Raw genomic sequence first — 56,750 nt, forward strand, 5'->3', positions numbered from 1 at the left:
GTGATCGCCCCCGCCGGCCCCGCCCCCCTGGACCCGGAAAAAGCCATCCAATGGATGCGCGCAAGGGGCCATGAGCTACGGATATTCCCAGGCGTCTATGAAAAGAACGACTACCTGGCCGGCAGCGACGAAGTACGCCTCAACGACCTGCACACCGCCTTCGCCGACCCAGAAGTCAAAGCCATCATCTGCCTACGCGGCGGCTACGGCACGCCCCGTCTACTCGATCGTATCGATTTCGAGCTCTTAAAACGCAACCCCAAACCATTCGTAGGCTACAGCGATATCACCGCCCTGCACCTGGCCATCAGCCGTTACGCCGGCTTCGTGACCTTCCACGGCCCGTTGCTCAACGCCGATCTGCTGGGCGACAAGGAACCCCCAACCGTCACCTCGTTCTTCAGCCTGCTGCGTGGACAGTTGAAGGCCGGCAGCGCGCTGAACCACCCCGGCGCCTACCCGTTGACCACCGTTGAGCCGGGCATCGCCCACGGACGTCTGCTGGGCGGCAACCTGTCGATGATTGCCGCGACCATGGGCACGCCTTATCAGATCGACGCCGAAGGGGTGATCCTGTTCATCGAAGACGTCAACGAGCCGCTGTATCGCATCGATCGTCTGCTGACCCAATTGCGCCTGGCGGGCACGCTGGCGAAGTTGCGCGCAGTCCTGGTCGGCGATATAGCGGGGGTGGATCTTGAGGCGTTGAACCGATTGCTCAAGCAGACCTTCGCGCCGTTGCGCATCCCGGTGCTGTCCGGCTGGCGCAGCGGGCACTGCGATCCGAACCTGACCTTGCCCATGGGTGCATTGGTGACGCTGGATGCGGGGGAGAAGCGGTTGGTGTTGGAGCAGGATGTGGTGGTCAGCCGCTAGTCATGTAGCGTCTGCAAGTCAGTCTTCGCGAGCAGGCTCGCTCCCACATTCAACCGTGTTTCCCTGACGGAACGCAGCCACTGTGGGAGCGAGCCTGCTCGCGATGGCGTCAGTCGCCATACGGCCATTCAGCGGCTACGCAACGCCTCCAGCAACTGCTGCGTCGGATACCCATCCGCCGGCCAGCCGAACGACTGCTGGGCACTGCGGATGGCTTTGCGGGTGTTGGCGCCGATGATGCCATCGGGGTTGCCCGCGTCGTAGTTGTGTTTGCCCAGCAGGGTCTGCAGTTCGATGCGTTCGCTGCGGCTCAGGGGCAGGTCCTCTTTTGGCCACTGGCCGTAGACCAGCCCGGCGCCGGTAAAGCGCTTGGACAGCAGCCCGACCGCCAAGGCATAGGACGACGAGTTGTTGTACTTGAGGATGGCGCGGAAGTTATCGAAGATCAGGAACGCCGGGCCGCGATGGCCGGCCGGCAGGAGCAGGGACGCCGATAGCTGCTTGTCATCGGCGGCGATCGGCAAGCCGCCATATTCTGAAACACCCAGCCGCATCCATTCGGAGACGGGCTTGCGGATCGTGCCATCGGCCAGCGTGTAGTCGAAGCCCTGGTTGAGCGAGACCTCGACCCCCCACGGCTGGCCGCGTTGCCAGCCGGAGCTTTGCAGGTAGTGCGCGGTCGAGGCCAGGGCGTCGGTGGAACTGCCCCAGATGTCGCGGCGACCGTCGCCGTCGAAATCCACTGCATGGGTGTTGTACGTGGTGGGAATGAACTGGGTCTGGCCCATGGCGCCGGCCCAGGAGCCGAGCATTTTTTCCGGTGTGATATCGCCCTGTTGCAGGATTTGCAGCGCGGCGATCAGTTGCGCATGGGCAAAACCCGGGCGCCGTCCTTCGTAGGCCAGGGTCGCCAGGGAGTTGATCACCGACTTGCTGCCCTGGAATTGGCCGAAGTTGCTCTCCATGCCCCACACCGCCACCAGCGCCTCGCGATCGACGCCATAACGCTGCTCGATGCTTTGCAGGACCTGGGCGTTCTGCTGGATCAGGCTCTTGCCTTTGTTGACCCGCAGTGGCGACAGCGCGCCATCGAGGTATTCCCACACGGGACGGGTGAATTCCGGCTGGCTGCGATCGGCCTTGATCACGCTCATGTCCGGGCTGACGCCGACGAACGCACGGTCGAACAGGTCGCCGCGGATCCCGGCGGCCAGTGCCTCCTTGCGAAACCCGGCCTGCCATTGCGCGAAGGTCTGGGTGGGCGCAATGGCCAGGTCGTCACCGGTCGGCACCAGAGGCGGCACGATGGCCGGCGCGGTCACGACGGGGGCTGTCTGGAGCGGTTGGGCGTCGGCGGCAGTAGGTTTTTCGGCGCAGGCGACAAGCAGGACAACGCTTGCGGCAACAATCATTTGGCGCAGTGGCCAACGATGGGAAAGACAGAAGGGCATGCACGGGTCCAGAAATACAAATCAGGTGCTGACCTTAACATGCGAAAGGGGCGTAGGGCTTGTCCGGGTGTTTCAAGCGGCCAGAAAGCAAGAAGCCTCCCAGTTGTCAGACTGGAAGGCTTCGCGGCGGTAGCTGCCTTTGCCCTTGCCGGGTCGTTCCTGGCGGCTGCGGAACAGGGGCTGGGCGACGATGGACTTGGCCTTGTTGGGGCCATGCTTGGATGGCTTTTTGCTCATGGTGGGTACTCTCGTGGGGTGGGTTTTGCGGGGCAAATCATGGGACAGAGTAGGGGCGTTGTCCAGTCCCTGCATTGCGTAGGAAATGTCATTCAGACGAACACACGACTTGTGGCGCCGATAGGTGGGAGCAAAGCTTGCTCGCGATACAGACACCTCGGTTTCAGGGACACCGCGCTGCTTTCATCGCGGGCAAGCCTTGCTCCCACAGATATCTTCGCCGCAGAACAGCCTTCAGTGCGTGCTTATTCAGCAGGCAACGTCAACCGCTGCCCAGCCATCAACAGCGACAACCGACTGAGGCTCATCCACGGTGAGCCGGCGGCCTGGCCCTTGATCTGCGCATCGATGCGCTGGGCTTCGAGCAGCAATTGCGCCCAGCGCGGTGCGGAATAGCGTTGCAAGGCCTTGCTCATCAGCGGTTTGCGTTTGTCCCAGACGGGCGGGCGGGCCTGGCTGAAGGCTTTGTCCAGCGGTACGCCCTGGCTGTATTGCAGGGACAGGTTGGCCAGCAGGCGCAATTCCCGGGCCAGGGCCCAGAGGATCACCGGCGGCTCGACGCCTTCGCCGCGTAGGCCTTCGAGCATGCGCAAGGCGTGGGCGGCCTCACCGTTGAGGATCGCATCGGTCAACCCGAAGACATCGAAGCGCGCGCTGTCGGCCACGGCAGCCTGCACCGTTTCCACGGTGATCTGCCCGCTCTCGGCCATCAGCTTGAGCTTTTCGATTTCCTGGGCGGCGGCCAGCAGGTTGCCTTCGACCCGGGCGGCAATCAGCTCCACGGCGTCCTGGCTGGCCGAGAGACCGGCCTGGGACAGGCGCTGGCGGATCCAGCTGGGCAACTGGCTGACATCCACCGGCCAGATCTGCACGAACTGGGTCTGCTGGCCTTCGACCAGGGCCTTGCCCCATTTGGTCTTTTGCGCGCTGCCGTCGAGTTTCGGCAAGCTGATGAGCAGTACCGTGTCCTCGGCGGGTCGCGAGCAATATTCGATCAGCGCGGCGGCGCCCTTGTCACCGGGTTTGCCCGACGGCAAACGCAATTCCAGCAGGCGTTTTTCGGCGAACAACGACATGCTCGCCCCGGCCTGCAGCAGCGTGCCCCAGTCGAAACTGGCGTCGGCGGCGAAGACTTGGCGTTCGTCGAAGCCCTGCTGGCGTGCAGCAGCGCGGATGGCGTCGGCGGCTTCCTGGCACAACAGCGGGTCATCGCCACTGATGATGTAGACCGGCGCGAGGGCGCCTTGCAGGTGTTTGCCGAGTTGGGCGGGGGCGAGCTTCATAAGAGAAGGCAAGCGGGGCGCCGGAGCGCCCCGCAAGGCTTATTCAGCCGGGATCTGCATCGGCGACTGCTGCGGAGTTTCCGCTTCAGCCTTGCGTGCCGCTTCCAGCGCTTCGGCTTCGGCTTTGGCCTTGGCGTCGGCGGTCTGTTGCAGCTGGTCCAGCTGGGACGGGCTCAGCTGTTGCATGCGCAGCATCATGCGTTGCACGAGGTCACGACGCATTTCGTCGCGCACTTCGCTCGACTCCTGGTCGGAGCCGGTGATGTTGTTGCCATCGTGCAGGTAGACCTTTTGCACCTGCAGCTTGTCATCCAGCAGTACCAAGTTGTTCTGGCCACGGATCTCATAGCTCAGTACGTTGTTGAGTTCGTACTCGGCGGAACGACCGGCACCGGCATAGCTCAAGCTGCGCTGGCTTTGCTGTTCACGGGTCAATACCAGCTTGTACGGGGCGCCGGTATAGACTTTCACACCGCTGTTTTCCAGGGTGTCGCGCAGCATCTTGACGGTGTCGCCAAAGGCGTCCCGTGCGCTGAGGTCCAGTTCCGTGATGGCCAGCTCGGTGGTGCCGGTGCCGCGCAGTTGGAAGCCGCAGGCGCTCAACAGGACCGCCAGGCCCACTACCAGCAGATTACGTTTGATCATCTTGTTGCTCCCCTTGAACCCTATGGGGGTCGACCATGCGACCCCGCAGGTTGTATTCGGCGCCAGGCTCAAGCCTTGCGCCCGATCCAATTAGCTTGCGACGATGTTGACCAGCTTGCCGGGCACGACGATCACTTTGCGAATCGTCAGGCCATCGACAAAGCGCAGCACGTTTTCATTGGCCCGGGCAGCGGCTTCGACTTCTTCGCGTGTGGCGGCGGCCGGCATTTCGATCTGGCCGCGCAGCTTGCCGTTGACCTGGATGACCAGGGTCAGGCTGTCCTGCACCAGCGCGGTTTCGTCCACCACCGGCCAGCGAGCGTCAATCACCGGGTCGGCGTGACCCAGTTGCTTCCACAGCTCGTGGCTGATGTGCGGCGTGATTGGCGCCAGCAACAGCGTCACGGCTTCCAGGCCTTCGTGAACCAGTGCGCGATCCTGTTCGGTGCCTTGCGCGGCTTTTTCCAGCACGTTCATCAGCGTCATCACCTGGGCGATGGCGGTGTTGAATTTGTGGTTCTGGCCGACGTCATGGCTGGCCTGCTTGATGGCCAGGTGGATCGAGCGGCGAATGGCTTTCTGCTCGTCGTTCAGGCTGGCGACGCTCAGTTTGCCCGGCAGGCCCTGGCTGACGTGGGCTTGCGCCAGGCGCCAGACGCGCTTGAGGAAACGGTGCGAGCCTTCGACGCCCGAATCGGACCACTCTGCGCTCATGTCAGGTGGCGAGGCGAACATCATGAACAGGCGGCAGGTGTCTGCGCCGAACTGGTCGATCATCGACTGTGGGTCGACGCCGTTGTTCTTCGACTTGGCCATTTTCTCGGTGCCACCGATCTCCACCGGCAGGCCGTCGGCAATCAGCTTGGCGCTGATGACCTTGGCTTTGCTGTCACGTTCGAGTTCGACGTCGCTCGGGTTGAACCAGGTGTAGGCACCGTTGGCTTCGCGACGGTAGTAGGTCTCGGCGATCACCATGCCTTGGGTCAGCAGGTTCTTGAACGGCTCGTTGGAGCTCACCAGGCCTTCGTCACGCATCAGCTTGTGGAAGAAGCGTGCGTAGAGCAGGTGGAGAATGGCGTGTTCGATGCCGCCAATGTACTGGTCCACTGGCAACCAGTGATCGGCCGCGGATTTTTCCACCAGGCCGCCTTGGTAGTGCGGCGAGGCGTAGCGTGCGTAGTACCAGGACGACTCGACGAAGGTGTCCATGGTGTCGGTTTCACGCTTGGCCGGCGCGCCGCATTTCGGGCAGCTGCACTCGTAGAACTCGGGCATGCGCGCCAGGGGCGAACCGGCGCCATCGGGTACGACGTCTTCCGGCAGGACCACGGGCAGTTGATCTTCCGGCACCGGTACGTCACCGCAGGTGTCGCAATGCACGATCGGGATCGGGCAGCCCCAGTAGCGTTGGCGGCTGATGCCCCAGTCCCGCAGGCGGAACTGGGTGCGCGAGGCGCCGAGGTTCTTCTTGATCAGGGCGACTTCGATGGCATCGAACGCGCCGGGGAAATCCAGGCCGTTGAACTCACCGGAGTTGATCAGCTCGCCATGTTCGCCATAGGCGTCCTGCCAAGGTTCCGGGGTCTGGTCGCCGGCGCTGGTACGCACCACGGCTTTGACCGGCAGGTTGTACTTGTGGGCGAATTCGAAATCGCGCTCGTCGTGGGCCGGCACCGCCATGACAGCGCCGTCGCCGTAGTGCATCAGCACGTAGTTGGCCACCCATACCGGCAGTTTCTCGCCGGTGAGCGGGTGCTCGACGAACAACGAAGTCGCCAGGCCTTTCTTCTCTTGAGTGGCGACGTCGGCTTCGGCGACGCTGCCGCCCTTGCATTCGGCGATGAACGCCTGCAGCTCAGGGTTGTTCTGTGCCGCCAGGGTGGCCAGCGGGTGCTCGGCGGCCACGGCCACATACGTGGCGCCCATCAGCGTGTCCGGGCGGGTGGTGAAGACTTTCAGGGTGCCGGCTTCGCCAATGGAGGCGACGTCGTACGGGAACTGCACTTCCATGCCCCGGGACTTGCCGATCCAGTTGCGCTGCATGGTCTTGACCTGCTCGGGCCAGCCGGTCAGCTCGTCGAGACTCTCCAGGAGTTCATCCGCGTAGGCGGTGATCTTGAAGTAGTACATCGGGATTTCGCGCTTTTCGATCAGCGCGCCGGAGCGCCAGCCGCGACCGTCGATCACTTGTTCGTTGGCCAGTACGGTCTGGTCCACCGGGTCCCAGTTCACCGTGCCGTTCTTGCGGTAGATCACGCCTTTTTCGAACAGGCGGGTGAACAGCCATTGTTCCCAGCGGTAGTAGTCGGGCTTGCAGGTGGTGACCTCGCGGGACCAGTCCACCGCCAGGCCCAGGCTACGCAGCTGGTTCTTCATGTAGGCGATGTTTTCGTAGGTCCACTTGGCGGGGGCCACGTTGTTCTTCATCGCGGCGTTTTCCGCTGGCATGCCGAAGGCGTCCCAACCCATGGGTTGCAGGACGTTCTTGCCTTGCATGCGCTGGTAGCGGGAGATCACGTCGCCGATGGTGTAGTTGCGCACGTGCCCCATGTGTAGCTTGCCGCTGGGGTAAGGGAACATCGACAGGCAGTAGAAAGTCTCCTTGCCTGGCTGTTCGCTGACTTCAAAGGACTTTTGCTCGTCCCAGAACGACTGGGCGGCGGCTTCGATTTCACGGGGCTGGTAGTGTTCGTGCATGGCTACTTTTGTACTGAATGGGGTGGCCCAATCCTCTTCGTTGCCATGCTGGACGCAGACGACGCCGAATGCGGCGTTTTCGATGCCCAGCCAAGCTGGAAGTGGAGTTACAGGAAGCGCCGTAGCATACATGACCGCGCTCTGCCGAGGGAAACCCTGATTGCTGCCGAACTGTTGCCGAGCATCGGCGATGACCGGTGTTCAGGGCCGTTGGTCGCGGCGCCCTGCCGGTTTGCCCAGCGAAGCTAAGCTTCTCAATGGGGAGTGAGTCTTATCTTCAATGAGGTGAGGGATGGTTGAATCACAACGAAAAGTCGCTACACCTGAGTTGTACGAAAAACTGATCGATCGTCTCGGGGTGGCCCTGGACGCTGCAAGAACCGCCGGTCGCTTGCGTGATGAACGCCCGGTAGAGCTGGAACTGCGAGGCTTGAGCCCCGCGGAGTTCGAACTGGTCAAGGCTTACCTTGAACAGGCCGGATATCAACCCCCCACCAGTGGGGCCCAGGTACTCAAGCGTCTCGATGCGCCCCGTTCGGCCAAGGTTGTGTGGCTCAAGGACCGGACGCCTGAGAAGGATGCTGTAAAGGTCCGGTCGCTGCAGTTCAAGTAAAGCCGGATTCACGCGTGTCGCTTTTTTTGGTTCAGGGCTTTTTCGAATCTGTTGTCGCTTTGCGTCAACCCACTTAGGCTTCGGGCATCTATGGAGATGCCCGATGCCGTTTCGCTATTTCATCAAACAACTTTTATTGCCGCCCGGCATTCTTTTGCTGCTGTTGGCGCTTGCCTGGTGGTGGCGCCATTCACGGCCGCGCCTGGCCCGGCTGTGTTTCGCCGTGGGCCTGGGCGGTTTCTGGTTGATGAGCCTGCCGGTGGTGGTGCAGTGGAGCGCCAAGGCATTGGAGCGTGAGCCGCCGCTGCTTCGTAGCGAATGGGCGACCCTGGCCCAGCGTGCCGACGCCATCGTGGTACTGGGTTCCGGTCGCGAGCGCGGTGACCTGGCCTGGGGCGCCGACCAACCCACCGGTGTTGGCCTTGAACGCCAGCGTTATGCGGCGCGGCTGGCCAAGGCGTCGGGCTTGCCCGTACTGACCACGGGCGGCTTGCACTACGGCACCCCGCCCAGCGAGGCCAAGCTGATGGCCGACTCGATGCTGGAGGATTTCGGCGTCAACGTGCGCTGGCAGGAAGGGCGTAGCCGCACCACCTGGGAAAACGCCCAGATGAGCGCCGAGATCCTGTTGCCGGAAGGCATCAAGCGGGTCGTAGTGGTGACCCAGGCCTGGCACATGCAACGGTCGGTCTGGAGTTTCGAGCGCGCGGGGTTTGAAGTGGTGCCGGCGCCGGTGGGTTTCCTGGGGCAGGACAACGCCCGGCCACTGGGCGGCTGGATGCCGGAGTTCAAGTCGATCTGGCAATCCGGGCAGTTGATGAATGAGGCGGTGGGGCTGGTGGGGTATTGGTTGTTCTACCGCTGAGTATTTGGGTGTGGGACATCTGTGGGAGCAAGGCTTGTGTGGGAGCAAGGCTTGCCCGCGATGCAGGCGCCTTTGTTCCCAAGGCAGACCGCGTTGATTTCATCGCGGGCAAGCCTTGCTCCCACAAGAAGCTCTTTGGTCCCAAGGTAGTTCATCCGCCGTGGGATCAAACGGTCCTGGCCATCCGTCCCGCCATCAACGCCCAGCCCAGCAGCAACACGCACAAGATGATCAGCGGCCACGAGCGCCATTGCAGGTACGGCGTCAGGTCGTGCATCGGCACCACTTCGCCGTACAGAATGCCGCGCTCGAATTGCGGGATCTGTGCAGTGATCTGGCCGAAGGGGTTGATCAGGCCGGTCACGCCGTTGTTGGTGGCGCGGATCATCCAGCGGCCGGCTTCCAGGGCGCGCATCTGGGCCATTTGCAGGTGTTGCAGCGGGCCGATCGAGGTGCCGAACCAGGTGTCGTTGCTGATGGTCAGCAGCAAGTCGCTGCGCGCCGAGAGGCTGGCGGCAAATTCCGGGTAGACCACTTCATAGCAGATGAACGGCGCGATCTGGTAACCCTTGGCCTGCAGCAATGGCTGGTCGGCCGGGCCCCGGGCGAAGTCCGACATGGGCAGGTCGAAGAAGGCGATCAGGCCACGCAGGATGTCTTGCAGCGGTACGTACTCGCCGAACGGCACGAGTTTTTGCTTCAAGTAAGTGCCGTCACCTTCCCCGGTCACGGTGATGCCGTTGTAGTAACGCTTCTCTTGGCGCACCAGTTGGCGAATCGGCACGCCAGTGATCAGCGCCGACTGCCGCTCGGCGGCGAAGTTGCCCATCATGTCCAGGTAGCCCTGGGCAGACTCTTTGAGTACCGGCACCGCGGTTTCCGGCCAGATCAGCAGGTCGACGCGCTTGGAGGCGAAGCTCATGTCGCGGTACAGCGCCAACTGCGCGTTGAGCTGCTCGGGGTCCCACTTCATGCTTTGTTCGATGTTGCCCTGGATCGCCGCGACGCTCAGCGGGTCGCCCGAAGGACTGGTCCAGGCGTGGCCCTTGAGTGCCATGCCAGCCACCCATGGGCCGATCAGCAGCAGCACGCCCGCGGCGATAAAGCCTTTGCGTCCGGTGCGGATCAACCGGGGCGCGTTGTACAGCAGCGCGGCGGTCAGGGCCAGGGTGAAGGAGATCAGCCACATCCCGCCCAGCGGCGCGAGGCCGGACAGCGGGCCGTCGAGTTGGCTGTAGCCGGAATACAGCCACGGGAAACCGGTGAGGAACCAGCCGCGAAACGCTTCCTGGCCCAGCCACAGCGCGGCGAACGCCAGGGCATCGGCCAGCGGCGCCTCGTTGCGGCGCAACCAGCGCGCCCACAGCCAGGCGGGCAGGGCGAAGAACCAGGCGATGGCGGCGATGAACAGCAGCATCAACAACCCGGCGAGCAGCACCGAGGCGCCGCCGAAGTTGTGGATGCTGACGTAGATCCAGCTGGTGCCGGCGCCAAACAGGCCAAAACCGAAGCACCAGCCACGGCCCAGGGCCTGGCGCGGCGAGAGTTCGCGCAGCCCGGCATAGAACAGGCCGACCGCCAGCAATGCCAGCGGCCAGAGGTCGAACGGCGCCAGGGCCAGGGTGGTGATCGCGCCGGCCGCCATGGCCAGCAGGTTACCGGGCCAGCCGGGGCGGGTTATCCAGCGCATTTTTGTCCTTAGCGGGTCTCGCAGGGGTTATCGGCCAATGGGGGATAGGCGCAGCAAGTGAATCCGACGGCTGTCGGCATTCAGGATGCGGAAGCGCCAGGAGCCGATTTCCGTGGTTTCGTTGCGCTTGGGCAGGTGCCCGAAAGCGCTCATCACCAGGCCGCCGACGGTGTCGAATTCATCGTCGGAGAATTGGCTGTCGAAGAATTCGTTGAAGTTCTCGATCGGCGTCAGGGCCTTGATCAGGAAGTCGCCGCTGGGCAGGGGCTTGATGTAGCTGTCTTCCTCTACGTCGTGCTCGTCCTCGATGTCGCCGACGATCTGCTCGAGCACGTCTTCGATGGTGACCAGGCCGGCCACGCCGCCGTATTCGTCGATGACGATGGCCATGTGGTTGTGGTTGGCGCGGAATTCACGCAGCAGCACGTTCAGGCGCTTGGACTCGGGCACGAAGGTGGCCGGGCGCAACAGGTCCTTGATGTTGAAGCTGTCGCCGTTTTCCTGAAGGATCAGCGGCAGCAGGTCCTTGGCCAGCAGCACGCCCATGACGTCGTCATGGCTCTCGCCGACGACCGGATAGCGCGAGTGAGCGGAGTCGACCACGGCGGGCAAAAATTCACGAGGGGTCTGGGTCGCCTTGATGCTGACCATCTGCGAGCGCGGGACCATGATGTCCCGCACTTGCAGGTCAGCGACCTGGATGGCGCCTTCGACGATGGCCAGCGCTTCGCTGTCCAGCAGTTTGTTCTGGTGTGCGTCGCGCAGCAGCTCCAGCAGCTCCTGGCGGTTTTTCGGCTCATGGGCAAAAGCCTGGGTGAGCTTGCCCAGCCATGACTTCTGCCCGTTGCTCGATCGATCTTCGCTCATAGCGATTACTCTGAATCCTTTGTCGTTACAGGTTGATGTATCAGTGTTCGTCGCCGGCGTAGGGGTCGGGATGACCCAGCTCTGCAAGCAACGTTCGTTCCAGTGCTTCCATCTCTTCGGCTTCGTCATCTTCTATATGGTCGTAACCCAGTAGATGCAAGCAGCCGTGAATCACCAGATGGGCCCAGTGGGCCTCAGGGGTCTTGTCTTGTTCCGCCGCTTCACGCTCCACCACCGGGACGCAGATCACCAGGTCGCCCAGCAACGGGATGTCGAGCAGTTCGTCGGGTACGTCGGCGGGGAACGACAGCACGTTGGTGGCGTAGTCTTTCTGCCGCCAGGTGTGGTTCAGTTCACGGCCTTCGGGTTCGTCCACCAGGCGGATCGTCAGCTCAGAGTCGGCGCTGCGCTGGCGCAGGGCCAGTTCGCACCATTGGCGGAACTGGGCTTCGCTGGGGGCGGCGTGTTCGCAGGCCACTTGCAGGTCGAGTTCAAGCATTGTGGCGATGGCCTTTGCTTTCGGCCGAGTCTTCATCGGCGCGATTCTCGAAACGCTCGTAGGCTTCGACAATGCGTTGCACCAACGGATGTCGCACGACGTCCTTGGGCATGAAGTGCGTGAAGCTGATGCCCGGCACGTCCTTGAGGACCTGGATCACATGGTTCAGCCCGGACTTGGTGCCCTTGGGCAAGTCGACCTGGGTGATGTCCCCGGTGATGACGGCGGTGGAGCCGAAGCCGATCCGGGTCAGGAACATTTTCATCTGCTCGACCGTGGTGTTCTGGCTTTCGTCGAGGATGATGAAGCTGTTGTTCAGGGTCCGACCACGCATGTAGGCCAGCGGCGCGACCTCGATGACCTGGCGCTCGATCAGCTTGGCGACGTATTCGAAGCCGAGCATTTCATACAGCGCGTCATAGAGCGGGCGCAGGTACGGGTCGATCTTCTGGGCCAGGTCGCCGGGCAGGAAGCCGAGTTTTTCACCCGCTTCGACCGCCGGTCGCACCAGCAGGATGCGCCGTACCTGTTCACGTTCCAGCGCATCGACGGCGCAGGCCACGGCCAGGTAGGTCTTGCCGGTACCGGCCGGGCCGATGCCGAAGTTGATGTCGTTGCCCAGGATTTCCTTCACGTAGCGCTGCTGATTCAAGCCGCGAGGGCGAATCATGCCTTTTTTCGTGCGCAGGGCCACGGCAGGTTCCGACGGGGCAGGGTTGTCGAGTTCTTCGACAGCCGATTCCTGCAGGAACAGGTGGACCGTATCCGGCGACAGCTCACTCCCCTTGGTTTCCCGGTAGAGACGGCGCAGCAGGTTTTCCGCGGAGGTGGTGTGCTTGGGTTCGCCGATCAGCTCGAACTGGTTTCCGCGGTTGCGGATCTCGATGGCCAGGCGCTGTTCGATCAAGCGCAGGTGCTCGTCGAATTGCCCGCACAGATTGGCGAAGCGGCGAGCCTCAAAGGGCTCGAGAATAAAGCGATGTGGTTCGATGGGTGCGTTCAAGGTCGTTTTTAGCCGCCCGGGGGCAATTAAGGTGAAATCAAGGATAACGCCAGTAGGCTGGGTGCGAAAGCTCTTAAGCAGGCGAATCTGATCACAGGGCTTGGCACAACCCATGTGGGAGCAAGGCTTGCCCGCGATCAAGGCGCCGCGGTCTTCAGTGAGATTGCGGTGCTTCTATCGCGGGCAAGCCTTGCTCCCACAGGTCTTGCTTGCACAGGCAATAGGGTTTTTGAGCAGGTTACTGGATCAACGAACCGCGCAGGGAGTGCGGTTGCGCGGCGTCGATGTGCACGTCGGCGAACTGGCCGATCAGGGCCGGGGTGTCGCAGCGGAAGTTGACGATGCGGTTGTTTTCGGTCCGCCCTTGCAACTCGCCCGGGTCCTTTTTCGAGTAATCGGTCACCAGAATCCGCTGGACGGAACCGACCATTTGTCGGCTGATCTCGAAACCTTGCTGGTTGAGGCGATGTTGCAAGGCGTTGAGCCGTTCCTTTTTCAGTTCTTCGGGGGTGTCGTCCGCGAGATCAGCCGCTGGGGTGCCAGGACGCTGGCTATAGACGAAGGAATAGGAGAAGTCGAAGCCCACGTCTTCGATCAGCTTCATGGTCTGCTGGAAGTCTTTCTCGGTTTCGCCAGGGAAACCGACGATAAAGTCCGAGCTGATGCAGATCCCCGGCACTGCCGCACGCAACTTGCGCAGCTTGGATTTGTACTCCAGCGCCGTGTGGTTGCGTTTCATGGCCGCAAGGATCCGGTCGGAGCCCGATTGCACCGGCAGGTGCAGGTGCTTGACCAGTTCGGGGACGTCGGCGTGGGCCTGGATCAGGCTGTCGGAGAACTCCAGCGGGTGAGACGTGGTGTAGCGGATGCGGTCGATGCCATCGACTGCCGCCACGACGCGGATCAGTTCGGCGAGGTCCGCCAGGCGGCCGTCATGGGTCAGGCCGCGATAGCCGTTGACGTTCTGCCCCAGCAGGGTCACTTCGCGCACGCCGTGTTCCGCCAGGTGGATGATCTCGGCGATCACGTCGTCGAACGGCCGGCTGACTTCTTCGCCGCGGGTGTAGGGCACCACGCAGAACGTGCAGTACTTGCTGCAACCTTCCATCACCGACACGTAGGCACTTGGGCCGTCGATGCGCGGTTCGGGCAGGTGGTCGAATTTTTCGATTTCCGGGAACGAGACGTCCACTTGCGGCAGCTTGGTGCTGCGCGCGGCGTCGATCATCTCCGGCAGGCGGTGCAAGGTCTGCGGGCCAAAGACCACGTCCACGTACGGCGCACGATCACGAATGGCGGCGCCTTCCTGGCTGGCCACGCAACCGCCCACGGCGATGACCATCTCCGGGTTGGCCAGCTTCAGTTCGCGCCAGCGGCCGAGCTGGGAATACACCCGGTCCTGGGCGCGTTCGCGAATCGAGCAGGTGTTGAGCAGGATCACGTCCGCGTCTTCAGCGCGGGCGGTGACTTCCAGGGCCTGGTGTTCACCCAGCAGATCGACCATGCGCGAGCTGTCGTACTCGTTCATCTGGCAACCGTGGGTTTCGATGTAAAGCTTCTTGGCCATGGACGGGATCATCACGTGATTCAAAGAACCGCGCATTATAGGGAACAAGTCCCTGGGTTCCTACCGCTGCGCGAGCAGTGGCTATGCTATAGTTCGCGCCCTCATTTTTACCCGCCGATGTGTTTCGCCAGCCATGACCAAACGTGAAGCTCCAATCTACAAGGTGATTTTCCTCAACCAGGGCCAGGTGTTCGAAATGTACGCCAAGCAGATCTATCAAAGTGATCTGTGGGGTTTCCTGGAAGTGGAAGAATTCGTCTTTGGCGAGCGCACGCAGGTGGTCGTCGACCCGAGCGAGGAAAAGCTCAAGGCGCAGTTCGAAGGTGTGGTGCGCAGCTTCGTGCCGATGCATTCGATCGTGCGCATCGACGAAGTCGAACGCCTGGGCACCCCGAAAATCAGCGAAGCCCGCGGCGCGGTCGGCAATGTGATGCCGTTTCCGATGCCGATGCCTGAGAAGTAGTTGTCAGTCAGTTAAGAGAAAAGGAGCCGAGCGCGGCCTTTGTGGCGAGGGGATTTATCCCCGCTGGGGCGCGAAGCGGCCCTAAAACCTGACACCTCGGTATTAGAGATTGATTGAGTTGACTGCTTTGGGGCCGCTTCGCAGCCCAGCGGGGATAAATCCCCTCGCCACAAGGGCCTGCGGTGGATTCAGGGCAGTGGTGAGAAGGGCGTACGCCCATCGGCGTTCTGCAATTCCATCAGGTATTTGCGAAAGATCTGCCCCAGCACCTGGGTCGCCACTTCCAGCTCGTCGCGGGGCATTTGCTCGGCGACTTCGTCGGCGGTGTCCAGGGCTTCTTCGGCGCCATTGACCGCGGCCATCTTCAGGACGATGTAGGCCTGGACGTTGTTGGCTGGTACGCCTTCGCCATGGAAGAACATGCCACCGAGCTTGAATTGCGCCTGGGCATGGCCTTGCAGGGAGGCTTTTTCGAAGTAGTCGAGGGCTTTTTTGAGGTCGCGCGGCGCAGCCTTGCCTTCGTAGTAGAACTCGCCCAACTCGTATTGCGCTTGTGCATCACCTGCGTCCGCCGCTTTTTGACAGGCGTCGAGTGCCGGTGCGAGATCTTGCGGCTGGGTATTGAGCGTGCAACGGCCCAGCGCCGGGATCAACAACGAGTTGCCGCCTGCCTGTGCATTCGCCAGCAGGGGCTGAAGGAGCAACAGGCAGCCCAAGGCAAGGGTGCGGCCGGTGCGGTTCATGGGAATCGACTTACCTCTGAGGGGCGCGCGGACCCTCCGGGGGATCCAATAAGCGCGCATTATGAAATAAGCAGGGCCATCCTTACAAAGTCTTTACTCGTTTTTCTGCTGCGAGGGAATGCTAACAGCTGCTTGGGGCATAAATACGTAGGAAAAGGGCGGGAAGGTTGTCGGCAATCACTGACGCCAGCTTCAGCCAGCGTCAGTTATCCACAGGCTTACTTCAGCGCAGCAAAGGCCCGTTCGGCCGCATCGAGGGTGATCTTCAGCTCGGTCTCGCCATGGGCGATGGACGTGAAGCCGGCTTCGAATGCGCTCGGCGCCAGGTACACGCCGCCATCGAGCATCAGGTGGAAGAAGCGCTTGAAGCGGTCGACGTCGCTGGCCATCACGTCTTCGAAGGTGACGATGTCATCGGCGCCACTGAAATACAGGCCGAACATGCCGCCGGCCTGGGTGGTCACGAACGGAATGCCTGCCGCGTCAGCACGAACCTGCAGGCCGTCGAGCAGGCGGGTGGTGTAGTCGGTCAGTTCGGCGTGGAAACCCGGGCGGCTGATCAGGCGCAGGGTGGTCAGGCCGGCGGCCATGGCCAGTGGGTTGCCCGACAGCGTGCCGGCCTGGTAGACCGGGCCCAGCGGCGCGATGCATTCCATGATCTTGCGCTTGCCGCCGAAGCAGCCCACCGGCATGCCGCCGCCGATGATCTTGCCGAAGGTGCTCAGGTCCGGCGTGACGCCGTAATGGGCCTGGGCGCCACCGAGGGCCACGCGGAAACCGGTCATCACTTCGTCGAAAATCAACACCACGCCGTGCTGGTCGCACAGGCTGCGCAGGCCTTCGAGGAAGCCCGGTGCCGGCGGTACGCAGTTCATGTTGCCGGCCACTGGCTCGACGATGATGCACGCCACTTCCTGGCTGACTTCGCCGAGCATCTTCTCGACGGCTTCGAGGTCGTTGAACGGCAGGGTCAGGGTGTGTTTGGCGAACGCTGCCGGTACGCCGGCCGAGCTCGGCACGCCCTGGGTCAGTGCGCCGGAACCGGCCTTGACCAGCAGGCTGTCGGAATGGCCGTGGTAGCAGCCTTCGAACTTGATGATGCTGTCGCGGCCGGTAAAACCCCGCGCCAGGCGGATCGCGCTCATGGTCGCTTCGGTGCCGGAGCTGACCATGCGTACCATCTCCATCGACGGCACGATCGAGCAGACCAGGTCGGCCATCTCGGTTTCCATCGCGGTCGGAGCGCCATAGGACAGGCCGTGTACCAGTTGCTTGCGCACCGCATCCAGCACGTCCGGATGGCTGTGGCCCAGGATCATCGGGCCCCAGGAACCGACGTAATCCACATAACGCTTGTCGTCTTCGTCGGTGACGTACGCGCCTTCGGCGTGCTTGAAGAACAGCGGGGTGCCGCCGACGCTCTTGAACGCACGAACGGGCGAGTTCACGCCGCCGGGGATGTGTTTCTGGGCATTGGCAAACAGGGTTTCGGAACGGGACATGGTTGGGCTCTCGAAAACGGAAAATAGACTATTTGATCTGCAGCAGCTCATTGAAGGCGCGGGCGCGGCGTGTCACTTCAGTGGTGCTGTCGGCGCCGAACAGGCCGTGGACCACCGCCAGCAGGTCGACCCCGTGGGCCACCAGCGGGGCGGCGTTGTCCAGGGTGATGCCGCCAATGGCGCACACCGGGATATGCAGTTTGAGGTGCGCCTGTTCGAGCAGTTCAAGGTTTGCGCTGGGGGCGCCGGGCTTGGTGTTGGAATTGAAGAAACGCCCGAACGCGACATAAGTGGCACCTTCGCTGGCGGCCTGTTCGGCCAGTGCCAGGCTGGCGTGGCAGGTGGCGCCGACGATCGCCTTGTGCCCGAGCAGTGCCCGTACTGGTGCCAACGGGCCATCGGTCTGGCCCAGGTGCACACCGACGCCCAGGCGTGCGGCCAGCTCGGCGTCGTCGTTGATGATCAACTGGGTCTTGTAGCGCTCGCACAGGTTGCGCAGTGCTTCGGCTTCCCGCAGCCGGCGGGCCTCGTCGCTGCTTTTGTCGCGGTATTGCAGCAGGGTGACGCCACCTTCCAGCGCCGCTTCGACATAAGCGAGGAACTTGCCGGCCAGCAATTGGCTATCGGTGATGGCGTAAAGGCCACGTAATTTCATTCCACAGGCCTCCAGTGCTACGAGCAGAAATCCAGCGGCAGGCGACGCGGCACGAACTGGCCTTTGCCCAGTTGTTCGGCATCGCGCAAGGTGCGCCAGGTGTAATCCAGCGCCGTCTTGACGGCGCTGGCGAGCTGTTCGCCCTGGGCCAGCCGACCGGCCAGGGCGCTGGCCAGGGTGCAGCCGGAACCGTGGTAACTGCCGGGCAGGCGCTGGCAGGTAAAGGTTTCGCGGCGGCCATCGCGGCTGTACAGGCGATTATGGACTTGATGTTCGTCGCCGTGACCACCGGTGATCAACAGGTGTTTGACGAAGGGCAGCAGTTTTTCCGCGCACTCGTCGGCGCTGCCCTCGGGCAGTTCGGCGAGGATGCGCGCTTCCGGCAGGTTGGGGGTGGCGATGATTGCCAGGGGCAGCAGGCGTTCGCGCATGGCGTAGCCGACCTCATCCTTGCCCAGGCGCCCACCACCGCCGGCGCGCAGCACCGGGTCGCAGACCATGGGCAGGTGCGGGTGCGCCTGGAGCAGTTCGACCACCGTGTCGACCATTTCCAGTGAGCCAAGCATCCCCAGCTTGACCGCTGCCACCTGGGCGTCGTTGAGCACGGCATTGGCTTGCGCCAGCACCCACTCGCGGTCGAGCACGCGGAAATCGCTGACGTTGACGGTGTCTTGCACGGTCAACGCGGTAACGGCAGGGGCGGCATGACAACCCTGGGCAAGCAGGGCTTCGATATCTGCCTGCAAACCGGCGCCACCACTGGGGTCGTGGCCGGAGAGACAGAGGACAACGGGGCGAGAGCTGTAGATATTCATGGTGCGCGAGCTTACCACCAAACCCTTCTGGTCGGCGTGTACCTGTGATGATGGAAGTCATCTGTGGCGAGGGGATTTATCCCCGCTGGGGTGCGAAGCGCCCCCATTCAAACTATCTGATATACCGAGGTGACACTTATTGGGGCTGCTTCGCAGCCCAGCGGGGCGGTGCGACGCTTCGCTAAATCCCCTCGCCACAATAGAACTCGGCGCCTACGAAATTACGACCTGACCAAGGCAACAGCTCTATCTCAAGCCTTTGCTCTGAAACGCCCGTTCTAGAGCCTTCTGTAGGAAAAATTTCAATGGTGCAAATTGGCCATCAGCGGCTATGCTAGAGATGGATCCAACTCATAACAGGTAATGCCGGTTTTACGTCTACTCAGGGAATGGGGGGCTTCCTGACTCAACCGGACAGTCCACGCTGGGGCTTAAATGCGCTATTTGCTGATGTTGCTGCTGTGCTTGTCCCCTCTGGCAAGTGCCCTGGAATTCGATGAATTCACCCAAAGCCTGCCCTTGGGCCATGCCCTGCAAGTGTTCGAAGATGCGGGCGGCACGGCCACCATTGATGAGGTCCAGGCCCAGGCTGCTGCCGGTGCTTTCAAACCCCACGACAAAGCCACGCTGAATGCCGGTTACTCGCGATCAGCGTTCTGGTTGAAAATCGATCTGCACTATCGCCCCGGCAATCCGGACGCCCAGCGCACCTGGCTGCTGGAACTGGCGTACCCGCCGCTGGATCACCTCGACTTGTACCTGCCCGATGCGGCGGGGGCCTATCGCCTGGTTCGCCAGACCGGTGATGCGTTGCCGTTCACCAGCCGCGAGATCCACCAGAACAACTACCTGTTCAGCCTGGCTTTCAAACCCGAACAGCGGCAGACCCTCTACCTGCGCCTGCAAAGCCAGGGTTCGATCCAGGCGCCGCTGACGCTGTGGTCGAGCACCGCGTACCTCGAGCAACAGCCAGTGCGTTTGTATGTGCTGGGGATCATCTACGGCGTGCTGCTGGGGATGCTGGTCTACAACCTGTTCATCTATCTGAGCGTGCGCGATACCAGCTACCTCTATTACATCTTCTATATTGCTTCGTTCGGCCTGTATCAGTTGTCGGTCAACGGCGCCGCCGTGGAGTACTTCTGGCCGGATAACCCCTGGTGGGCCAACGCCGCGACGCCGTTCTTCATTGGCTGCGCGGGCCTGTTTGGCAGCCAGTTCGCCCGCAGCTTCCTGCAAACCGCCCGGCAGGGCCGTTGGCTGGACCGCATGCTGCTGGCGCTGATCGGCTACAGCGCGGTGGTGGTCGGCCTGTCACTGATGACCAGCTATGCCTTGGCGCTGCGCCTGGCGACGGCGTTGGCACTGGTGTTCACGGTGGCGATCTTTGCCGCCGGGCTGTTTGCCTGGTGGCGTGGCCTGCGGGTTGCGCGTTACTTCATCATTGCCTGGTCGGCGTTTCTGCTGGGGGGCATCATCAATACCTTGATGGTGCTGGGTTACCTGCCGAACGTCTTCCTGACCATGTACGCCAGCCAGATCGGCTCGGCCATCGAAGTGGCGCTGTTGTCCCTGGCCCTGGCCGATCGCATCAATGCCATGCGCGAACAGCAGGCCCAGACCCTGTTGGATGCCGGGCAGAAACTCGAAGTGCTCAACCAGCAATTGGCCCACAGCAACAAGCTCAAGGATGAGTTCCTCGCTACCCTGACCCATGAGCTGCGCACGCCGATGAATGGCGTGATCGGTTCTCTGGAGTTGATGGGAACCGTCGAGATGGACGAGGAGATGACCCAGTATCAACAGACCGCCGCCGGTTCGGCGCGGGACATGATGCGAATGGTCAACGGCATCCTCACCCTGACTGAGTTGCAGGCCGGCAAGCTCAAGGTCTATCCGGCGCCGTTCAGCCTGCGCGGGGTGGTCAATGCGCTGCAGGTGCAGTTCGGTGCCAATGCCGCGACCAAGGGCTTGGACTTCAAGGTCGACGTGGCCCCGGGCCTGGCGGACCGGTTGGTCGGTGACAGCGGCAAACTGGCCCAGTGCCTGGAATGCCTGCTGGACAACGCCATCAAGTTCACTCGGGTTGGCGGCCTGGCGCTGCGCGTCAGTGGCAGGCCGACGCAGCACGACCGGCTGGTGCTGTCCTTTGCCGTGATTGACACCGGCATCGGCTTTACCGATCTGGCAGAGGCGACCTTGTACCAGCGCTTCTTCCAGCTCGACGGCTCGATGACCCGCGAATACGGCGGCCTCGGCGTGGGCCTGGCCATCTGTCGGCAATTGGTGGAACTGCTGGGCGGGCGCCTGACCCACAGCTCCGAGTCCGGTCGCGGCAGCCGTTTTCAGTTGGACGTGGAGTTCGACGTGGCCTTGCCAGCGGCGGTCCCGACACCGTTTTCCTTCGGTGGCCGCCAGGGTTCGCGCCTGCCGCAGGATTGCACGGTGCTACTGGCCGATGACAGCAGCATCGATCAGTTGGTCATGCGCGGCATGTTGCTCAAGCTCGGTTATCGGGTGCGCACCGCCGACAGTGGCCGCGCCGCGCTGGATCTGCTGCACGGCGAGCGCTTTGATGCGGTGCTGCTCGATTGCCAGTCGCCGCTGGACGGTGTGTCGCTCTGCTGCCAGATCCACACCTTGTCCGGCTGCGAGGAACTGCCAGTGCTGGTGGTCAGCCCGAACGTGGGGCGCGAGTGCTGTCCCTCGGGCGCGCAGATCGATTACCTGAACAAACCCGTGAAATTCGAGGCACTGCAGGCGATGCTCCAGCGCCGTGTGCTTTGCCCGAGGCAGGGTGAAAGCGCCGATATTTAGGCGTATATGACACTTTGTTCGGCCTGGAGGCGGTGCTTAACTGAATCCCTGGCCGATCGAGGAGCCCTGTGATGAACCTGCACCAGTTCGCTGAAACCCACGACGTCACCAACCAACCGCCGTCCCTGGATGGCGCCAACCTGTACCGCATCGACCTGCCGCTGCAGCAGTGGTCGCAGCGCTTTGGGGCGGGCTGGGCACAGGCGCGGATCGATGCGTATGGGGCGCTGGCCGGCGGGCCGTTGATGGAAGCGGGCTTCCTGGCCAACCAGAACAAACCGGTGTTCTCCAGCCATGACCGTTACGGCCATCGCATCGACCTGGTGGAGTTCCATCCGGCTTATCACCAGTTGATGCGCACCGCCGTCGAGCACGGCCTACCCAGTTTGCCCTGGGCGCATCCGCAACCCGGCGCGCATGTCGCCCGTGCCTCGATGACCTATTTGCACAGCCAGGCCGAAGCCGGCACCGGCTGCCCGCTGACCATGACCTTCGCCAGCGTACCGGCGCTGCGCTTGCAGCCGGACCTGGCCGAGCATTGGCTGCCCAAGGTGCTGGCCACCGAATACGACCCGCGCAACGTCGGCATGGCCCACAAGGCCGGGGTGACCCTGGGCATGGCAATGACCGAAAAACAGGGCGGCACCGATGTGCGGGCCAACACCACCAAGGCCTATCCGGTGGGCGCCAGCGGCCCGGGCCAGGCCTATGAACTGGTGGGCCACAAATGGTTCTGTTCGGCGCCGATGTGCGATGCCTTCCTCACTTTGGCCCAGACCGACAAAGGCCTGACCTGTTTCCTGCTGCCGCGCCATCGCCCCGACGACACCCGCAATCAGTTCTACATCCAGCGGCTGAAGAACAAGCTGGGCAACTGTTCCAACGCCTCCAGCGAAGTCGAGTTCCGTGGCGCACTGGCCTGGATGGTCGGTGAAGAAGGGCGGGGGGTACCGACGATCATCGAGATGGTCGCCATGACCCGTTTCGATTGCATGGTCGGCTCCAGCGCCCTGATGCGCCAGGCGCTGACCCAGGCCAGTCATCACTGCGCGCACCGCAAGGTCGGTGGCAAGCTGTTGAGTGAACAGCCGCTGATGCAAAACGTCCTGGCTGACCTGGCGCTGGAAAGTGAGTCCGCATTGGCCTTGAGCCTGCGCATGGGCCGGGCGCTGGATCACTTGAATGACGAGCATGAGGCCAAGTTCGCCCGGCTGGTGACGGCGGTGGGCAAGTACTGGATCTGCAAGCGCGCCCCCGCGATGATCAACGAAGCCGCCGAATGCATGGGCGGTGCCGGCTACGTCGAAGACAGCATCCTGCCGCGGCTGTACCGCGAAGCGCCGGTCAACTCGACGTGGGAAGGCTCCGGCAACGTGCAATGCCTGGATGTGCTGCGCGCCTTGTCCAAGGAGCCCGGCGTGCTGGAGGTCTTGTTCAGCGAATTGGGCGACGGCCACGGCGACAAGCGCCTGGCCGGCCACATCCACCAATTGCACGCAGCGTTCAAGGACACCGACGACATCCAGTACCGCGCCCGGCAATTGACCGAAGACATCGCCGTCGGCCTGCAAGCCAAGCTGTTGCTCGAGGCGGGGAACAGCGATGTCAGCGATGCCTTCATTGCCAGTCGCCTGGGTTCGGCCGGCCGGGTGTACGGTGCCTTGCCTCGGGGCTTGAATGTCGAGGCGATCGTGACGCGCTCCACCCCGCACGGCTTTTAAGAGGGTTCAGGTCGGCGCATAACCCTGTGGGAGCGGGCTTGCTCGCGAAAGCTTCACCACATTCAGCATCTTTGTTGTCTGACACACCGCTTTCGCGAGCAAGCCCGCTCCCACAGTGGGCCTGAGTCGTACGCAACATCTAAGTACGCCATCGAACCCTGTGGGAGCGAGCTTGCTCGCGATGGCGTCGGTCCATCCAGCATCTGTGTTGTTTGATACACCGCTATCGCGAGCAGGCTCGCTCCCACAGGGGAACTGTGGTGGCAATTCTGGGGCTACTGAGATCAAGGGTGGGATCGAGTCCACTACGCCACTGTTCCCGTCGGGCGGCGATGCAGGCAAGATGAAGGCCTGCAAGTCAGAACACAGGAAGCTGATCGTGACCGAAGCGTTTATTGTCGTTCAAACCGCCGAACAAGCCGTGGATCGTCTGGCGGCCCTGCACGAGCGTGCGACCACCGCGCTGAACCAGGCGCTGATGCGTTATCTCAAGGACCGCGTCGAGCCGGATGCCGAGCAACGTGCGTTGTTTCGCTATCCGGCCTTGCGCCTGACCTATCACTGCCACGGCGAAGTCCCGCAAACCACGCGAGCCTATGCCAAGGTCCAGTTGCCCGGCACCTATAGCGTCACCGTCACCCATCCCGCCGCCTTCCGTAAATACCTGCTGGAACAGCTGGTCCCGCTGATGCACGACTTTACCGTCACCGTGGAAGTGGGCGTCAGCGAGCAGAACATTCCGTACCCGTACGTGGTGGAGCAGGGCGACGAACTGGCCGGCTCCGGCGTGACCGCCGCCGTGCTGGCGCGGGTTTTCCCCAGCACCGACCTGTCGGCCGCCACCGACGGCATCGCCGACGGCCTCTATGATTGGGAAAACACCGACCCGCTGCCCTTGGCGCTGTTCGACGCGGCGCGGGTGGATTTTTCCTTGCGCCGGCTGGTGCATTACACCGGCAGCGACTGGCGCCATGTGCAGCCGTGGATCCTGCTGACCAACTACCACCGCTATGTCGACCAGTTCATCGTCCACGGTCTGGAGCAACTGCGCAGCGACCCGCGCTTTGTGCGCATGGTCCTGCCGGGCAACGTGATCATCGACAAGAACATGGAGCACAGCGAAGCGTCGGCCATCGCCGCCGGCGTGGTCTGGCACCGCTACCAGATGCCGGCCTATCACCTGCAGACCAATGATGGCCATGGCGTGACCCTGGTGAACATCGGTGTCGGCCCGTCCAACGCCAAGAACATCACTGACCACCTGGCCGTGCTGCGCCCGCATTGCTGGCTGATGATCGGCCACTGCGGCGGGCTGCGGCAGTCCCAGACCATTGGCGACTACGTGCTGGCCCACGCCTACATGCGCCGCGATGGCATTCTCGACCGGGTGGTGCCGCCGAACATTCCGATTCCGGCCCTGGCCGAAGTGCAGATGGCGCTTCAACAGGCCGCGGCGAACATCACTGGCGAAAAGGGCGATGAGCTGAAAAAACGCCTGCGCACCGGCACCGTGTTGACTTACGACGATCGCAACTGGGAGCTGCGCTGGGCCCAGGAACGTCCGCTGATCAATCTGTCCCGCGCGGTGGCGGTGGACATGGAAAGCGGCACTATCGCTGCCCAGGGTTATCGCCTGCGGGTGCCTTACGGCACCTTGCTCTGCGTCTCGGACAAACCGTTGCACAGCGAGATCAAGCTGCCGGGCTCGGCCAACGCGTTCTATGAGCGCGCGGTCAACCAGCACCTGAAGATCGGCATCGAGGCGTTGGACCTGTTGCGCACCGAACTCAACTCGTTGCATTCGCGCAAGCTGCGCAGCTTCGACGAGCCGCCGTTCCGCTGATGCCCCGTTGAAGGGGATGGTGGTTATTTAACGGTCGGGCCACTAGCATGGTCGGCCCTGACCGTTAGATGTTGTATTCGCCATGCCCCGTCCTCCACGCCCTGCTTCCCGTCGCCCTGGCGCGAAGCTTCCAGCCTCCGCCCCGCGCCGTGTGGCCAAGGCCCCGCCGGCCGAGTCGAAGCTGATTCTGTTCAACAAACCGTTCGATGTGCTGACGCAATTCAGTGACGGTGAGGGGCGGGCGACGCTCAAGGATTTTATCGACGTACCGGGCATCTACCCGGCCGGACGGCTGGATCGCGACAGCGAAGGCTTGCTGTTGCTGACCAACGATGGGCAGTTGCAGGCGCGTATCGCCGACCCCAAGCACAAGCTCGCCAAGACCTATTGGGTGCAGGTGGAGGGCGAGCCGAGCGCTGAACAGTTGCAGCGTTTGCGCGACGGCGTGGAGTTGAACGATGGCATGACGTTGCCCGCCGAAGCGCGCCAATTGGAAGAACCGCAATTGTGGCCGCGCAACCCACCGGTGCGTTTTCGTAAAAGCGTGCCCACGAGCTGGCTGGAATTGGTGATCCGCGAAGGGCGCAACCGCCAGGTGCGACGTATGACCGCCGCCGTGGGCTTGCCGACCTTGCGCCTGGTGCGGGTCAGGATCGGCGACTGGACGATCGAGGGGCTCGATCAGGGCCAGTGGAAAGAAGTGCCGGCGCGTTTATAACGTCCCGGATTCGATCAGGCCGATCACCACGCTCTTGATAACGAACGCCGCCACGCCGAGGCCCAGCACGAAAAACAGGATGAACGAGCCGAAACGCCCGGCCTTGGACTTCTTCGCCAGGTCCCAGACGATGAAACCCATGAAAATGATCAGGATGCTGACCAGGCCGGTCATCATCCACTCTTCGAAAACAGCAGGATCCATCAGGACACTCCGGCGTGGACGGGGTTGAAAAGGCGCGGCGAGTATAAGGCATGGGGGGCGGGCACGGGATTGGCCTGCGGCGGTGTGTCGCAGCTATTCATCGCCTCAAGTTCACTGTTGATCGTTCCCACGCTCTGCGTGGGAATGCAGCCCGGGACGCTCTGCGTCCCCTCCAAGAGCCGAACGCAGAGCGTCCGGAGAGGCGTTCCCACGCAGAGCGTGGGAACGATCAATGCCACAAAAGCGGTCAGCTGCGCAGATGAGTCAACGGCAGTTCGGTGCTGTTAAGCACCTGGTTCAGCACAAAACTCGAACGCACGCTGGTAACGCCATCAATACGAGTCAGGTGCCCCAGCAGCAGTTTCTGGTAATGGTCCATGTCCGGCACCACGACCTTGAGCTGGTAGTCCGCGTCCATGCCGGTGACCAGGCTGCACTCCAGCACTTGCGGCAGGTTGCGGATGGCAGCTTCGAAGTTCTCGAAACGCTCGGGGGTGTGGCGGTCCATGCCGATCAGCACGTAGGCCGTCAGGCTCAGGCCCAGCAGCTTGCGGTCGAGCAGGGCGACCTGGCGGGTGATGTAGCCATCATCTTCCAACTGCTTGACCCGTCGCGAGCAGGGGGAGGGCGACAGGCCGATGCGTTCGGCCAGTTCCTGGTTGGAGATGCGCGCGTCGCGCTGCAATTCCGCCAGAATACTCAGGTCGTAACGGTCAAGTTTGCTCATCGGTCGGGCCTTTATCTTGATAATTGCGGTAGATTATCTATCTAGGGTTAAAAATTGCGCAAGTGATGTTTATTTCCGCAATCTTCGCAATCATCTGTCGGCACCCAAGGCCTATGCTTACCACCAAGATCACTGCTCGGACAAACAGTCCAGTGCAGCCCGCCCAATCAGGCCGGCTGCGGCCGCAGTACCCACCGGTACTGGCAGGCCCCCGAGCTGCACACTGTCCAGAAGACGGCGTGAGGTGAGCCGACGTCATAAGCGTCGAGCACGGACGAAATTTTCAAGGGGAGGCCGACGGGTCTCCCCTTTTTAATGCCAGCGAAATAAACCCCGTGGCTGATAACCTATCGCAGAACCGGCCTGGGCTTTTCCAGTCTTATCATCAGGCCCTGAACCGTTGTGAGGAATTTCATGAAGTCGCGCATCTGGCGTTTGGCAGGTGTTGGTCTGCTGTGGGCAAGTGTCAGTGCGCAGGGAATGGCCGACGATCAGCAAAACCGTGGCGGTCCGGACGGCGGTCGCGGGCAGGACGGGCGCGGCGGCAACGGCCAGGGTTATTCGGGCCAGCCGCGGCCGCAGAGCAACGAAATCATTCGCGGCGACAACAGTCGTCAGTTCGAGGTCAAGCCGCCGAATCCAGGCGCACAGCATTACGATCGTCCTGCGCAGGACCCTAACGCCCACGGTCGCCCGCCGCAGGCGCAACCCGGTAACAACCTGCCGATCCAGGGCCGGCCCGACAGCGTGACCCAGACTCGGGAACCGCAACCGGGGTATTACCGCGACATTCCTCGTCGCAGCGATGGTTATCCGAGCGGCGGGCCACGCCCAAGTCATGACAACCGTCCCGAACAGCATTGGCCTGGTCGGCCGGACGGCCATGGCAACGGCTGGGGCCCGGGGCCGCAATACCGCCCGGGTTATGTGATCGACCGTTTCCCGGATCGCAACTACCGCGTGCCCTATCGCGGCCAGGATTATTTCTATTCGGGTGGCTACTGGTATCGCCCGCAAGGGCCGCGTTATGTCGTGGTCGCGCCGCCGCGGGGCATCCGTACCCGTTACCTGCCCGATTACGCCAGGGAAGTGTGGATCGGCAGTTCACTGTTCTTTCTCGCCGCCGGCGCCTATTACATCTACGAAGCCAATACTCAGAATTACGTTGTGGTCGAGCCGCCCGTGGCCAACCCGCAACCTCAACCCCAGGGCAACAGCTTTGACGTGGTGGCCTATCCGGCCAACGGCCAGTCGCCTGAGCAGGTCAATCAGGATGGCTACGACTGCTATCGCTGGGCCGTGCAGCAGAGCGGTTTCGACCCGCGCAACTACACCTACCCTCCGGCACCGGAAGTGGTACAGACCTATCGCCAGGCCCAGGGCAGTTGCTTGAGCAGTCGTGGGTATCAAGTGACGTACTGAGGCTTGGTGAAGGCCGGGCGGACCCTGCTTCTTGTGGCGAGGGGATTTATCCCCGCTGGACTGCGAAGCAGTCCCAAAGCAGCCGACTCAATCTGTCTGGCACACCGAGGCGGCGGATTTCAGGGCCGCTTCGCGCCCCAGCGGGGATAAATCCCCTCGCCACAGGTTATGCGCTGGCGCGCTGCACCACTTCCGACGGATCGGCATGCACCAGCACTTCGGCCTTCGGATAGGCATGATGGATCGCATCGGCGGCCTGGTCGCTGATGCCGTGGGCCACTGACAGGGTCAATTCCCCCGGCAACTCCAGGTGCAGTTGCACGAACCAGTGGTTGCCGGAGATCCGCGTACGCAGGTCATGGGCGCCGAGCACGCCGGGCACGGCGCAGGCCAGTTCCAGCATGTGCTGGCTGACGTCGGGCGGCAGTTCCTGGTCCATCAGCACCGCAAAGCTTTCCCGGGCGATCTGGACGGCGCTCCACAGAATGTAAATGGCGATCCCCAGGCCGAACCAGGCGTCGAGCTGATACCAGCCGAATCCGGCCAGCACCAGCGCCACCAGGATGCTGCCGTTGAGCAACAAGTCGGAGCGATAGTGCAGCGAGTCGGCGCGCACGGCGTTGGAGCCGGTGGCGCGGATGACCCGATGCTGCAACGCCAGCAGCGCCAGGGTCAGCCCGAGGGAAAACACGATCACGCCGACGCTGAGCCAGGGCGCGTCCACCGGCACCGGGTTTTTCAGCCGCTCGAAGGCCTGCAAGGCGATCAATACCGCACTGCCGCCGATAAACAGCGCCTGGGCCATGCCGGCCAGGGATTCGGCCTTGCCATGACCGTAGCGATGGTCATCGTCGGCGGGGCGCAGGGCGTAATGCACCGCCAGCAGATTGAGCAGCGAGGTGACGCCGTCCAGTGCCGAGTCGGTCAGGCCGGCAAGCATGCTCACCGAGCCGCTCAGCCACCAGGCCAGGGCCTTGGCGACGACCAGGACAAGCGCCACGGCCACCGACGCTCGGGTGGCCAGGCGCAGCAGACGGGCGTGTTCGGTGCTGGTGGTCATGGTGCGGTCGTTCCTTCAATAGCGCTTGTCATGCGGCGGGTTTGAGACCCAGGGCAGCCAGTTGTTGCGCGCTGCCCTTGTGTTGGATCAGCCGAGGATCGTCCAGCGGGAAGCTGCGACCCAGTTCGCGTTCCAGGATCGCCTGCAATTTTTGGTTATTGACCGTGCCATCGGGGTTGATGGCCGGCTTGAGTTTCTCTGGCTCGATCTGGACACTCTTGCCCGGCTCGAAATAAATGGCGCCAGTGGCAAAGTCCACGGCGAACGCGATCAGGCCGGGGATGATGTAGAACAGCAGGCCGACGGCATCGAGCGCGGCAATCGCCGGGTCGATCTTGCCATCGATCTGGCCGCGACGGTCCGGGTAGAAGATCGAGCCACAGGCGCTGATTTGAGTCAGCAGGGCGGCGACCAAGACGCCACCGATCACGCGAAAGGGAATACGCATAGCAATCTCCTGAACAGGTAGAGGCGTTGCTGGTTGGAGTCCAGACCACGCTAAACAGTTCGCCGTTATACTCGGCCCTCTGTTTTGGAGCCAGCATGATTTCTTTGCCGATTGATGAAGTTTTACCCGCCCTGCGTCAAGCCTTGGCATCGCGCCACGAAGCCGTGCTCGAAGCGCCGCCCGGTGCTGGTAAAACCACCCGTGTTCCCCCGGCCTTGCTGAACGAGCCCTGGCTGGCCGGGCAGACCATCCTGATGCTCGAACCCCGGCGCCTGGCGGCACGGGCGGCGGCCGAGCGACTGGCCAGCGAGCTGGGGGAAAAGGTCGGTGAAACCGTCGGCTACCGGATTCGCCTCGACAGCAAAGTCGGGCCCAAGACCCGCATTGAAGTGGTCACCGAAGGCATCCTCACCCGTCGTTTGCAGGACGATCCGGCGCTGGAAGGCGTGGGGCTGCTGATTTTCGATGAATTCCATGAACGCAGTCTCGACGCCGACCTGGCGTTGGCCTTGAGCCTCAACGGTCGGGAGCTGTTTCGCGAAGACCAGCCACTGAAGATCCTGCTGATGTCCGCCACCCTGGAAGGCGAGCGCCTGGCCGGGTTGCTGGACGACGCGCCGATCCTGCGCAGCGAAGGCCGCATGTTCCCGGTGACGGTGCGCTGGGGCCGGCCGTTCCAGCCCGGCGAGTTCATCGAGCCGCGGCTGGTGCAGACCGTGCTGGACGCACTGCACGATGAAACCGGCAGCGTCTTGGTGTTCTTGCCCGGGCAGGCGGAGATCCGCCGGGTTCATCAGCAATTGGCCGAGGCCTTGGGCGAGGGCGGCAATGTGTTGCTCTGTCCGCTGCACGGTGAACTGGACCTCGCCGCCCAGCGCGCCGCCATCGACCCCGCGCCGCCCGGCCAGCGCAAAGTGGTGCTGGCCACCAACATCGCCGAAACCAGCCTGACCATCAACGGCGTACGAGTGGTGATCGACGCCGGGCTGGCCCGGGTGCCGCGTTTCGACCCGGGCAGCGGCATGACCCGTCTCGACACCCAGCGCATTTCCCGGGCCAGCGCCACCCAGAGGGCCGGTCGAGCCGGGCGCCTGGAGCCGGGGGTCTGCTATCGATTGTGGTCCGAAGACCAGCATGAACAATTGGCCGCGTACGGCAGCGCGGAGATTCTGTCGGCGGACCTGGCCGGGTTGGCCCTGCAATTGGGGCGCTGGGGCGTGACGCCGTCGCAACTGGTCTGGCTCGATGTTCCGCCCTCCGCAGCGTATGCCCAGGCCCAGGATCTGCTGCAACGCCTGGGCGCGTTGGAGGGCGAGCAACTGACCCGTCACGGGCAGGCCATGGCTGAACTGCCGGCCCACCCGCGTATCGCTCATCTGCTGTTGCGCGGCCAGGCGCTGGGGCTGGCGGACATGGCCTGCAACGTCGCCGCACTGTTGGGCGAGCGCGATATTCTGCGTGGCGCCGGCGCGGATCTGCACAGTCGCCTGGCCTTGCTGTCCGGCGAAGAACGAGCCGCGCGCGGCGCCCAGGGCGGGGTGCAACGGGCGCGACAACTGGCCCGGCAATATCGCGGTTACCTGCGGGGCAAGGCCGAAGAAGCCGTGGCCGACCCCGATCATCCGCGCTGGCTCGGCACGTTGCTGGCCTTGGCTTACCCGGACCGCGTTGCCCAGCAGCGCCGGCCTGGCGGTGCGGAATATCGCCTGGCGAATGGGCGTGCGGCGCTGTTTGCCGAGGCTGACAGCCTGATGAAACAAGCGTGGCTGGTGATCGCCGACCTGGGCAGCCGCCAGGGCCAGCGGGAAGAGCGGATCTACCTGGCGACGGATTTCGACCCGGCGCTGTTCGATTCGGTATTGGCCGAACAAGTACGCGTTGTGGATCAACTGGATTGGGACGAGCGTGAAGGCGTGCTGCGTGCCGAGCGCCAGCGCAAGGTTGGCGAACTGGTGCTCAGCCGCGAACCGCTGACCGGCCTGGATGAGTCGGCCCGTAGCCAGGCCCTGGTGAACCTGGTGCGGCGCAAGGGCTTGGAATTATTGCCCTGGACCCCGGAACTGCGGCAATGGCAGGCGCGGGTGGCGCTGCTGCGGCGCCTGGACCTGGACGCCAAGGGCGAGAGCGAATGGCCGGACGTCAGCGATAGTGCGTTGCTGGGCAGCCTCGAGCATTGGTTGATGCCGTATCTGGGCCGCGTCTCGCGCCTCAGCCACTTTGCCAACCTGGATTTGTCGAGCATCGTCCACAACCTGTTGCCCTGGCCCCTGCCGCAACGCTTGGATGAACTGGCGCCGCACCATTTGAGCGTGCCTTCGGGGTCGTCGATACGCCTGGACTACAGTGAGCATCCGCCGATCCTGGCGGTGCGCCTGCAGGAACTCTTCGGCCTGGCTGACACCCCGCGCATCGCTGGCGGGCGGCAGGTGGTCAAGCTGCACCTGCTGTCACCGGCGCGCCGACCGGTGCAGGTCACCCAGGACCTGGCGAACTTCTGGCGCAGCACCTATGCCGAGGTGAAGAAGGACCTCAAGGGGCGCTATCCCAAACATTACTGGCCGGACGACCCGCTGGTGGCGGAGGCGACGGCGCGGGTCAAGCCGCGTAAATGAGCTGAGGAAATTCAGGGTATGAAATACAAACTCTGTGGGAGCCGAGCTTGCTCGCGATAGCGGTGTGTAGATGAACGCTTTCCCAGGAGGCGTTCATCTACACACCGTCTTTCTCAAGAAACTTGCTGTAGCTTAAAAACATCTCGTCGCGTATCCAGCCTGCAGACTCATAGAGTGCCTGGGCGGATTGATTGGTCTTGGCAGTGCGCAAGTCCATACGGACTGCCCCCTGTTGCCTGGCATATTCTTCGGCGGCCATAAGCAGCTTTTTGCCTATACCCTGTTGGCGTACGTTCGAATCAACGAAAAGATCATACAAAGTGAAGATGCGCGCCGTGAAAACCGAGCAAAAGGTTGGGTAGAGCTGGCAGAACCCCACAATCTCTTTGGCGGCGTTCTTTGCAACGAACACCAGGGACTCACTTTTTTCAGTCCGTGCCCTGATATAGGCGGTCGCCCGCTGTAGGTTGGCATCCATCCTGTAGAACTGCCGATACGCATCAAACAGTACACCCACTGCTTCAACATCTTTCTGTTCAGCCAGGCGAATCTGGATGTCGCTCATGGATCACTCCTTGAAAGGGGTGTTCAGTCTGAGGCGGACTCAGAGCAATACCACCAAGACAGTCAGAGCGTACTGCTCGTGTAGGCCAGGCGTTATCCCAAACTGGCACGTTCTAGATTGCGACACAGGTCCACTGTGGGAGCAAGCTCCCACAGTTATTCTGCGGCGAGTCGTACTAAGGCGTTGCCGGCAACAAGAACCGCGCCAACGCCGGCAACTGGCCGCAACGCCTGGCGGGCAAACGTTCGACGCGGGGCTGAACCGTGGGCTTCACGGCGTACCGTTTCGGCCATGCAGGCGGTAGCCGGAACGTTGGCTCAAGCGTTCGTAATAGGCACTGACCGCGGGGAAGTCCGGATGAGTCAGTGGGGTTTCAAACCAGCGGTTCACTGAAAGGCCTATCGGGATGTCTGCCAGCGAAAACTCGCTGCCGCTGACGTACGCGCCCGTTGTGTCGAGTTGTCGATCCAGGATAGCCATGTGCCTGGACCATTGACGGCATCCTGCGGCCAGCGCGTCATGGTCTTGATGGGCGGCGCATTGCCTGACCAGCGACATAAAGGCATAACCCCAGGACTTGTTGAGGTCGGTGGCTTGCCAGTCGATCCATTGATCCACCCGGGCTCTGGCTTTTGCGTCTGCTGGATAAAGGTGCAGGGCGTTGTTCCGGTTCGCCAGGTACCTGATGATCGTGTTGGACTCCCACAGCACGAAGCCGTCGTCCTCAACCACCGGAACCATCGCATTGGGATTCAGTGCCGTGAATTCAGGTGTGTTCGTTTCCCTGAAACCAGAGCCCCAGTCCTTCCGTTCGAAAGGGATTTGCAACTCTGTGCAGGTCCAGAGCACTTTGCGGACATTGATCGATGAGGCTTTGCCCAGTATTTGTAGCATTCCATCTCCTTATAGTTGGTGGGGCACGAACTCCACACCTGTCGACGTTGACCCCACCGGGGTGAGACGTTAAACGAGAGCGGTCATTCAACTCAAGGTCTGTTTAAAACGATTGCCTGCGACTCGCTGGGAGGCTATTTTGTTTGATAATTGTAGGGCGTTTCTGTAGTTAAGCTAAGTCAAGCGCAAAAGTAATTCTGGGGAAGTGCCGGTCTATTTTTTTATTCATGTTTGAATTGAGTGACAGGATGAAAATTCCTGCCCGAAAGGGCAGGTGTACAGCGATAGGTAATTGGTTTTAAATTTAGTGTCATATAGTTGTTAGTGTTTATTGGTTGTGAGTGCAGTGGTCTCGCTGTTGTTAATGCTTGTTATTTATATTGTCAGCGTCAGGTCATAATAGGAGTCTGGTTAATGCAGGTCGCTATCTTTCAAGTTGATGCTTTTGCCTCTCAGCCATTCGCGGGTAATCCTGCGGCTGTTTGTCCGTTGGATTATTGGTTGCCAGACGAGCAGTTGCATGCGATTGCCGCTGAAAACAATCTGTCAGAAACAGCCTACTTTGTTAAGCAAGGCGATATCTATGAGCTGAGGTGGTTTACGCCGCTGGTCGAAGTTGAGCTGTGCGGGCATGCGACGTTGGCGGCCGCTTGGGTAATCTTGAACAAGTTAGGCGTAAACGCAGATCTTTTAAGGTTTTCGACGCGCAGCGGGGAGCTGCGGGTCCGTCGCTCCGGTACCGGGCTGACGTTGGATTTTCCAGCGAAAATCCCTGAGCGCTGCACACCGCCGTCCGAGTTGTTACCCGCACTGGGTTTGACCTCGGCAGAAGTCTTTGCAACAGACGACTTTATCGTCGTAGTGCCTGATGAGACGATTATCGAAAAGTTGACACCGGACTTCGCTCGCCTGAAGGGGCTGCCACTGCGGGGTGTGGTGGTGACCGCGCAAGGCAAGGATTTCGATTTTGTCTCTCGATGGTTTGGCCCAAATGTCGGGGTGAACGAAGACCCGGTGACAGGCTCGGCGCATACCTCATTGACGCCTTTCTGGTCGGGTGTATTGGACAAGCAAGTGCTGACGGCGCAACAAGGTGGGCTCCGAAAGGGGCAGCTGCGCTGTGAGATGGCCGGTGACCGAGTGCTGATAACCGGGGAGTCGGTGTTGTATATGGTTGGGGAAATCACCCTTTAGTGCTTGCGCAACACCCTTCGCTTGAGAAATACCTGAGCGTATTTCTCAAGCGATCAGCTTCGATTCTCCGCCGTTGATTCAGCTATAGCGCTCAATCAATGGAGCATGCCCAGGGCATAGGCTTTCATGGAAGCTTCTACTTTGTTAGTGGAGTGCAGTTTGCGCATGGCGTTGACGAGATGAAATTTCACGGTTCTTTCGTCAATGGACAAGATCAATCCCGTTTCGGAGTAGGTCTTGCCCGTTGCCGACCATTTCAAGGTTTCTACTTCCCGGGCGGTGAGGGACGCGCCAATTTCAGGGATGTAGCTGGGGGCAATAAAGTTGAGCATGGTGGAATGTGCGATATGGGCTATCCAGATCAGCTTTGCTTCTTTCTCGTTGAGTTCCGATGATGTAACCGGGCTGGCGGATCTGATCAGGGAAAACAGTCCAATCGTGTCGTGTTTTCCTCGGGACGGCGTACACCAGCCATGGACAAGTTTATAATGTTTGGCGTCTTCCCAGAAATGAAGATGCTCCTTGAATGTATCGGCAGACCAACACAGTGGCTGGTTTTCTGTTAACCCATGCTTTACAGTTTGGTCGATGCTGAAGTAGTTATTGTCTTTATAGGTGTTCTCCCAAGAGGGGGAGTAATTGGATGATAGATGAAATTGCGGACTGGAGATGGGCAATGGAAAGCGAATGCCGAGGGAGTATTGATCGAATTCAAAAGAGCGAGTGACAAATTCAAGCAGCGTAAGCAATTCTTCCTTGGATGTTACATTCATGAACAGAGATAGGTAATGCTCGCGCCAATCAGACATGTGTACTTACCAATGTTGAAGGGTGTAAGGGATGTGCCTGGGTCCAAAGTGTTGGGTTGTTGATGTTGTGATGTGCAAGGAAATCCATTTCAAATAATAAAAACTAATAACTAATCAGGGTGATGTAAATGCAATCCTTAGCCCCCGATCAGCTGGTACGTCTGTCTTATGCGGAGTTAAGCGGCTTGTCGTTTCAGCCTTCTCTCGCCTGGGTCGACACTAGCCTGACTGTCGAACTAAAAGAACTCGGACTGCCTGTTGCATATGCTGGATACAGTGAATGGGAGTGCCAGGGTTTCGTACCAAAATTGAGCATCGGTTGGTCTTGGTTTAAAGAAACTTTTTCTGGAAAGGCTCTTATAGCACCGGGCGGCATCAGTTGCAACATTATGTTACGTTCGCCCCGTGGGTATGATCTCGGGGCCGACATTACACAACAACTGCTTCTTATCTGGCTATCCAGGCAGCGTTTGAAATCGAAGCTGCCTGAGAGCTTAAAGTGTGGGTGCAACCCTGAGTTTTAGTGGTGCAACCATTGTCGTTAATGGTGCAACCTGATGTATTGATGGTGTTACAAATGTCGTAAAGAGGAAGCGCCGTTAATCACTGAGGTGGCAGTGGGGGTGCCGGTCTCCTTATTTTCGATTAAGACACAATTCTTTCTATATATAAGCTACCCCTGTCACTGTCACATCCCAAATTGACTCTCCAGTCAAACTCGCAAATGCCGGTTTTTCATGACAGCATCAATGTTATTCAGTGTCACCCCGGCTAAAGCTGGGGGCGCTTCGAATGGAATGCTGTCCCCCGGTGCGAGCCGACCATCCATCTCCGTTGGCTTTTCGTCAGTGACTCCACCAGTCGTCCGTAGGCTCGGGCCGGCGCATGGGATTTTGCTTCAGTGCGTGCACGCCTGGGCGTCGAAGGTGGCGTTATAGAGGCTGCCCTTTTGGGCAGCTGTTTTGTTCCGCAATCATGACTTCTAATCCAGGGAACTGGATTGGAAGCTGGTGTGGAATGTTAAATATAATAAATGGAACAGCGCAGCAACTTTCCTCTGAGCTTATTGCGGGGCTCGGACTCTTTCGCTACAAAATCTTTGTGGAAAAAATGGGCTGGCCTCTAAAGTGTGAGGTGGGCCTGGAGTCTGACGAGTTTGACCGCGACGACACCTACTATGTTATTGCTCGGGATAAAGCAGGGCATGTTTGCGGTTGTGCAAGGATGCTGACGACGAGCAATAACTATCTTCTTGAACAGATATTTCCAGGTCTGATGGGCGATATACCGCTGCCAAAGTCAAACGACATCTGGGAGTTGTCTCGTTTTGCCGTGAACTCGGAAGGTGCTGATGCTTCTACCTCAGGTCATTGGCTGGATACGTGTCGGTTAATGAAACAAGTGGTGTTAGTGGCCAAAAGACATAACGTTAAAAGGCTCATCGCTTTTTCTGCTGTCGGTAACGAACGACTGCTCAGAAGAATGGGGGCAGACGTGCATCGTGTGTCCTGCGCTCAGCTGATTGATGGTAAGCCGGTACTTGCATTCTGGATCGAGATTAACGAGCAAACAATAAGTGCCTTGTCTGCTTATTAAACTGGACGCTGGGTGACGATAAAAAACTGAGATTAAAGGATTAGCTATGATTATCTATCTGATAGGCGTCGCGCTGGCGGTGCTGGTTCTGGAACATATTATTCCAGGGTGGAAGCTACCCAAAGTCAGTACCTGGTTTTTTAGATCCATGACCCTCAACATTATTCAGATCGCGGTGGCGTTGCTGGCCGGGGTGTCATGGAACAAGTGGATGCAAGGTCACAGCCTGTTTCATCTATCTGCAAGCTATAGTCCTCTCGTTGCGGGTTTCATCGCGTATTTTGTCAATACCTTCGTCACTTACTGGTGGCATCGCTTTCGCCACGCCAATAACACCTTGTGGCGCCTGTTTCACCAGATTCATCATGCCCCGCAACGGATTGAAGTCTTCACCTCGTTCTATAAGCATCCCACGGAAATGGTCTTCAACTCGATGTTGGGCAGTGCGGTGGCCTACGTGTTGCTGGGCATCAGTGTGGAGGCGGGTGCCTTCTACGTGATGTTCGCGGCACTGGGCGAGATGTTCTATCACGCCAATATCAGAACCCCGCACTTCCTGGGCTACTTGTTCCAGCGTCCAGAGATGCACAGGGTTCATCACCAACGTGATCGTCATGAGTGCAATTACAGTGACTTCCCGATCTGGGACATGCTGTTCGGGACTTTTGAAAATCCCAAGGAAAATTTCGCACCTCAAGGCTTTTCCGAGAACAAAGAAAATCGCTTTGTCGACATGCTGTTGTTTAAAGACGTTCATGAAACACCAGCGGGAATGAAAATGCCTGAGATCATGAAGGAAGAGTCACTAGTCAAACGCGGGTGAGTAATATGTTTTTGAATATTGATTCACGCTTGAGTCGTGACCTGTTGAAATGCATAAATTCCGGTATTCCTCACGATGCGTTAAATGTGCCTAAGGATCCGGAGTTTCTCTCGGGGAGAATTGAAAATCTGCGCAGTCAGTACGTTGCTTTACGCAGGTCTTTCGGAAACAAGACGCTCCCGGTGAGTAACTATCTGTTTTACATGATGCTCAAGGACAAGTATTCAGAGTTTGAGTTTGAACTGCTGAATGCCAAGGGACGGGTGCTTACCAATATCCATGTGTTCAAGTCTAAAGGACGCATACCTTCGATAGCGTCGTTGCTCTTGTCGGATAACCACGTTGCGAAGTCCGCTGTCGAGCTGAAGTATACAGATGTGGAGCACATTGAATTGTACGGATCAGCCCTGTCGCAACTGTTGACCGCTGGTGGTCTGATGCCCCCGACGCAGGTAGCGATGGGGGGCGTTGTAGCGCAGATCAACCGCAGTAAGTCACTTGATCGGCCGTTGACCATTGTCAGTGCGATATGCCCGGATTATTCCTATGACATGGACGCTGAAGGCGCGCCCCGGTACACCTTTACCCACGTTGGCGAGCAACCAGGGCTGGCGGGAGCAAAGTTAATCAAAGCGGACGACGCCTTGAGCGACTTTTCGCGCGCTGTGGGTGTTCCCCTGGAGCATAAGCTGTTCGGTGGCGAGTTCGAATACATATCGTTTAACAAGAACGCCAGTTCGGTAAGCGCGCGTGATGAGTTTCTCGGCAAAGTCAATCAGCAATTGCTGACTATTGGCGATAAATTAACAGCGCCTGCGGCCGTTGGCTCTTTCTTTGAACTGTGTGGCGATGAACAGACTTGGCACGAGCGCCATCAAGCTATTCTGGAACGACTCCGTGCAGGGGATTATGGCCAGACGGGTTTAAACTACGAACAGATGAAGGAAATATTCGAGTCCAGACGGCCGCTGTATTCCAAGTGGTTTGTGGCCCAGAGTGATGAAACGATCTGGAACAACTTTCTCTCGCAGGCCGCTGAGTATGCCCTCATGGGAGGCATATTTCTTGACGTGTATAAAGAGTTTGTGGTCTTGGCCGTTGACCATTACAAGATGGAACCTTTCTATTCTTTCTTTGGTTCGGTCGCTGTTTTGTATGTGAAAACGGATTATCTATAGGCGAAGTAGGGAGGCTGCCAATATGAAAGAGGAACTCTTTGCCACACGCTACACGAAATATGGGCATGGCATTGATGTCAGGGCGACCTATGAGCGCTTGCCGCTTCAGGGGTTCTGGACATGGGTGACGGGCAAGTCCGGTAATAAGAACGCACCGAAAAGCGCTAAAGATACGCTCTTGAAACCGTGGCAGTTGTTTCTTCAGATCAGCTGGGGTTATGCAGTTTTCGTGGCGGCGGTTCTGCTCGGCAATAAGCTGCTGGAGTCGGATCTTCACTGGGGTATCAAGCTGGCGCTGTCGATTCCGATGATTTGCATGGTGGTCAACCGGCAGCGGGGTTTGCTGCACACGTTCCACTACACCATTCACGGTGCCGGCATCGCTAATAAGCGGTTGGCAAAGTTTGTTTGCAAGTGGGTGTTATCGATGCCCATTCTGCACACGCCGTGGAATAACTACATGAAGTTGCACGTGGGTGAGCACCACAGCGTCAATACATTTTGCACCGATAAAGATGTCGATCTTCAGTTCATGACCAGCCATGGCTTCTACAAAGGCATGAGTGAGACTGAATTTTGGACAAAACTGGTGGTGGCGCCGTTTCACCCAATGCGTATTTATGAGCATATAAAGTTCCGGCTCGAAGTTAACTTTGTCAAAACGGACAAGCACGAAAAAAACAGTCGGGCGATCTATTGGTTACTGTTGCTGACTGGGGTTTACCTGTCCGGCTATATGACGCCTTTTGTCGTGTTCTATCTGCTGCCGATTTTGCTTGTTACGCAGTTTTCGTCTTGGATACAACACGTTACCGAGCATTTGTGGTTTTCGGAAAATACCAAGGGTTTGCCCAAGTATATTTTCTACGGCTCACTCAGCTGGGGGCGTTTTTTTGGTCGCCCTTACCCTTTGAATTACACCGGTTGGGCGTTTGCCTGGCGTGTAGTGAAGTGGGGTTTGGCAGTCGTATTCATTGATATTCCGTTGCGTGTTTTTTCCTTTATGCAAGATTTGCCGAGCCATGATTTTCATCACCGCAACCCGGGTGTGAACTTCTGGAGCATCGCCCCGGAAAGGGCGGCCAATGAAGCATTGGTATCGCGGTTTGGCCCGATGACCGAAACCTGGAGCATGACCGAGAGCTTCCTTATCTTGCGAGACCACTTGTGTCGGGATGAAAGTGATCCGTTCGATCTCATCACTTGGTACAACACGAGCAAACAGCACCTTGAGATAAAAGCGACGCGTGAAGCGTCAGCAGTAGAAGTCGAAGTTTAATGAACGATTTTGAACGAGGGAACGTGAAATGAATGTTGTTGAAGTCGCGAAGAAAGAATTGGCAGTGAACGGTTCGTTTTACTCCAGCGCTACCGAGTTTCTGTACAGTCAGAATGACTGGGATGAGATCAATACCATCCTGGCAAGTAAGGCGTTGCCGTGGGAGCAAGTCTTCATCGGTGATGCTGACGAACTCAACGATCTTGCAGTCGCCCGTTTCATGACCGACGTCGAAAGACCGATGCGCGTTAACCAGCCACTCGCGGATCAGATGATTTCGGTGGTTTGCAATCAGAAACTGCTGGGTTTTGTTTCCAATCTGTTGGGGGGGGAAGAGTTCTACATTCGCCGTATGCAGGTTAACAAGATGAAAGACGGATCTTTCATTGGCAAACATTTGGATGTCGACAGTAATCCGGATTATTTGTATTCGATCGTACTGCAGTTGGGTAAAGGTTTTTCCGGTGGCGAATTTTTGATTTTCAATGACCAGGGCGAGCAGGTGAATCTCATTCGGCCCGAGCTGCAATCCATCGTAATCACCGACTGCTCCTTTCCTCATCAGGTTGAAGCCGTGACTGAGGGTGAACGAGTATCGCTGGTGTTCTTCGTGAGCAAGTACGCAGAAAAAAATCGTCGGGTGGCGTGAGTGCTCTGGGTCAGGACGTAGATGTCATGAAAGCAACAATTAAAATAATAGTGTTTGGTATTTTCGGCGTGCTCGGTATCGCAGTTGTCGGTGTGATGTATGTGCTGCACAACATTACACTGTCCAATGTGTTCGAGACCGGTATCATAAAAGTCGCGGACGGCATTTCTGATAAAGGCAGTATTGCCTGGGATGCCAACGCCGTTCCGCACATCAAGGCTGCAAATGATCGGGATGCGTATTTTTTGCTGGGGTATAGCCATGCCCGGGATCGGTTGTGGCAGATGCAGTTCAGCAAAAACTACGCGAACGGCACCCTGTCGGAGACATTTGGCCCCAAGACACTGGACATGGACAAATTTTCCAGGACGTTGGGGTTCAAGAAAACCGCAGACTCGATATTTCAGCAGCTGAAACCGCAAACCCAGGACGTACTGAAGAGCTACAGCGACGGTGTGAACTTTTTCATCGACAAGTTCGCAGATCGCTTGCCCGTCGAGTTTTCATTGACTCGTTCCGCACCGCTCAAACGGTGGGAGCCTTCCGATTCAGTCGCGCTGCATTTGTTGTTTTCATGGACGTTAAGCTCCAACCTGGGCATGCAATTGCAACGACTGTCGCTGTCCAAAAACTTGACCGTCTCACAGATTAACGAGGTGTTTGCGCCTTACCCGGGAAGTGCGCCGGTCAAAACCAGGGACTATGCCGCGCTGTACAACAACCTGGACGTGTCCGGCACCGGTTTGGCGCTGCTGGATAAACTGCCGCCCTCGAATGTCGAGGGCGTAGGGTCGAACAACTGGGTGATTGCCGGCGACCATACGGTTACGGGTAAACCGATACTGGCCAACGATCCGCACTTGAAATTGACCAATCCGGCGCTGTTTTATCTTGCTTCTATCGAGACGCCCGAGTCGTCGCTCGTGGGGGCAACTTATGCCGGTGCGCCACTTTTTGTGATCGGACACAACAAGAAGATCGCGTGGGGCTACACCAATACCGGGTCGTCCGTTCAGGATGCGTACCTAGAGAAACTGAACCCTTCGGATAACAACCTCTATCTTGCCTCCGATTCGACCTACAAGCCGTTTCGGGTGGTGCAGGAGAAGATTGATGTCAAAGGTGAGGCGTCTGTCACGTTACCGGTCCGGTATACGAATCACGGCCCGGTAATCAGTGATATCTACCAGGCGGCGCAACAGGCCATCAACGGTAAAAAATCCGTGGTCATTGCGCTGGCCTGGACCGGCCTGGAGACCAATGACAAAACCTTCGACAGCATTCTGGGCATCAACCGTTCAGAGAACTGGCCGCAATTTTTGCAGGCCTCCGCCGAGTTTGGCGTGCCTCCGCAAAACATGGTTTATGGGGATACGGCAGGCAACATTGGCTATGTTTCCGCGGGCCGGGTGCCGGTAAAAGCGAATGATAACGACCTCTTGGGTCAAGCTCCCGCACCTGGCTGGGAAGCTAAGTATGACTGGACAGGGTATGTGCCCCAGTCGGCGAAGCCCACGCAGTTCAACCCTGCCAGTGGTTACATTGCCACCGCTAACAACCGCATTGTTCCCGATAATTACCCGTTCAACTTCGGCCATGACTGGGTTTTGCCTTATCGCTACGAGCGCATCATGGATCTTTTGAAGGGGCGTGCGCCTCATACCCTGCAAACGTCCGCCGACATCCAGCTTGATCGTTACTCGTCGTCCATGGCCGATCTGTTACCCAAAATGATTGCGCTGGTCGAAGGGCTGCCTTCAACGCCTGCGCAGTTGAGCATCCTCAAGGCCTGGCGGTTTGACTCGGATCCCGAGTCGGCGGCGCCATTGATTGCAGCATACTGGGTGAAGAACTTCACGCAGGAATTGCTGGAGCAGAAAATTGGCAAAGAGCTTTTGGCGGCGGGCTGGAATCAGCGTAACTACGATGCTTTTCTCAACCTTGTGTTAAGCAAAAAAGCCGATCAGGTCTTTTGGTGTGGGGGCGCTGACAATTGTCAGCGAGCGCTGGAAAGGTCATTAAACCTGTCGCTGCAGCAAATCAAGGACAAGTATGGCGCTGACGTCAGTGATTGGAATTGGGGTCGCGCGCATACCGCAGTTGCCGAACATGTGCCCTTGCACAAGAGTCCCATGGCCTGGTTCTTTGATAACCGCAATACCATGGGCGGGGACAACTTTACGGTGAATGTCGGGCGTTACAATTACAGTGATCCGGCCAACCCGTTCAACACCAATATTGCGGCCACGTTCAGGATGGTGGCGGATCTGTCGAACCTTGATAATTCAAGTTACATACTGTCCTCCTCTAATACGGGCATAAAGTTTAACGGCTATGTGGACATGAACAGGCTCTGGGGACGGGGGGACTACATAAAAATCCCTGTGTCAGGACATATGCCTGAAAGCCATGCGCTCAGATTTTATCCAAACAACAAATTTTGAATTAAGGTGGCGTATGAACAGTCAGGAAAATAGCGCGGGTTGGGATCTGGATTACTCGGCTGTCGGCCGTAGTTTTCCGGAAAGTTTCAAGGCCAAGATCGTCGCGGATTTGCAGCAAGGAATGCCTGAATACGACGTCAATCAATACTTTGGTAATCAGCCAGGCATTTTCGAGATATACGAGCATCTGGCGCTGGCCATCGATTCGAACACCGAAAAGGTGGTGGGGATCATTGGGGCAAAAAGCCTTCCTTTTGGTTCTTCTTCGTTCCTGTATCTCTGGACGGCGATGATCGCGGATGAATACCGAGGGTCGGCGCTTTTTAAAAAGCTTAATCAGTTCTTTTTGAAAAATGTCATTCAAGCGATCGGCATGCCGAAGCTGATCGTTGCCAAGACCTATAACCCGGTTGTCTACAATATGTTCAGGGTCATGTCTTCGCGGGTTCCATCGGCACGTTTCTACCCGGATTTGCGCGTCGATGTGCAGAGTGCCGACATGGCGGCGCTGGCGGTTGAAATTGTTCACTCCTTGTCCAAGGACCTGGTGCTGGATGTGAATACCGGTGTCATTCCTGGAGGCCAGAGTTCTGTCGCGCCTAACTTCTTTCCGAAGATGGACATGTCCAGTGATGAAGTGACTAACGCGCACTTTATCAAGCACGTCACCTATTCGGATCAGATCTTGTGCGTGGTGATGCTGCAGCCTGATTCGGAGTGGTTTGTTAAAGAAAAGATCATCCGATAGTTTATGTGAGTGAATAAGACGTCTGTTCTTCTCTCGGCGCTGCCGGCGGCCATTTTGTATGGTTTGCTGGCAGCGGTATCCAATAGTGCTCACAGCATGAAAGTGATGGGGCTGGCGGCAATCACTCAAGGCCTCATCAGTTATATTTCAACGCTCATTGCGTTGTCAGTCATGTTTAAGCTGGCGCAAATGTTGGCTGGATGGCATGCGCTGGCTCGACGTGCGGTCGTGCCATTGACCGTGGTGAGTCTGTTTTCTGCTTTGTCGGCGGCTGTTCATATAGGGGCAGGCACGCCCAATGTGTTGTTGACGATCGCCCCCTCATTTTTGATCGGTTGGGGGTATTTCACGACGGTCTATTGGCTCAAGGATTCAAATCGGTCCTTTCGAACACCTGGCCGCAGTTCGTGAGCGCCGATACTCAAACCTGAACATTGATGAGCGCTCACCGTCGGCGCGGGTCAAGCCGCGCAAGTGAGCTGAAGAAATTCAGGATATGAAATACAAACTCTGTGGCGAGTCGTACTAAGGCGCAGCCGGCAACAAGAACCGCGCAATCACCGGCAAATGATCGGAGATGCGCAAGGTGTCGTCCTGCCTTACCTGGGCTTCGACTCGTTTGAGGCGCGGGCTGTAGAACAGGTAGTCGACGGTGCGGTCGGGGCCGTTGAGGCCGGGGTCGTTCGGGTAGTGGGTCAGCCAGTGTGCGCGATCGATACCGCTGGCCTCGTTGTTGGTGGGGATCATCGGGTATTTGTCCCACAGCTGGTGCAAGGGGCTGTCGGCGGAGTAGGGCGTGCGCTGCTCGGATGGCAGGCGCCGGTACTGGCCCAGGGGCAGCAGGTTGAAGTCGCCGCCGATCAGCCAGGGCGTGCCTGCGGATTCGAATTTATCCAGTGCCTTGGTTACGGTGGTGATTTGTCTGGGCAGGGTTTCGTCCGGCTCGGTGGCCCGTTCCAGATGCGTGTTGAGCACCGCCAGCTGGCCGCCATCGCTCAGCGCTAGATAACTCACCAACAGGGCATTTTTCGGCTGGAACTGACGGCTGATGAAGTTGGTGTCGGCCACCGGCAGTTGCACCCGTTCGGCACGGTCGATGCGGTAGCGACTCAGGGTCGCCAGTTGCCGGCCGACACTGCCGAAGATGTGCGGGTCGGGGATGAAGTCGGCCTTCCAGTCGAAGGCGCTGGTGCCGCACGGATAGAGGTCGGCCAGCCGTTCCTGCAACAGCTTGAGCTGGTCCTGGTAATCGCTGGCCTTGGCGCCCTTGTCCAGCTCCTGGAGCAACACGATGTCCGGTTGCTCGTCGCGGATGACCCGGGCCACTTCGTCGAGGCTGAAGGCCATGTCTTCCAGGGTCGGGCGTTCATCGTCGCCCTGGGCCAGGTCGTTCCAGAACACGTAGCGCTTGCCGGCGAGGAACTGCACGTTCCAGGTCATCACCTTCAAGGCCTGGCCGGGCACCAGGGGAGCTGCGTTGGCGGTGCAACTGACCGGCAGGGTTTCCCGGGGCTGTGGCCGCCAGGTCAGGGCGTAGATCGACAGGGCGGCCAGGCTGAGGATCAACAGCAGGCCCAGAAAGGTGTGGCGCAGTAGACGGGTCATGGCTCAGGTTTTTCTGCAATCAACATGAACATTCGGAACAGCACGACAGTGGTGAACAATTGCAGAAAACTGTGGATGCTGTCGATCAGCAAGCTGACCAAAGGATTTTGCGGCGGCGGATACACCGAGACGCTGGCGCCCTTGAGCAGCCACAGCGGGACCATAACAGCCAGGATGCACAGCAGGATTCGCCAGAAATGGCCTCGACTCAGGCGCGCGCTTTCCTTCATGGCGGCCAGTGGCGCCAAGCCCTTCAATACCAGCAGGTACTCACCGAAAGCCAGGACGACCATCAGCCATAGCCCTGGCAGGAAATACAACGAGATGCCGATCAGGATCAGCAGAGTATTGAGCGCGGTCAGCAAGGCGAAGCGTGGCCACTGGAGGAGCGCGGCGGCGAGCAAATCGCGGGCGCGGGGGGCTTCGCCACGACTGCGGGCATCGAGAAACAGAATCAAAGCCGCGGTGTACAGCGGGTACACCAATAGCCCGACGATCACGCTGTAGCCGGAAAAGCCGTCGGCCCCGACGGCGCTGTCCACTCCCTGCTGCAGCACCGCTTCGAGTATCACCAGCGGCAAGCACAACTGGGCGATCCGGCCCAGATGGCGCTTGAAAAAATACAAAGAGTCACGCAGTACTTCTAACGGATTCATGGGTCGGTATCGCAGTTCGAAAAAGCGGTCCGACACTTTACCCATCAGGTGACCGCAGAAACAAACGTAAACATCAGGTAAAGACCATTGAAAGCTTTTCGACGAGCCCCATTACTGATGGGCACCGGTCTTCGGGATCGGAATGGTTTCTACCCGGCAATCTAATGAGGTCGCCATGAACAGCGAAGAACAAACCCTGATCGATGGACTGTTTTCACGGCTGCAACAGGCCGAAAAGGATTCAGCCCCGCGCGACGCCCAGGCCGAGGCGCGGATCAAGGAACACCTGGCCAGCCAGCCAGCGGCGGGCTATTTCATGGCCCAGGCGATTCTGGTGCAGGAGGCCGCGATCAAGCGCCTCGATGAGCAGAGCAAGCAACTCACCCAGCAAGTCGAGCAATTGCAGGCCGAGCTGCAACAGGCCCGCAAACAGACGTCGGCGCCCAGCGGCGGCGGAAGTTTCCTCTCGAGTATTTTCGGTGGCAGCCCGCGGGATTCACGCCCGGCGAGCGCGCCGGCCGCAAGCGGTGGTGGCTGGCGCGAACCGGCACAGCCGTCCTTCAATGCCCAGCCCCAACAGGGCTTCGGCGCGCCGCCCGGCAATTATGGCGCACCGCAGCAGCAGGCCCCGGCAGCGGGCAGCTTCCTGGGTGGCGCCCTGAAAACCGCGGCGGGCGTGGCCGGCGGCGTGATGCTGGCCCAAGGCATCAGCAGCCTGTTTCACAGCAACCAGCAACCGCAGGAAGTCGTCGAGGTCATCAAGGAAGAGCCGGCCCAACCGGTCAACGACACCGCCAACAACAGCGACAACGGCTGGGGCGATGACCAGCGCGTGGCCGATAATGACGCCTACAGCAACGACCCGGGCGGCTTCAGCGACGCGGACTACAGCGACGACTCATCTTCCTTCGGCGACGACGACTCCTTCGTCTGACCTGCCATTCGTCCGGGGCGCTCTGGCGCCTCGGGCCGATTATTCGCGGAACAATCCTTCGGGCTGGCATACTGGGCGACTTTTCGGCCCAGGTGGTCTGCGTGCATGTGCATCCAAGAGGAAACGCGGTGAAAAAAATTGCAGTGTTCGCCGATGTGCAGAACCTCTACTACACCGTGCGCCAGGCCTACGGTTGCCATTTCAACTACGCCGCGCTGTGGGCCGATGTCAGCAAACAGGGGCAGATCGTCGAGGCCTACGCCTACGCGATCGATCGCGGTGACAGCAAGCAGCAGCAATTCCAGCAGATCCTGCGCAACCTGGGCTTCATCGTGAAGCTCAAGCCCTACATCCAGCGCAGCGACGGCTCGGCCAAGGGCGACTGGGACGTGGGCATCACGCTGGACATCATGGACGCTGCCGACCACGTCGATGAGGTGGTGCTGGCCTCCGGCGACGGCGATTTCGACATGTTGCTCGAGCGCATTATCCAAAAGCACGGCGTGCAAGCCGTGGCCTATGGCGTGCCGGGGTTGACCGCCAACTCGCTGATCCGCGCCGCCAGCCGCTACGTGCCCATCGAAGGTGCGTTGCTGCTCAAGAATTGATTTTCACGGAGTTCAAAAGGTTTGGAACGCATCGCAGTCATCGACTTTGAAACCACCGGGATCACCCCGAGCAGCAGTTGCCGGGCCACTGAAATCGCGGTGGTGATACTCGAGCAAGGCCGGATCGTCGACCGCTACCAGAGCCTGATGAATGCCGGTGTACGGGTGCCAGCCTTCATCGAACAACTGACCGGCATCAGCAACGCGATGTTGCGCAGCGCCCCGTCGGCGGAAAAAGTGATGAACGAGGTCAACGAGTTCGTCGGCATCACGCCCCTGCTGGCCCATAACGCCGCGTTCGACCAGAAGTTCTGGGATTTCGAACTGGGGCGAATCAAGCGTACTCGCTTGCAGAATTTTGCCTGTTCACTGTTGCTGGCCCGGCGCCTGATGCCGGCTGCACCGAACCACAAGCTCGGCACGCTCAACACGTTCGCCGGCTTGCCCCACACCGGCCAGGCTCACCGGGCCATGGCCGACGCCGAAATGGCCGCCAACCTCACCGCACACCTGGCTTCGGAACTGCGGCAAAAGCATGGGCTGCGGGAGTTGTCCCATGATCTGCTGTGCAGTTTGCAGAAGGTGCCGGCGGCGAAGATCAATGAGCACCTCAAGCGGCATCGCGGGTTCTGAATGCACCGAAAAGCAAAAACTGTGGGAGCGAGCCTGCTCGCGATTGCGGTGTGTCAGTCGACATTGATGTTGGCTGGTCCAACGCTATCGCGAGCAGGCTCGCTCCCACAGTTTTGATTTGTGTTGGGTCGACTATTTACCGTTGCCTTCCAACTGCCCCAACGGCACGCGCTTTTCAATGGCGCTGGACAGCACGATCGAGGTCTTGCTGAAGCCGAACTTGGCGATGCGGTTGATCAATTCTTCCAGCTCGGGCATCGAACCCACTGCCGCTTGCATGATCACGCACGGGTCGCCGGTGACCCGGTGGCATTCGGTCAGTTGTGGGATCTTGCACAGTTCGTCGTAGGTCTTCTGGTTGCCGTGCTGGTTCATGCGCAATTCGATGACGCACTGCACCGGCAGACCGATCTTCGCCATGTCGACTTTGGCTTGATAACCGGTGATGACACCGCTGGTTTCCAGTTTGCTGACTCGCTCGGCCACGGCGGGGGCTGACAGGTTCACTTTGCGGGCCAGTTCAGCGTAGGACGCACGACCGTTGTCCAACAAAGCGCTGAGCAGCATGCGGTCGTATTTATCCACGGTTTGGCTTCCTGTTGGCGTGACTTTCGAAAACGCGATTTATAGCGCTGATCTCCATGTTTTGAAAAGTGTATGGCTTTGATAAACAGGTTTTGTAACTTATTTTCCGTCTGTCGCCTTTCTAGAATAAAGCCTCTCATTGTCCTGACTTCGAGCTGAACATGCCTGGCCTACGCCGTTTCCCCCTGCCATTGATCGCTGCTTTTTTTGCCTTGTACGTCATCTGGGGTTCGACCTACCTGGTGATTCGTATCGGTGTGGAGCATTGGCCGCCGCTGTTGCTGGCCGGGATTCGTTTTGTGCTGGCCGGTTCGTTGATGTACGGCTTCCTGCGCTGGCGTGGGGCTCCGGCCCCGACCTGGGCGCAATGGAAGGCCGGGGCCATCATTGGCGTGCTGTTGCTCAGTTTTGGTAACGGCGCGGTCAGTGTGGCCGAGCACACGGGCGTGGCGTCCGGGGTCGCGGCCCTGGCGGTGGCGACAGTGCCTTTGTTTACCTTGCTCTGTGGATATTTCTGGGGCGCGCGTAATACCCGTCTGGAATGGGCGGGGATTGTGCTGGGGTTGATCGGCATCGCCATGCTCAACCTCGGTTCCAACCTGCAGTCCAGCCCGTTGGGGGCGACCTTGCTGGTGTTCGCGGCGGCGTCCTGGGCCTTCGGTTCGGTGCTGAGCAAACATGTGCAGTTGCCAACCGGGGCGATGGCCAGTGCCGTGGAAATGCTGGTGGGCGGTGTGGTGCTGTTGATCGGCAGCGTGGCCAGCGGCGAACACCTGGACAGCATGCCGCCGCTGGAAGGTTGGCTTGCCTTGGCTTACCTGACCTGCTTCGGTTCGATCGTTGCCTTCAATGCCTACATGTACCTGCTCAAGCATGTGCGCCCGGCGGCGGCCACCAGTTATGCCTACGTCAACCCAGCCGTGGCAGTGTTGCTGGGAATCGTGTTCGCGGGTGAAACCATTGGCGCTGAAGAAAGTGTGGCGATGCTGGTGATCATCAGCGCCGTGGTGTTGATCGGATTGCCGCAGTGGCGCAAACCCAAGCCTGCGCCGGCCGCCGCCTGATTTAGGGTAAACTGCCGCGCATTGCACACCTTGCGCTGATTTTTCCTACGGTACTTCCATGACTTTCGCCACCCTTGGCCTGATCGAACCCTTGCTGCGCGCCCTCGAGACGCTCGGCTACCAGACCCCGACCCCGGTTCAGGCCCAGGCCATGCCGGCGGTGCTCGCCGGTCGCGACCTGATGGCCGCCGCCCAGACCGGTACCGGCAAGACCGCCGGTTTCGCGGTGCCGCTGTTGCAGTTGCTGACCACTGAAGGGCCGAAGGTCGCGGCCAACTCGGTGCGGGCGCTGATCCTGGTGCCGACCCGTGAGCTGGCTGAGCAGGTCCATGAAAGCGTGCGCCAGTATGCGCAAAACCTGCCGCTGAGCACCTACGCCGTGTACGGCGGCGTCAGCATCAACCCGCAGATGATGAAATTGCGCAAAGGCGTCGACCTGTTGGTCGCCACGCCGGGGCGTCTGCTCGATTTGTTCCGCCAGAACGCGCTGAAGTTCAACCAGTTGCAGACCCTGGTGCTGGACGAAGCCGATCGCATGCTCGACCTGGGCTTCTCCGAGGAGCTGGCGAACATCTACAAGGCCCTGCCGAAGAAGCGCCAGACCCTGCTGTTCTCGGCGACCTTCTCCGACGCGATCCGCCTGCTGGCCGGGCAGATGCTCAACGATCCGCTGAGCATTGAAGTGAGCCCGCGCAACGTCGCCGCCAACACCGTCAAGCAATGGGTGGTGACGGTGGACAAGAAGCGCAAGCCGGAATTGTTCGTGCACCTGATGCGCAAGAACAAGTGGAAGCAGGTGCTGGTCTTTGCCAAGACCCGCAACGGTGTCGATGCGCTGGTGGAAAAACTCCAGGGCCTGGGCATCAACGCCGACGGCATCCACGGTGACAAGCCCCAGGCCACCCGCCAGCGCGCGCTGGACCGCTTCAAGGCCAGCGAAGTGCAGATCCTGGTGGCGACCGACGTCGCCGCCCGTGGCTTGGATATCGAGGACTTGCCGTTGGTGGTGAACTTCGACCTGCCGATCGTCGCCGAGGACTACATCCACCGCATCGGCCGTACCGGTCGGGCGGGCTCGACCGGGGAAGCGATTTCCCTGGTCTGCGCCGACGAAGTGAACCTGCTGTCGGCCATCGAGATGTTGACGCGCCAGACGCTGACTCGCCAGATGGAACAGGACTTCGAGCCTGAGCATCGGGTACCGGACACCGATGCCAGCGGCCAGGTGATCAAGAAACCGAAAAAGCCGAAGAAACCGAAAACCTCCGGTGGCGGCGGCAAGCGCAACCTGGGCAAGTGGGTGGACAGCGGCGATGCCTCGCCTGTGGAACCTTCGGTCAAGCCTGTGCGCAAAGTGCCGGTGTTCAACACTGGGCCGCGTAAGAAAAAACCCTGATATTAGGGCATTAATGATCGTTCCCACGCTCTGCGTGGGAATGCCGCCCGGGACGCTCTGCGTCCCAAAAGTCGAACGCGGAGCGTCCGCAGAGGCGTTCCCACGCAGAGCATGGGAACGATCACTGCTTCAAGAATTCCAGAATTCCTAAGCCCGCCGCGCGACCGCTGGCAAAGCACGCCGTAAGCAGGTAGCCGCCGGTCGGTGCTTCCCAGTCGAGCATTTCTCCTGCGCAGAAAACGCCGGGCAATTGCTTGAGCATCAGGCGTTCATCCAGGGCCTCGAAGGTCACGCCACCAGCGCTGCTGATAGCTTCGTCCAAAGGGCGGGTCTTCACCAGGGTGACTGGCAGGGCCTTGATCACCTGGGCCAGCCGCGCCGGGTCAGTGAAACATTCGGCCGGCGTGAGCTCGCGCAACATCGCCGCCTTGACGCCGTCGATCCCCAGCTGGCTGTGCAAGTGCTTGGCCATCGAGCGAGAGCCGCGTGGCTTGCTCAGGGCTTGCTGGATCTTATCCACAGGCCGGCCCGGCAGCAGGTCCAGATGGATCGTCGCGCTGCCGTGTTGGTTGATGGCTTCGCGAACCGGCGCCGACAGGGCGTAGACCAGGCTGCCTTCGAGGCCTGTGGCGGTGATCACGCATTCACCGAGGCGCGGTACATCGTCGTTCAAGCCCATGGCGATATTTTTCAGCGGGGCGCCAGCGAATTTGCTGATCATCAGGTCGCTCCAGGCCTCTACCTCGAACCCGCAGTTGCTCGGTTGCAATGGCGCCAGGGGCACGCCGCGTTGTTCCAGCGCCAGCATCCAGGCGCCGTCGGAGCCCAGGCGCGACCAACTGCCGCCGCCCAGCGCCAGCAGGGTCGCGTCGGGGCGTAGCGTTTTCTCACCTTCCGGACTCGTAATGCGCAAGCTGCCATCAGGGTTCCAACCGAGCCAGCGGTGGCGCGTGTGGATCGCCACGCCGGCATCGCGCAGGCGCTTGAGCCAGGCGCGCAGCAGCGGGGCGGCTTTCATGTCGGTGGGAAATACCCGCCCGGAACTGCCGACAAAGGTGTCGATACCCAGGCCATGAATCCATTCGCACAGTTCGTTTGCGCCAAATGCCCGCAGCAGCGGGGCGATATTCGCCGCGCGTTCGGCATAGCGGGACAGGAAGGCCGGGAAGGCTTCGGAGTGGGTGATGTTCATGCCGCCCACGCCGGCCAGCAGGAATTTGCGGCCCACCGATGGCATGCCGTCGTACAGGTCGACCTGAAGGCCCGCCTGGCTCAACACCTCGGCCGCCATCAGGCCGGCGGGGCCGCCGCCGATGATGGCGACGTTTGGAGTGGAAGGCTTGGAAGCTTGAGTCATGGCGAGCGATGTCTGGCGGATCAGGGCGGGCATTCTATCAGCTCGGTCCACTGGCCGAGGGGCATGGCGTGTGTGTCTACAACTTGAAAGTGTCGACCACACTCCTGAGGCGTCCGACTTCAAAATCCAGTTCCCCACACGCCTTGAGGGTCGAGCACAAGTTGTCGGTGGCATGGCGATTCAACTGACTGATCTCATGAACATCCCGAGTAAGCTGGTCAACAGCACTGGTTTGCTCCTCGGTTGCCGCGGCGACCGTCAGGCACATCTCATCGATCTCGATGATGCGTGACACCACGGTCAGCAGGCTGTCCCCGGCCTCGGTCGCCACCCGTACACTTTGGCTGCCGATTTCATGGCTGCGCAGCATGGTCTTGGCCGCCTGGGTAGCCCCCTCCTGCAGTGCCTCGATCACCGTCCTGATTTCTTCGGTCGCTGTCTGGGTGTGGTGGGCAAGGCTTCTGACTTCGTCCGCCACCACGGCAAACCCGCGCCCGGCCGCTCCGGCCCGGGCTGCCTCGATGGCCGCGTTCAAGGCCAGCAGGTTGGTTTTTCCGGAGATCGTCGAGATGACCTCCAGCACCTTGCCGATATTGGCGCTTTTGGCGTTGAGTTCTTCGATCTGTACGCGGGTTTCTTCGATGTTTGCTTGCAGGCTACTCATGGCATTGACCGTGTTCTCGACGAGCCTGCAGCTCGAATCGATCTGCGCCCTGGCGCTCGAGGCGCCTCTGGACGCCGCCGAGGCACTCGAGGCGATTTCTTGCGCCGACGCCCCAAGCTCCTCAATGGCCGCCGCCACATTGCTGGTAAAGCCGGATTGGTGTTCCGACTTCCCAACCGAGGAGTTGGAGGCCGTCAGGACCTTGCGGGTGGCCTCTTTCAGGGAGTTCGTCGTCGATGAGACTTCGGTGATGGAGGCATGGATCCGGTCGCCGAAGCGATTGAAACTCACGGCCAATTGGCCGAATTCATCCTTGGACAGGATCGACAAGCGTCGGGTCAGGTCACCGTCGCCCTGGGCGATATCTTCCATCGCGTGACTGATAAGGCGCAGGGGTTTCATCAACACGCGAATAAGCAGCCCGAGCAGCAGCAGGGTGGCCATGCCGGCAACGATTGTCGTGATGATCGCCGAACTGCGGAACGCAGCAAGACTGGCCATGGCTGCCTGTTTGTCCAGGACGATGCCGATGTACCAGTCTTTCATCGGCAAACCCTTGATCGCAGAGAACAGGGTGAATTTCACGCCATCGACCGTAGTGGCTTCCACCAATCGATCATTGAGCGTCGGGGTGTTGCCCGGAAACAGATCGGACAGTGTCTTGCCGATCAGCGCCTTGTCGGGGTGAACCAGTATTTTACCTTCCTTGCTCACCACAAAGGCGTATCCGTTGCCCTCGAAGGCTTGCGCGTTGAGCGTCTGGGAGATCGTCTCGATGTTCAGACTGGCGCCCAGGACACCGAGCGTTTGCTGCCCGGCGTGGATGGCGACCGCCTGGGTGATAATCGGGTAGTCGATCCCGGCCCCTACGTAGGGTTCGGTCATCGCCACGCCATGGTCTGCGGCGTCTATGTACCATTGCCGTTGCCTGCTGTCGTAATCGGCTGGCATCTGCCTCGGGGGATGGATCTGGAACCCACCGTCACGGGTACCCGCATAACCTGCGATAAATTGGCTCATGAGCACTTGGCTTTGCAATTTGTCGAGTATGTTTTGCGGCGAGGGATCGTCGCCGATGAGTTCGGCAAATCCCCTTAGCAGAATCATTCGTCCGTCCAGCCAGCTCTGGATATCATGTGCCATCGCTGCCGAGAGGGCGCGGGTGTGTTCCTCGATTTTTTTTACGTTGTCGTCGCGCAACCGAACATCATTCAATACGGTGAATGTGCAAAACACCGTCATGATAAGCAACGAAGCAATCAGTAGTATCTTCTGGTTAAACCTGAGACTTTTCATTGCACTTTCTCTGAATAAGGATCGGTTGCGCAGGGACAAAGGTCGCCGTCAGCGGATTACCAAAGTGCTAATGTGTAACTCACGATCAGGCGGGTTTCATCCAGGTCATTGCCGAAGTTCGAACGAACCGTAGCGTTTCTGAGTTTGACCCCGAGGTTTTTTAGCGAACCGCTTTGGATCACGTAACCGATATCCGTATCGCGCTCCCACTCTTTGCCCGTGTTACTGCCCCCGACCAACGCGTTGTCACCCTGGACGTAGCGACTCATGAACGTCAGCCCGGGAATGCCCAGTGCCGCGAAGTTGTAGTCATAACGCAGCTGCCAGGAGCGTTCCTGAGTGTTGGCAAAGTCATTGATCTGGACAAAGTTGACCAGGTACGGGTCGCTATTGGCAATGTACGGGAAGGGATCGTCACCGCTCATGTGTTGATAGGCGGCCGTGAACACGTTGGCGCCCAGGGTGTAGGCAACCAGTCCGTTCGCTGCCCGGTTATCGAGCGGGCGGAAGTTACCGTCATCGGTACTTTTCGAATAACGTAGATCGAACTTCAGCGACTGCTGCGCGGCAAGGGGAATTTCATAGACGACGCCGCCAAAGAACTGCCGGTAGACATTTTCCAGATTGCCGTAGAACAGACTTGTGCTAAGGGCTTTGTTGAAACTGTAGGTACCACCGGCAAAGCGGAAGTCATCACTGACACCGCCGATGCGGTTCCCCGTGAAGTCCTGATAGTCCGAAGAACTGTTGAACTTGATTTGCGCCAGCTTGCCCCCTTGCAGGACCAACTGATCAATGTCTTTGGAGGTCAGTAGCGCGCCTTCGAACGTGGAGGGCAGCAGGCGTGTGTCATTGCTCGATACCACGGGTGTACGGAAGGCGAGTGAGCCAGCCTTCAGAACCGTTTCCGACACCTTCGCCTTGGCCGTCAGCTCAAGTTTGGAATATTCGTCCTGTGAGCCACGGCCGTTTTTCGAACTGAGATCAGCCGGCAACAGGCCCGTGCCACCTGAACCATCACCGCCGTCAAGCTTGAGGCCGAGCATGCCAACGGCGTCGATGCCCAGGCCCACGGTGCCGGCGGTATAACCTGACTCGAACCGCAACATGGCGCCCTGGGCCCATTCTTTTGCCGCGTCCCGCTGGGCCGTCGGAGGGCCGTTGCGAAAGTCACGATTGAAGTAGAAGTTACGCAGTTCAATACTGGCCTTACTGTCGGCAATAAAATCTGCAGATGCCGTGAATGGGAAAATCAACGCGCAAGTACCCGCAATAGCGAACGCCTTATTGATTGACATGCTCTTTATGCTCCAGATAACGGCAGATTTATTTGTTGGGTTTTATCGTTATTTTGATTGCAAAGTTACATCTACAGTTTTCTGCGGGCAGCACGCGGCAACCGGGGTATTACCCCGTTGCGCGTACTGACTGCGAAAAGAAAAGTTTTAAATCAGTGAGCTGTTTGGATGCGGCCAATGACGGAGCCGGCTTCAAAGTAGTCGCCTGCTTGTTTGGCGATCTGCACCTGGCCTTCACACGGTGCGAGGACCGAGGTTTCCATTTTCATGGCTTCTACCACCGCGATCACTTGCCCCGCGCTCACCGACTCGCCGTCTTTGACGACCCAGGTATGCAGATTACCCGCCACGGGCGTCACTACCGCCTGCGGATCAGCGGCCTCGGATGGGGCCGCGCTTTCGCTGGCGCTACCCGCAGCGTTCAAGCTGACG

53 protein-coding genes (1 of these 53 running past the window's edge) are annotated in these 56,750 nt (G+C 59.7%); 25 read left to right on the forward strand and 28 right to left on the reverse strand.

The window, feature by feature from the left end; genetic code table 11:
• A partial coding sequence (locus tag B0E42_RS02475; RefSeq protein ID WP_256578267.1) for an LD-carboxypeptidase occupies positions 1-876 on the forward strand: 876 nt, incomplete at its 5' end.
• A 128-nt stretch (positions 877-1,004) separates the two neighbouring features.
• Here the strand turns inward: B0E42_RS02475 and B0E42_RS02480 are convergent.
• The 5 genes from B0E42_RS02480 to leuS all read right to left on the reverse strand — a co-directional run bounded on the left by B0E42_RS02480 (position 1,005) and on the right by leuS (position 7,189).
• On the reverse strand, positions 1,005-2,327 hold the full coding sequence (locus B0E42_RS02480) for a lytic murein transglycosylase (RefSeq protein ID WP_077505540.1): 1,323 nt from the start codon (positions 2,325-2,327) through the stop codon (positions 1,005-1,007).
• A gap of 72 nt (positions 2,328-2,399) precedes the next feature.
• Positions 2,400-2,564, reverse strand: a complete 165-nt coding sequence (gene arfA, locus B0E42_RS02485; protein ID WP_024618432.1) for an alternative ribosome rescue factor ArfA — start codon at positions 2,562-2,564, stop codon at positions 2,400-2,402.
• A 245-nt stretch (positions 2,565-2,809) separates the two neighbouring features.
• Positions 2,810-3,847 carry a DNA polymerase III subunit delta gene (gene holA / locus B0E42_RS02490; protein ID WP_077505542.1) on the reverse strand — a complete coding sequence of 346 codons (1,038 nt, stop codon included), beginning with the start codon at positions 3,845-3,847 and terminating at the stop codon, positions 2,810-2,812.
• Positions 3,848-3,886: 39 nt separating this feature from the next.
• Entirely contained in the window at positions 3,887-4,492 is a 606-nt protein-coding gene (gene lptE / locus B0E42_RS02495; protein ID WP_077505544.1) for an LPS assembly lipoprotein LptE, read from the reverse strand.
• A gap of 90 nt (positions 4,493-4,582) precedes the next feature.
• The gene (gene leuS, locus B0E42_RS02500) at positions 4,583-7,189 is read right to left on the reverse strand and encodes a leucine--tRNA ligase (protein ID WP_018610222.1); all 2,607 of its coding nucleotides are present in this window, start codon (positions 7,187-7,189) and stop codon (positions 4,583-4,585) included.
• 292 nt (positions 7,190-7,481) lie between these two features.
• On the opposite strand from leuS, the gene B0E42_RS02505 reads away from it, so the two are divergent.
• Positions 7,482-7,802, forward strand: coding sequence for a hypothetical protein (locus B0E42_RS02505; RefSeq protein ID WP_018610220.1), 321 nt, complete (start codon positions 7,482-7,484; stop codon positions 7,800-7,802).
• Positions 7,803-7,905: 103 nt separating this feature from the next.
• Positions 7,906-8,667, forward strand: a complete 762-nt coding sequence (locus B0E42_RS02510) for a YdcF family protein (protein WP_018610219.1) — start codon at positions 7,906-7,908, stop codon at positions 8,665-8,667.
• A gap of 166 nt (positions 8,668-8,833) precedes the next feature.
• Here the strand turns inward: B0E42_RS02510 and lnt are convergent, their stop codons facing one another.
• The 5 genes from lnt to miaB all read right to left on the reverse strand — a co-directional run bounded on the left by lnt (position 8,834) and on the right by miaB (position 14,293).
• Positions 8,834-10,357, reverse strand: coding sequence for an apolipoprotein N-acyltransferase (gene lnt, locus B0E42_RS02515; protein WP_053182081.1), 1,524 nt, complete (start codon positions 10,355-10,357; stop codon positions 8,834-8,836).
• A 27-nt stretch (positions 10,358-10,384) separates the two neighbouring features.
• Positions 10,385-11,224 (reverse strand): HlyC/CorC family transporter, encoded by an 840-nt coding sequence (locus B0E42_RS02520; RefSeq protein WP_003205870.1) that lies wholly within the window; start codon positions 11,222-11,224, stop codon positions 10,385-10,387.
• A 40-nt stretch (positions 11,225-11,264) separates the two neighbouring features.
• Positions 11,265-11,723: an rRNA maturation RNase YbeY gene (gene ybeY / locus B0E42_RS02525; RefSeq protein ID WP_003205868.1), complete on the reverse strand. Its 459-nt coding sequence runs from the start codon at positions 11,721-11,723 to the stop codon at positions 11,265-11,267.
• On the reverse strand, positions 11,716-12,726 hold the full coding sequence (locus B0E42_RS02530; RefSeq protein ID WP_018609885.1) for a PhoH family protein: 1,011 nt from the start codon (positions 12,724-12,726) through the stop codon (positions 11,716-11,718). The genes ybeY and B0E42_RS02530 overlap by 8 nt, the downstream gene beginning before the upstream one ends.
• A 238-nt stretch (positions 12,727-12,964) precedes the next feature.
• Positions 12,965-14,293 carry a tRNA (N6-isopentenyl adenosine(37)-C2)-methylthiotransferase MiaB gene (gene miaB / locus B0E42_RS02535; protein WP_018609886.1) on the reverse strand — a complete coding sequence of 443 codons (1,329 nt, stop codon included), beginning with the start codon at positions 14,291-14,293 and terminating at the stop codon, positions 12,965-12,967.
• Positions 14,294-14,426: 133 nt separating this feature from the next.
• On the opposite strand from miaB, the gene B0E42_RS02540 reads away from it, so the two are divergent.
• Positions 14,427-14,756, forward strand: a complete 330-nt coding sequence (locus tag B0E42_RS02540) for a DUF1820 family protein (RefSeq protein ID WP_003185742.1) — start codon at positions 14,427-14,429, stop codon at positions 14,754-14,756.
• Between the two features lie 188 nt (positions 14,757-14,944).
• Here B0E42_RS02540 and B0E42_RS02545 read toward each other — a convergent pair whose 3' ends face one another.
• The 4 genes from B0E42_RS02545 to B0E42_RS02560 all read right to left on the reverse strand — a co-directional run bounded on the left by B0E42_RS02545 (position 14,945) and on the right by B0E42_RS02560 (position 18,471).
• Positions 14,945-15,499, reverse strand: coding sequence for a tetratricopeptide repeat protein (locus tag B0E42_RS02545; RefSeq protein WP_003205863.1), 555 nt, complete (start codon positions 15,497-15,499; stop codon positions 14,945-14,947).
• Positions 15,500-15,717: 218 nt separating this feature from the next.
• Complete coding sequence (gene hemL / locus B0E42_RS02550; RefSeq protein WP_018609887.1) at positions 15,718-17,001, reverse strand: glutamate-1-semialdehyde 2,1-aminomutase; 1,284 nt, start codon at positions 16,999-17,001, stop codon at positions 15,718-15,720.
• A 28-nt stretch (positions 17,002-17,029) separates the two neighbouring features.
• Positions 17,030-17,656, reverse strand: a complete 627-nt coding sequence (thiE, locus tag B0E42_RS02555) for a thiamine phosphate synthase (RefSeq protein WP_014340357.1) — start codon at positions 17,654-17,656, stop codon at positions 17,030-17,032.
• A gap of 17 nt (positions 17,657-17,673) precedes the next feature.
• Positions 17,674-18,471, reverse strand: a complete 798-nt coding sequence (locus tag B0E42_RS02560; protein WP_018609889.1) for a hydroxymethylpyrimidine/phosphomethylpyrimidine kinase — start codon at positions 18,469-18,471, stop codon at positions 17,674-17,676.
• 435 nt (positions 18,472-18,906) lie between these two features.
• Here B0E42_RS02560 and B0E42_RS02565 point away from each other — a divergent pair, with 435 nt between their 5' ends.
• The 4 genes from B0E42_RS02565 (at position 18,907) to B0E42_RS02580 (ending at position 25,570) form a co-directional block, all read left to right on the forward strand.
• Positions 18,907-21,288 (forward strand): hybrid sensor histidine kinase/response regulator, encoded by a 2,382-nt coding sequence (locus tag B0E42_RS02565; RefSeq protein ID WP_077505546.1) that lies wholly within the window; start codon positions 18,907-18,909, stop codon positions 21,286-21,288.
• Between the two features lie 71 nt (positions 21,289-21,359).
• Positions 21,360-23,009, forward strand: coding sequence for an acyl-CoA dehydrogenase family protein (locus B0E42_RS02570; protein ID WP_053182075.1), 1,650 nt, complete (start codon positions 21,360-21,362; stop codon positions 23,007-23,009).
• A 343-nt stretch (positions 23,010-23,352) separates the two neighbouring features.
• The gene (gene amn / locus B0E42_RS02575) at positions 23,353-24,852 is read left to right on the forward strand and encodes an AMP nucleosidase (protein ID WP_161796662.1); all 1,500 of its coding nucleotides are present in this window, start codon (positions 23,353-23,355) and stop codon (positions 24,850-24,852) included.
• A 151-nt stretch (positions 24,853-25,003) separates the two neighbouring features.
• Positions 25,004-25,570: a pseudouridine synthase gene (locus B0E42_RS02580; protein WP_161798368.1), complete on the forward strand. Its 567-nt coding sequence runs from the start codon at positions 25,004-25,006 to the stop codon at positions 25,568-25,570.
• Here the strand turns inward: B0E42_RS02580 and B0E42_RS02585 are convergent.
• Both B0E42_RS02585 and B0E42_RS02590 read right to left on the reverse strand, forming a co-directional pair.
• Positions 25,565-25,774, reverse strand: a complete 210-nt coding sequence (locus B0E42_RS02585; RefSeq protein WP_007937369.1) for a DUF2788 domain-containing protein — start codon at positions 25,772-25,774, stop codon at positions 25,565-25,567. The genes B0E42_RS02580 and B0E42_RS02585 overlap by 6 nt on opposite strands.
• Positions 25,775-26,021: 247 nt before the next feature.
• Entirely contained in the window at positions 26,022-26,501 is a 480-nt protein-coding gene (locus tag B0E42_RS02590) for an Lrp/AsnC family transcriptional regulator (protein WP_003185723.1), read from the reverse strand.
• A gap of 414 nt (positions 26,502-26,915) precedes the next feature.
• Here B0E42_RS02590 and B0E42_RS02595 point away from each other — a divergent pair, with 414 nt between their 5' ends.
• Positions 26,916-27,923: a DUF6515 family protein gene (locus tag B0E42_RS02595; RefSeq protein ID WP_077505548.1), complete on the forward strand. Its 1,008-nt coding sequence runs from the start codon at positions 26,916-26,918 to the stop codon at positions 27,921-27,923.
• Positions 27,924-28,089: 166 nt separating this feature from the next.
• Here B0E42_RS02595 and B0E42_RS02600 read toward each other — a convergent pair whose 3' ends face one another.
• Positions 28,090-28,983, reverse strand: coding sequence for a cation diffusion facilitator family transporter (locus B0E42_RS02600; RefSeq protein WP_077505550.1), 894 nt, complete (start codon positions 28,981-28,983; stop codon positions 28,090-28,092).
• A 28-nt stretch (positions 28,984-29,011) separates the two neighbouring features.
• Positions 29,012-29,431: a hypothetical protein gene (locus B0E42_RS02605; RefSeq protein WP_053182066.1), complete on the reverse strand. Its 420-nt coding sequence runs from the start codon at positions 29,429-29,431 to the stop codon at positions 29,012-29,014.
• Positions 29,432-29,526: 95 nt separating this feature from the next.
• Here B0E42_RS02605 and hrpB point away from each other — a divergent pair, with 95 nt between their 5' ends.
• On the forward strand, positions 29,527-32,043 hold the full coding sequence (gene hrpB / locus B0E42_RS02610) for an ATP-dependent helicase HrpB (protein WP_077505552.1): 2,517 nt from the start codon (positions 29,527-29,529) through the stop codon (positions 32,041-32,043).
• A 97-nt stretch (positions 32,044-32,140) separates the two neighbouring features.
• Here the strand turns inward: hrpB and B0E42_RS02615 are convergent, their stop codons facing one another.
• Together B0E42_RS02615 and B0E42_RS02620 are read right to left on the reverse strand one after the other, a co-directional pair.
• Complete coding sequence (locus B0E42_RS02615; protein ID WP_077505554.1) at positions 32,141-32,608, reverse strand: N-acetyltransferase; 468 nt, start codon at positions 32,606-32,608, stop codon at positions 32,141-32,143.
• A 270-nt stretch (positions 32,609-32,878) separates the two neighbouring features.
• Complete coding sequence (locus B0E42_RS02620; RefSeq protein ID WP_077505556.1) at positions 32,879-33,502, reverse strand: glutathione S-transferase family protein; 624 nt, start codon at positions 33,500-33,502, stop codon at positions 32,879-32,881.
• A 414-nt stretch (positions 33,503-33,916) separates the two neighbouring features.
• On the opposite strand from B0E42_RS02620, the gene B0E42_RS02625 reads away from it, so the two are divergent.
• Positions 33,917-34,696: a PhzF family phenazine biosynthesis protein gene (locus B0E42_RS02625; protein WP_077505558.1), complete on the forward strand. Its 780-nt coding sequence runs from the start codon at positions 33,917-33,919 to the stop codon at positions 34,694-34,696.
• Positions 34,697-34,791: 95 nt separating this feature from the next.
• Here the strand turns inward: B0E42_RS02625 and B0E42_RS02630 are convergent, their stop codons facing one another.
• Positions 34,792-35,505: an autoinducer binding domain-containing protein gene (locus B0E42_RS02630; RefSeq protein WP_018604917.1), complete on the reverse strand. Its 714-nt coding sequence runs from the start codon at positions 35,503-35,505 to the stop codon at positions 34,792-34,794.
• Positions 35,506-35,633: 128 nt separating this feature from the next.
• On the opposite strand from B0E42_RS02630, the gene B0E42_RS02635 reads away from it, so the two are divergent.
• The 9 genes from B0E42_RS02635 to B0E42_RS02675 all read left to right on the forward strand — a co-directional run bounded on the left by B0E42_RS02635 (position 35,634) and on the right by B0E42_RS02675 (position 44,633).
• A complete protein-coding gene (locus B0E42_RS02635) occupies positions 35,634-36,029 on the forward strand; it encodes a DUF4902 domain-containing protein (RefSeq protein ID WP_077505560.1) in 396 nt (131 codons plus the stop codon).
• Between the two features lie 451 nt (positions 36,030-36,480).
• Positions 36,481-37,101, forward strand: coding sequence for an acyl-homoserine-lactone synthase (locus B0E42_RS02640; protein WP_235862369.1), 621 nt, complete (start codon positions 36,481-36,483; stop codon positions 37,099-37,101).
• 46 nt (positions 37,102-37,147) lie between these two features.
• Positions 37,148-37,924 (forward strand): sterol desaturase family protein, encoded by a 777-nt coding sequence (locus B0E42_RS02645; RefSeq protein WP_053189907.1) that lies wholly within the window; start codon positions 37,148-37,150, stop codon positions 37,922-37,924.
• A 5-nt stretch (positions 37,925-37,929) separates the two neighbouring features.
• Entirely contained in the window at positions 37,930-39,102 is a 1,173-nt protein-coding gene (locus B0E42_RS02650) for a hypothetical protein (protein ID WP_077505562.1), read from the forward strand.
• Between the two features lie 22 nt (positions 39,103-39,124).
• Entirely contained in the window at positions 39,125-40,381 is a 1,257-nt protein-coding gene (locus B0E42_RS02655) for a hypothetical protein (RefSeq protein ID WP_174553529.1), read from the forward strand.
• 28 nt (positions 40,382-40,409) lie between these two features.
• Positions 40,410-41,030, forward strand: a complete 621-nt coding sequence (locus tag B0E42_RS02660) for a 2OG-Fe(II) oxygenase (RefSeq protein ID WP_018604931.1) — start codon at positions 40,410-40,412, stop codon at positions 41,028-41,030.
• 26 nt (positions 41,031-41,056) lie between these two features.
• Positions 41,057-43,474, forward strand: coding sequence for a penicillin acylase family protein (locus B0E42_RS02665; protein WP_077505564.1), 2,418 nt, complete (start codon positions 41,057-41,059; stop codon positions 43,472-43,474).
• A gap of 13 nt (positions 43,475-43,487) precedes the next feature.
• Positions 43,488-44,222, forward strand: a complete 735-nt coding sequence (locus B0E42_RS02670) for a hypothetical protein (protein ID WP_018604935.1) — start codon at positions 43,488-43,490, stop codon at positions 44,220-44,222.
• A 9-nt stretch (positions 44,223-44,231) separates the two neighbouring features.
• Positions 44,232-44,633, forward strand: a complete 402-nt coding sequence (locus B0E42_RS02675) for a hypothetical protein (protein ID WP_256578268.1) — start codon at positions 44,232-44,234, stop codon at positions 44,631-44,633.
• A 114-nt stretch (positions 44,634-44,747) separates the two neighbouring features.
• Here the strand turns inward: B0E42_RS02675 and B0E42_RS02680 are convergent, their stop codons facing one another.
• Positions 44,748-45,827: an endonuclease/exonuclease/phosphatase family protein gene (locus B0E42_RS02680; protein ID WP_077505568.1), complete on the reverse strand. Its 1,080-nt coding sequence runs from the start codon at positions 45,825-45,827 to the stop codon at positions 44,748-44,750.
• Positions 45,824-46,483, reverse strand: a complete 660-nt coding sequence (locus B0E42_RS02685) for a YciC family protein (protein ID WP_024618231.1) — start codon at positions 46,481-46,483, stop codon at positions 45,824-45,826. The genes B0E42_RS02680 and B0E42_RS02685 overlap by 4 nt, the downstream gene beginning before the upstream one ends.
• Before the next feature lie 175 nt (positions 46,484-46,658).
• On the opposite strand from B0E42_RS02685, the gene B0E42_RS02690 reads away from it, so the two are divergent.
• From B0E42_RS02690 to B0E42_RS02700, 3 genes are all read left to right on the forward strand, one after another.
• On the forward strand, positions 46,659-47,417 hold the full coding sequence (locus B0E42_RS02690; protein ID WP_077505570.1) for a DUF2076 domain-containing protein: 759 nt from the start codon (positions 46,659-46,661) through the stop codon (positions 47,415-47,417).
• Positions 47,418-47,545: 128 nt separating this feature from the next.
• The gene (locus B0E42_RS02695) at positions 47,546-48,025 is read left to right on the forward strand and encodes an NYN domain-containing protein (protein ID WP_013694260.1); all 480 of its coding nucleotides are present in this window, start codon (positions 47,546-47,548) and stop codon (positions 48,023-48,025) included.
• A 21-nt stretch (positions 48,026-48,046) separates the two neighbouring features.
• Complete coding sequence (locus B0E42_RS02700) at positions 48,047-48,658, forward strand: PolC-type DNA polymerase III (protein ID WP_024618229.1); 612 nt, start codon at positions 48,047-48,049, stop codon at positions 48,656-48,658.
• Positions 48,659-48,790: 132 nt separating this feature from the next.
• On the opposite strand, the gene B0E42_RS02705 is transcribed toward B0E42_RS02700, so the two are convergent.
• Positions 48,791-49,243 carry an Lrp/AsnC family transcriptional regulator gene (locus B0E42_RS02705; RefSeq protein ID WP_018604950.1) on the reverse strand — a complete coding sequence of 151 codons (453 nt, stop codon included), beginning with the start codon at positions 49,241-49,243 and terminating at the stop codon, positions 48,791-48,793.
• Positions 49,244-49,404: 161 nt separating this feature from the next.
• Between B0E42_RS02705 and yedA the strand changes: the two genes are divergently transcribed.
• Positions 49,405-50,307 carry a drug/metabolite exporter YedA gene (gene yedA / locus B0E42_RS02710; RefSeq protein ID WP_018604952.1) on the forward strand — a complete coding sequence of 301 codons (903 nt, stop codon included), beginning with the start codon at positions 49,405-49,407 and terminating at the stop codon, positions 50,305-50,307.
• A 58-nt stretch (positions 50,308-50,365) separates the two neighbouring features.
• Positions 50,366-51,703 (forward strand): DEAD/DEAH box helicase, encoded by a 1,338-nt coding sequence (locus tag B0E42_RS02715; RefSeq protein ID WP_014340341.1) that lies wholly within the window; start codon positions 50,366-50,368, stop codon positions 51,701-51,703.
• 121 nt (positions 51,704-51,824) lie between these two features.
• Here the strand turns inward: B0E42_RS02715 and B0E42_RS02720 are convergent, their stop codons facing one another.
• From B0E42_RS02720 to B0E42_RS02735, 4 genes are all read right to left on the reverse strand, one after another.
• Complete coding sequence (locus B0E42_RS02720) at positions 51,825-53,060, reverse strand: TIGR03862 family flavoprotein (RefSeq protein ID WP_077505582.1); 1,236 nt, start codon at positions 53,058-53,060, stop codon at positions 51,825-51,827.
• A 76-nt stretch (positions 53,061-53,136) separates the two neighbouring features.
• Positions 53,137-55,020, reverse strand: a complete 1,884-nt coding sequence (locus B0E42_RS02725) for a methyl-accepting chemotaxis protein (RefSeq protein ID WP_077505572.1) — start codon at positions 55,018-55,020, stop codon at positions 53,137-53,139.
• Positions 55,021-55,076: 56 nt separating this feature from the next.
• Complete coding sequence (locus tag B0E42_RS02730; protein ID WP_077505574.1) at positions 55,077-56,318, reverse strand: OprD family porin; 1,242 nt, start codon at positions 56,316-56,318, stop codon at positions 55,077-55,079.
• A 152-nt stretch (positions 56,319-56,470) separates the two neighbouring features.
• A protein-coding gene (locus B0E42_RS02735; RefSeq protein ID WP_077505576.1) for a biotin carboxylase N-terminal domain-containing protein crosses the window boundary here: on the reverse strand, positions 56,471-56,750 show its end. 1,460 nt of this gene lie beyond the right edge of the window; the window shows 280 of its 1,740 coding nt (coding positions 1,461-1,740); its start codon lies off the right edge, out of view — the gene reads right to left on this strand; its stop codon occupies positions 56,471-56,473.

The organism is Pseudomonas sp. A25(2017) (assembly GCF_002001065.1).
Taxonomy (GTDB): Bacteria; Pseudomonadota; Gammaproteobacteria; order Pseudomonadales; family Pseudomonadaceae; genus Aquipseudomonas; species Aquipseudomonas kilonensis.

Excerpts from the sequence above, each read along its gene's own strand:
- B0E42_RS02570 (WP_053182075.1), top strand. The coding sequence starts at position 21,360 with ATGAACCTGCACCAGTTCGCTGAAACCCACGACGTCACCAACCAACCG.
- lnt (WP_053182081.1), bottom strand. The coding sequence starts at position 10,357 with ATGCGCTGGATAACCCGCCCCGGCTGGCCCGGTAACCTGCTGGCCATG.
- B0E42_RS02600 (WP_077505550.1), bottom strand. The coding sequence starts at position 28,983 with ATGACCACCAGCACCGAACACGCCCGTCTGCTGCGCCTGGCCACCCGA.
- B0E42_RS02685 (WP_024618231.1), bottom strand. The coding sequence starts at position 46,483 with ATGAATCCGTTAGAAGTACTGCGTGACTCTTTGTATTTTTTCAAGCGC.
- holA (WP_077505542.1), bottom strand. The coding sequence starts at position 3,847 with ATGAAGCTCGCCCCCGCCCAACTCGGCAAACACCTGCAAGGCGCCCTC.
- B0E42_RS02560 (WP_018609889.1), bottom strand. The coding sequence starts at position 18,471 with ATGAATATCTACAGCTCTCGCCCCGTTGTCCTCTGTCTCTCCGGCCAC.
- B0E42_RS02585 (WP_007937369.1), bottom strand. The coding sequence starts at position 25,774 with ATGGATCCTGCTGTTTTCGAAGAGTGGATGATGACCGGCCTGGTCAGC.
- B0E42_RS02620 (WP_077505556.1), bottom strand. The coding sequence starts at position 33,502 with ATGCTACAAATACTGGGCAAAGCCTCATCGATCAATGTCCGCAAAGTG.
- B0E42_RS02665 (WP_077505564.1), top strand. The coding sequence starts at position 41,057 with ATGAAAGCAACAATTAAAATAATAGTGTTTGGTATTTTCGGCGTGCTC.
- ybeY (WP_003205868.1), bottom strand. The coding sequence starts at position 11,723 with ATGCTTGAACTCGACCTGCAAGTGGCCTGCGAACACGCCGCCCCCAGC.
- B0E42_RS02615 (WP_077505554.1), bottom strand. The coding sequence starts at position 32,608 with ATGAGCGACATCCAGATTCGCCTGGCTGAACAGAAAGATGTTGAAGCA.
- B0E42_RS02540 (WP_003185742.1), top strand. The coding sequence starts at position 14,427 with ATGACCAAACGTGAAGCTCCAATCTACAAGGTGATTTTCCTCAACCAG.
- B0E42_RS02590 (WP_003185723.1), bottom strand. The coding sequence starts at position 26,501 with ATGAGCAAACTTGACCGTTACGACCTGAGTATTCTGGCGGAATTGCAG.
- B0E42_RS02565 (WP_077505546.1), top strand. The coding sequence starts at position 18,907 with ATGCGCTATTTGCTGATGTTGCTGCTGTGCTTGTCCCCTCTGGCAAGT.
- B0E42_RS02690 (WP_077505570.1), top strand. The coding sequence starts at position 46,659 with ATGAACAGCGAAGAACAAACCCTGATCGATGGACTGTTTTCACGGCTG.
- B0E42_RS02520 (WP_003205870.1), bottom strand. The coding sequence starts at position 11,224 with ATGAGCGAAGATCGATCGAGCAACGGGCAGAAGTCATGGCTGGGCAAG.
- B0E42_RS02730 (WP_077505574.1), bottom strand. The coding sequence starts at position 56,318 with ATGTCAATCAATAAGGCGTTCGCTATTGCGGGTACTTGCGCGTTGATT.
- B0E42_RS02595 (WP_077505548.1), top strand. The coding sequence starts at position 26,916 with ATGAAGTCGCGCATCTGGCGTTTGGCAGGTGTTGGTCTGCTGTGGGCA.
- leuS (WP_018610222.1), bottom strand. The coding sequence starts at position 7,189 with ATGCACGAACACTACCAGCCCCGTGAAATCGAAGCCGCCGCCCAGTCG.
- arfA (WP_024618432.1), bottom strand. The coding sequence starts at position 2,564 with ATGAGCAAAAAGCCATCCAAGCATGGCCCCAACAAGGCCAAGTCCATC.
- B0E42_RS02635 (WP_077505560.1), top strand. The coding sequence starts at position 35,634 with ATGCAATCCTTAGCCCCCGATCAGCTGGTACGTCTGTCTTATGCGGAG.
- B0E42_RS02715 (WP_014340341.1), top strand. The coding sequence starts at position 50,366 with ATGACTTTCGCCACCCTTGGCCTGATCGAACCCTTGCTGCGCGCCCTC.
- B0E42_RS02655 (WP_174553529.1), top strand. The coding sequence starts at position 39,125 with ATGAAAGAGGAACTCTTTGCCACACGCTACACGAAATATGGGCATGGC.
- B0E42_RS02480 (WP_077505540.1), bottom strand. The coding sequence starts at position 2,327 with ATGCCCTTCTGTCTTTCCCATCGTTGGCCACTGCGCCAAATGATTGTT.
- B0E42_RS02680 (WP_077505568.1), bottom strand. The coding sequence starts at position 45,827 with ATGACCCGTCTACTGCGCCACACCTTTCTGGGCCTGCTGTTGATCCTC.
- B0E42_RS02670 (WP_018604935.1), top strand. The coding sequence starts at position 43,488 with ATGAACAGTCAGGAAAATAGCGCGGGTTGGGATCTGGATTACTCGGCT.
- B0E42_RS02605 (WP_053182066.1), bottom strand. The coding sequence starts at position 29,431 with ATGCGTATTCCCTTTCGCGTGATCGGTGGCGTCTTGGTCGCCGCCCTG.
- thiE (WP_014340357.1), bottom strand. The coding sequence starts at position 17,656 with ATGAAATTACGTGGCCTTTACGCCATCACCGATAGCCAATTGCTGGCC.
- B0E42_RS02720 (WP_077505582.1), bottom strand. The coding sequence starts at position 53,060 with ATGACTCAAGCTTCCAAGCCTTCCACTCCAAACGTCGCCATCATCGGC.
- hrpB (WP_077505552.1), top strand. The coding sequence starts at position 29,527 with ATGATTTCTTTGCCGATTGATGAAGTTTTACCCGCCCTGCGTCAAGCC.
- yedA (WP_018604952.1), top strand. The coding sequence starts at position 49,405 with ATGCCTGGCCTACGCCGTTTCCCCCTGCCATTGATCGCTGCTTTTTTT.
- B0E42_RS02650 (WP_077505562.1), top strand. The coding sequence starts at position 37,930 with ATGTTTTTGAATATTGATTCACGCTTGAGTCGTGACCTGTTGAAATGC.
- B0E42_RS02510 (WP_018610219.1), top strand. The coding sequence starts at position 7,906 with ATGCCGTTTCGCTATTTCATCAAACAACTTTTATTGCCGCCCGGCATT.
- B0E42_RS02640 (WP_235862369.1), top strand. The coding sequence starts at position 36,481 with ATGACTTCTAATCCAGGGAACTGGATTGGAAGCTGGTGTGGAATGTTA.
- B0E42_RS02725 (WP_077505572.1), bottom strand. The coding sequence starts at position 55,020 with ATGAAAAGTCTCAGGTTTAACCAGAAGATACTACTGATTGCTTCGTTG.
- B0E42_RS02645 (WP_053189907.1), top strand. The coding sequence starts at position 37,148 with ATGATTATCTATCTGATAGGCGTCGCGCTGGCGGTGCTGGTTCTGGAA.
- lptE (WP_077505544.1), bottom strand. The coding sequence starts at position 4,492 with ATGATCAAACGTAATCTGCTGGTAGTGGGCCTGGCGGTCCTGTTGAGC.
- B0E42_RS02505 (WP_018610220.1), top strand. The coding sequence starts at position 7,482 with ATGGTTGAATCACAACGAAAAGTCGCTACACCTGAGTTGTACGAAAAA.
- miaB (WP_018609886.1), bottom strand. The coding sequence starts at position 14,293 with ATGGCCAAGAAGCTTTACATCGAAACCCACGGTTGCCAGATGAACGAG.
- amn (WP_161796662.1), top strand. The coding sequence starts at position 23,353 with ATGAAGGCCTGCAAGTCAGAACACAGGAAGCTGATCGTGACCGAAGCG.
- B0E42_RS02625 (WP_077505558.1), top strand. The coding sequence starts at position 33,917 with ATGCAGGTCGCTATCTTTCAAGTTGATGCTTTTGCCTCTCAGCCATTC.
- B0E42_RS02660 (WP_018604931.1), top strand. The coding sequence starts at position 40,410 with ATGAATGTTGTTGAAGTCGCGAAGAAAGAATTGGCAGTGAACGGTTCG.
- B0E42_RS02545 (WP_003205863.1), bottom strand. The coding sequence starts at position 15,499 with ATGAACCGCACCGGCCGCACCCTTGCCTTGGGCTGCCTGTTGCTCCTT.
- hemL (WP_018609887.1), bottom strand. The coding sequence starts at position 17,001 with ATGTCCCGTTCCGAAACCCTGTTTGCCAATGCCCAGAAACACATCCCC.
- B0E42_RS02630 (WP_018604917.1), bottom strand. The coding sequence starts at position 35,505 with ATGTCTGATTGGCGCGAGCATTACCTATCTCTGTTCATGAATGTAACA.